Here is a 57671-nt window from a genome sequence, read left to right on the forward strand (position 1 = left end):
CTTGCGGCGATAGCCGGCGGCTCCGTCGACGAGCGCACCCGTAGCGCATTCCGGGACGGGCTCACCCCCTTGTGGCTCGTCAACAACGAGAGCCCGCGCAGCGCGTCCGGTCACCGGCATCATGCCGACCGCTCCGAGGATCGCAAGCCGACCTGAACGGCCGTGGGTAGCCGGGGGAGGCAGCGGCAGCAATGGAGATCCGTTCCACGACCGACCAGGACTTTCGACGATGAAGGCACCGCACCATGGGCTGGGCCTCCACTCAGTACTGGTGGATGCCCCGGATGATGCGGTCGACGAGCTTCCGGGCATACTCAGTGACCGCGGCCGCCACTCCGTCGCGGAAGCCGTCCACGTGGGTGCCGCCCTGGGGTGTGGCCCGGCTGTTGGCGAAGCTGCGCACCGTCTCCTTACGGGTCCCGCTCCACTGGAGGGCCACCTCCATCGTCCCTGCCATCCGCGGGTCTTCCCGCTCGAAGCCGATCACGTCCGGATGGAGGTTCGCCCCGGCCTCCGCGTCGAGGGCGGCCACGAAGTCTTGTACCCCGTCCGGAAACCGGAACCGCACCGCCCGGGGGCCTCCCGCCGGGCGTTCGTCCGTCAGCGAGATCTCCAGTCCCCGGTTCAGGAAGGCCACCTGCCGGAGACGCTCCGCCAGCACGGCGAACGAGCACCTCGTCGTCTCAAAGATCTCGGCGTCGGGCCAGAACGCGATGGTCGTCCCACTGCCGGTCGTGGCTCCCACGACTGCGGGTGGAGCGAGAGCGGCGCCGCGTACGTACTCCCGGACGAGGCGGGCCCCCTCTCGCCGCACCTAGGCCGTCAGCCCGCGAAAATGTCGCTGTTCCACGGGCTGACAGCAGCGACGCTGAGCGCCCTGGCGCTGGTGGTGGTGGACACCGCGATGCCGATGGCCGGCGCGGTGCGGCACTCAGTGCTGCCACACGTCCGGGCCACCGCCCCGCCACTCGACCAGCCCGGATTCCCGTACCCACACCTCGTCGGTGTCCTCCAGACCCGCGAGGCGCAGGAACTCCACGATGTCCAGCAGCCCGTACGCCATCCCGCGGAAATGGTCGCCCACACGAACCCTGCGGCCGCCGTCCTCGGCGGGCGGGTAGATCACGATGGGCTGTGCGTCGGCCATGGCACCAGGGTGCGCTGTGTGACGGCTGCGCGCATGCGGGACGGTGGTGGCGTTCGTGCCACCTGGTCCGACTCGTGGTGTCGCTGTTCCGCCCGGTAGGAGCGCGGTGAAGAGGTTGTTCTGGTACGAGGCTGTACGCGCGACCGGTGTGGAGCGCTGCTCGCCGAGGTCGCCCATCTGCCGACCGGGGACGCCCAGCACCGGCACATGGCCGACCGTCGGCCGCCGCGCGCCCGCCTGCCGAGGCGATCGACCTGATCTTCGCGGCGATCGCCGAGCACGCCCCGCGAGTACGGCCTTCGCGGATTCCCGTTCCTGAACACGGCCGCCGAGTGCCCGGACGCGGACCACCCGGTGCACCGCCCGGTGACGTCCCACCGGCACTGGATCCGTGGCCTCTTCCGGGAGCGGCGCCGATGATGCACGACGGCGCGAGAGGCCACCGGCTACCTGGACGACCCGGCCGCCGCCCACAAGACCCTGCTGGACGGCGACAGCCTGATCGGGCCGGAAGACGGGGGCGCCTGAGTCTCGCTCTCCATACTGTCCCACCACCCGGTTCCGCCCTCTGCTTGTCACGCACGGACTAACACCGGTACCGCGGGACTCATCTCCCGCAAATAGAACAGTGATTCCCTCATTCCGGCCCTGTGTGGCTGCCATATTCGAAAGCCACTTCGGAGGTGGCTGTGACGCGAGAGGCGACAACATCCCGTGCCGGGGAGACGGCGACGCGACTTCCCGACCGCACCGCCGGGCACATCGCCGAGCTGGAGGGCCGTCGGGCGCAGGCCGTGTCCTCGGGCGGGCCGAGGCGGCGCGGGGAGTTCGGTGCCCGGGAGCGGATCGAACTGCTGCTGGACGCGGGGTCCTTCACCGAGACCGGCCTGTTCGTGCGGGCGCGATCCACCGGGGACGGTGGCCGGCGTCCGTACGGCGACGGGGTGGTGACCGGGCACGGCACGGTCGACGGACGTGCGGTGTGCGTGTTCGCGCAGGACCCCACGGTCTTCGGAGGCAGCATGGGCGAGGCCTTCGGTGAGAAGACCGTGGCGCTGATGGACCTCGCCCTGCGGATCGGCTGCCCGGTCGTCGGGCTCAACGACGGCGGCGGCGCCCGCATCCAGGAGGGCGTCGCCTCGCTCGCCCTCTACGCCGAGCTGGTGCGCCGCAATGTGCGGGCGTCCGGGGTGATCCCGCAGATCTCGGTCGTCCTCGGGCCCTGCGCCGGCGGAGCCGCCTACTCCCCCGCCATCACGGACTTCACCGTGATGGTCGACGGCGCCTCGCACATGTTCGTCACCGGGCCCGACGTCATCGAGGCGGTCACCGGCGAGCGCACCAGCGCCGAGGACCTGGGCGGCGCCCGCACCAGCAACACGGTCAACGGCAACGCTCACTTCCTCGCCGCCGACGAGCAGGACGCCTTGGACACCGTACGGGATCTGCTGTCGTATCTGCCCGCCAACAACCTGGAGCGGCCCCCGGAGTACGCGCCGGGGCAGGTGCCGGGCGGAGCCTGGCTGGACGAGGTGGTGCCGGATCGGCTGGGGCAGGCCTACGACATGCGCGACATCCTGCGCACGGTCGTCGACGACGGTGAACTCCTCGAAGTCCAGGAGCTGTTCGCACCCAACATCATCTGTGCGCTGGCCCGGATCGAGGGCCGGTCCGTCGGTGTCGTCGCCAATCAGCCGCTGCACGCCGCCGGAGTCCTCGACATCGACGCCTCCGAGAAGGCGGCGCGTTTCGTGCGGTTCTGCGATGCGTTCGGCGTGCCGCTGCTGACCTTCGCCGACGTGCCGGGCTATCTCTCCGGCGTCCGCCAGGAACAGGCCGGGATCATCCGGCGCGGCGCCAAACTGCTCTACGCCTATGCCGAGGCCACCGTCCCGAAGGTCACCGTGGTCGTCCGCAAGGCGTACGGCGGCGGGTACGCGGTGATGGGGTCCAAGCATCTGGGCGCCGACATCAACCTCGCCTGGCCCACGGCCCGCATCGCCGTCATGGGCGCCGAGGGCGCGGTGGGCGTGCTGCACCGGCAAGAACTCGCGGCCGCCGTCGACCCCGAGGCGCTGCGGTCCCGTCTGGTCGCCGCGTACGAGAGCACCCACGGGACGCCCTATCTCGCCGCCGAGCGCGGATACGTCGACGACGTCATCGCTCCGCGCGACACGCGCGCCCATGTCTGCCGTGCCCTGCGCGCGCTGCGCGGCAAGCGTGCCCCGATGCCGGAGCGCCGGCACGGCAACATCCCGCTCTGACCGGCGAGTTCCCCAGCCCGCTGTGACCGACCGCTGTGCCCCGCAAGCCGTATCCCGCGACGTTTGGAGCCATGCCCCATGGACAGCCGCCGCCACCCGTTCGCGCCCGCCTTCCGGAGTCTGCCGGAGTATGTGCGGCACTGGGCCGAGACCACCCCCGACCGCCGGGCGTTCACCTTCGTCGACCATCCCGCGCCGGGCTCGCGCGGCGTTCACCGCACCCTGACCTGGCGGCGCCTCGATGTGCGGGTGCGGGTGCTGGCCGCCCGGCTCGCCGAGGAGGCCGAGCCCGGGGCGCGGGTCGCGCTGTTGTGCCCGCAGGGCACGGAGTACGTCACCGCCTTCCTGGCGGCGCTCGCCGCCGGCCTGGTCGCCGTACCGCTGTATCCGCCCGGCCTGCCCGGGCACGGTGACCGGCTCTCGGCCGTGTTCGCCGACGCACGCCCGGCGATCGCCGTGACGACGAGCCGCGTCCTGGACGAGGTGCGGGACTTCTGTGCCGGTACGTCGGTCCGGATCGTCGCCGCCGACCAGGTGCCCGACACCACCGAAGGTGACTGGCAGCCCGTCGTACCGGACGCGACGGAGATCGCCTATCTGCAGTACACCTCCGGCTCGACCCGCACCCCGGCGGGCGTGGAGATCACCCATGCCAACGTCGTCGCCAACGCCCGTCAGGCGCTGGCCGCCTACGGCGCGGACGCCCATCAGGTGACCTGTGTGGGCTGGCTGCCGCTCTACCACGACATGGGGCTGGTCCTGAGCGTCGCCGCCCCGGTGGTGCGCGGTCTGCTGTCGGTGCTGATGGAGCCCGTGGCGTTCCTGCACGAGCCCGCGCGCTGGCTGCGGCTGCTCGCCGCGCATCCGCGTGCGCTGAGCGCGGCGCCCAACTTCGCCTACGACTACTGCGCCTCCGCCGTCACCGACGTGCAGAAGGCGGAGTTGCGGCTGGACCAGGTCGCCGCGCTGATCAACGGCAGTGAGCCGGTCCGCCCGGGCACGGTCGACCGCTTCCACGCCGCCTTCGCCGCGCAGGGGCTGTCGCCGGACGTCCACTGCCCGTCGTACGGGCTGGCCGAGGCCACGGTCTTCGTCAGCGCGGCCCGCCCCGGAGAGCCGCTGTCCCGGTTCGCGCTCGACCGTGACGCCCTCGCCTCCGGGAAGGCTCTGCCCGCGCGGCCCGAGGACCCTCGCGCGGTAGTGCTGGCGGGCTGCGGCACTCCGGCGGGTCAGGAGGTCCGCATCGTCGATCCCGCGTCCGGGGCCGTGTTGTCCGAAGGAGAGGTCGGTGAGATCTGGGTGCAGGGCCCCAACGTCGGCCGTGGCTACTGGAACCAGGAGCGGCAGACCCGGCGCGTCTTCGGTGCCGAGTCGGACGCCGGGCCCGGCGACTGGCTCCGCACGGGCGACCTGGGAACGGTGCTGGACGGGCAGTTGATCGTCACCGGCCGGCTCAAGGACCTCATCGTCGTCGACGGCCGCAACCACTATCCGCAGGACGTGGAGGCCACGGCCCAGGACGCACACCCGGCGGTGCGGCGCGACCGGCTGGCCGCTTTCGGCGTGCCGGGCGGCGCGGGTGAGCGGGTGGTCCTGGTGGCCGAGCATGTGCGGGCCACGAACCTCGCCGAGATCGACGTCCCGGCCCTCACCCGCGCCGTACGCGCCGCCGTCTCGGACCGGCACGGACTGCGGCTGGCCGAGGTGGTTCTCGTCGCACCGGGCGCGGTGCCCCGCACATCCAGCGGCAAGGTGTCGCGGGCGCTGACTCGTCAGCGATATCTGGACGGCGTTTACGCGACGGAGCGTGCGCGATGAGAGCGGCCGACGAGCAAGCGATACGCCCGCTGCACACGCAGCAAACGGCCAACCGGACCCGGCCCACCCCGAACACCGACCCGATCGCCCCCCAACGACAAGCTCCCACGCACACTCACCCGCCAGCAGTACCTGGAAGCCACCTACGCAGCGGAGCGTGCGCGATGACAACAGCCGACAAACACGCGATACACCCGCTGACCGCGCAGCAAACGGCCAACCGGACCCGGCCCACCCCGAACACCGACCCGATCGCCCCCCAACGACAAGCTCCCACGCACACTCACCCGCCAGCAGTACCTGGAAGCCACCTACGCAGCGGAGCGTGCGCGATGACAACAGCCGACAAACACGCGATACACCCGCTGACCGCGCAGCAAACGGCCAACCGGACCCGGACCGCCCCGAACACCGACCCGATCACACCACACACCTCCAGCGGCAAAGTCCCACGCGCACTGACCCGCCAGCAGTATCTGCAGGGCGCCCACACGACGGAGCACGCGCGATGACAACAACCCACGAGCACGCGATGCGGCGACCGAACGCATACCAGACGGCCGACTGGACCTGGCCCACCCCGAACACCGACCCAATCACGCCCTACACCCCCAACGACCAAAACCCACCCGCACTCACCCACCAGCGGCACCTGCTGAGCGCTCACACCACGGAGCACGCGCGATGACAACGACCCCCGGGAACGCGATGCGTCCACCGAACGCGCAGCGGACGGCCGCCTTGAACGAGTCCGTCCCGAAGACCGACCCGATCCTCCCCCGCACCTGGAACGGCAAGGTCTCCCGCACGCCGACCCGCCGGCGACATCCGCAGGGCGCCTACACAGCGGAGCATGCGCGGTGACAGGGACCGACGAGGGCGCGATGCGCCGACTGATCGCGGAGCGGGTGGCCGCGTGGACTGGTTCCGCCGTCGAGGCCGTCCCCATGGACCGGCCCTTGGCGGACCTCGGCATGGCGTCGCGGGACGCGGTGGTCCTGACCGGGGAGTTGTCCCGGCTCGCGGGGCGTGAGCTGCCGGCGACGTTGCTGTGGGAGGCGTCGACCGGTGATGCGCTGGTGGCACGCCTGTGCGGTGCCGAGGCGGAGGTCGCGGCTCCTGCCCAAATCGCTCCCGCCCCGGCCGACTTCGGCGAGCCCGTGGCCGTCATCGGGGTCGGCTGCCGACTGCCCGGTGGTGTGCACGGGCCGGGCGACTACTGGCGGCTGCTGAGCGAGGGCGTCGATGCGATCCGGCGGGTTCCTGAGGACCGGTGGCGGGACTTCACCGCGTTTCCGCCCGCCGAAGCTCCCTCGTACGGTGGTTATCTCGACGACATCGCGGGCTTCGACGCCGACTTCTTCCGGATCACTCCGCGCGAGGCCGCGGTGATGGACCCCCAGCAGCGGATCCTCCTGGAGGTCGTCCACGAGACGCTCGACCATGCCTCCGTCCCGGCCGCCTCGCTCGCCGGCAGCGACACCGGAGTCTTCGTCGGTGTCTCGGCCCCCGAGTACGGCCGTCTCACCGGCGCCGACGCGGGCGCCGTCGACCCGTGGGCCCCGGCGGGTGCGGCGCTGAGTGTGACCGCGGGCCGGGTGGCGTATGTGCTGGACACCCGGGGGCCGAGCATGGCCGTCGACACCGCGTGTTCCTCGTCGCTGGTGGCCGTGCACCACGCGTGCGTCAGCCTGCGTACAGGCGAGAGCGGGATGGCGATCGCCGCGGGGGTCAACGTGCTGCTCTCCCCCACCATCGACGTCGCCTTCGCCCGGGCCGGGGCGCTGGCACCGGACGGGCGGTGCAAGCCGTTCTCGGCGGCGGCCGACGGTATCGGACGCGGCGAGGGCTGCGCGGCCGTGCTGTTGAAGAGGCTGTCCGACGCCGAACGCGACGGCGACCGCGTGCTGGCCGTCATCCGCGCCACGGCCGTCAACTCCGACGGCCGCTCCAACGGCCTCCTGGCACCCAACCCCCTGAGCCAGCAAGCCCTGTTGACGGCGTCCTACGCACGAGCCGGACTCGACCCGTCAGGCATCGACTACGTCGAGGCACACGGCACCGGCACCCCGCTGGGCGACCCGATCGAGGCGGGCGCACTGGGCAGCGTCCTCGGTGCGGGCCGTGACCCGGACCAGCCGCTGCTGCTGGGCTCGGTCAAGGGCAACCTGGGTCATCTGGAGTCGGCGGCGGGTATCACCGGGCTGGTCAAGACGGTGCTCGCGCTGCACCACGACGTCGTCCCGCCCTCCCTGCACTGCGCGCGGGGCAGCTCCCTGGGTGACGCACCGCTGCGGGTGGTGACCGAGCCCGAGCCGTGGCCGCGCTACGGCGGCACGGCCACCGCCGGGGTCTCCGGGTTCGGCTTCGGCGGCACCAACGCCCATGCGGTGCTGGAGGAATGGCGGCCCGCGGCCCTGTCACCGCCCTCCGCCGACGAGCCGGCCGCTCGCCTCCATCTCCTCTCCGACGTCGACTACGAGCGTCTCCGGGACACCGCGGCCCGGCTGGCTGACTGGCTCCGCACGCCCGAGACAGGTTCCGCGCGCCCCGCCGACATCGCCCGTACACTCGCCGGGCGGGCCGGCCGTGGGCCTGTGCGCGCCGCCGTCGCCGCCGCTGATCCGGGTGAACTCGTCGACGCACTGGGCGCGTTGGCGCAGGGCCGCCCCCACGCTCGGGTCATGACCGGCGAGGGTGATCTCATCGGGCGCGGTCCGGTGTGGGTGTTCTCCGGGTACGGCAGCCAGTGGGCGGGCATGGGGCGTCGGCTGCTGGCCGAGGAGCCCGCCTTCGTCTCCGCCGTGGAGAAGGTCGACGCCCAACTCGCCCCGGAGTGCGGGCTGTCCCTGTACGACCACCTGGCCTCCGGCGAGGGCCTGGAGTTGCTGGAGGTCGCCCAGCCGGTCCTCTTCGGTCTCCAGGTCGCGCTCGCCGAACTGTGGCGCTCCCACGGTGTGGAACCCGCCGCCGTGATCGGCCACTCCATGGGCGAGGTCGCCGCCGCGGTCTGCGCGGGCGCCCTGGATGTACCGGACGCGGCGCGGGTCGTCGCCGTACGGGCCCGGCTGCTCGGTCGGCTGCGGGGCGGCGCCATGGCGGTCGTCGATATCGAGGACGATGAACTCGACGCCCTGCAAAGGGACTTCCCCGGAGTCCATGTCGCCGTCCACTCCTCCCCCGGCCAGAAGGTGGTCACCGGCGAGGAGGCTGCCGTGGCGCGGCTCGCGCGGCGGCTGGAGGAGGACGGGCGGTCCGCCCGCGCCATGCGGGTGGTCGGGGCCGGGCACTCGCCCCAAGTCGACGCCCTGTTACCGGAGTTGATCGACTCGCTGTCGGGCATCGAGAGCAGACGGCCGCGCATCCCCGTCTACTCCACCGTCCTCGACGACCCCCGCGGCGACTCCGCCTTCGACGCCGACCACTGGGCCGCGAACCTTCGGCGGCCGGTGCGTCTGGACCGGGCCGTCGCGGCTGCCGCGGCCGACGGCCACACCGCCTTCATGGAGATCTCACCGCACCCGGTGCTGACCCGAGCCGTCACCGACACGGCACCCGGCGCTCTCGCCCTCGGCACACTGCACCGCGACCGTGACGACTGCGCCGCGTTCCTGGCCCAGTTGGGTGCCCTGTACGCGGCGGGACTGCCCCTGCCCCTGCCGTCCGGCCGCGTCATCGATCTGCCCGCGCCGCGCTGGCGGCACGTGCGGCACTGGTGGACGGACCGGCGCGCGGCGACGACCATCGCTGCCGTGCCGGTGGAGCGGGTTGCCGTGCCGCAGGACACCTCCGTCCCCGCCCGGTTGTGCCACCACATCGCCGCCGTCACGGGGCATGCGCCGGGCCGTGTCACCCCCTCCACCACGTTGGCCGACCTCGGCCTGGACTCCCTGATGGCCGTCCGTATCCGCACCGCCCTGGAGCGCGAGTTCGGCATCGAACTGCAGCTGCGCGATCTGCTCGGCACCCCCACGGTCGAGCAACTCGCCGAGCGCATCCGGCAAGCGCTCCCGGCCGGGGACGGCTCGCCGCTGCGCACACTGCGGGCCGGCGGCTCCCGCCCACCGCTGTTCCTCGTCCACGCCGCCGGCGGCACCACCGACGTCTACCGGGCGCTGGCGGAGCGGCTCGGCAACGACCGCCCCGTGTACGGGCTGGAGCGTGTGGAGCAGGCGCCTACGGTGAGCGAGAAGGCGAGCCGCTACGCCGAGGTCATCGCCACCGTCCACCCCACCGGGCCCTGTCTGCTGGGTGGTTGGTCCTTCGGCGGCTTCATCGCGCAGGAGACCGCACGGCAGCTCACCACAGCCGGGCGGGAAGTGGAGCTGGTCGTGCTCATCGACTCCGTACGGCCCCTGGCGCGCCCCGGGCAGACGCCGGACGACCGGATCCGCTCCCACTTCACGGGCTTCGCCCGCCATGTCGCCGACACCTACGGGGTCCGGCTGGAGCTGCCGTACGACGAGCTGGTGGCGATGGACGACGACGGCGCGCGCATCGACAGCGTGCTGCGCGTCCTGCGCGAGGCCGCCGAGGTGCCCGCCGCCGTCCTGGAGCACCAGCGTTCCTCCTATCTGGACCTGAGGATCGGCGAGGCCCACCGGCCGGGCCGCTACGACGGGCGTGTGGTCCTGTACCGGGCCGGCGAAGCCACTCCGCACACCGTGCGCGACCCAGCCTATGAGCGGGACGACGAGGCGCTCGGCTGGGACGAGGTGTGCCCGCGGCTGTCGGTCGTACGGGTCGGCGGTCACCATCTGTCGCTCCTCGACCCGCCGCACGTCGACGAGATCGCCGCCCAGCTGCGACGGGAGCTCGCCGAGCAGACCCACTGAACCCGGATCCGGAGGAGCCGCCATGCCCCACCCCCACCGCCGCACCGGAGTGTCCCGGCGCACCGTCACCAAGGCCGTGGCGAGCGCCGGTCTGGCCGCCCTGTTCGGTGTCGCCGCCGGCACCGCGCGCGCCGCGACCCAGCTCGGGCCGCGCACCTTCGACGTGTCCGTGGCCTCCGCCGCCCTGGGCCGCAGCGCCCCGGTGCGGCTGATCCTGCCGTCCGGCTTCGAGACACAGCCGGGCAGGACCTACCCCGTGCTGTATCTGCTGCACGGCGCCCACGACGACTACACGTCCTGGACCCGGGAGACCGACATCGAGGCCTTCACCGCGGGCCGGGATCTGATCGTGGCCATGCCGGACGGCGGCCCCACGGGCATTCCCACGGACTGGCTCAGCGGCCCCGACTACGAGACGTTCCAGCTCAGTGAGGTCCCGGCGATGCTGAAGCGGGACTACCGGGCCTCGGAGGTGCGGGCGGTCGCCGGGGTCTCCACCGGCGGCTACGGCGCCATGGCGCACGCGGCCCGCCATCCGGGCGCGTTCGCCGCGGCTGCCTCCTACAGCGGCATCCTCGACACCACAGCGCCCGGTGTGCCCGTCCTCGTCGACGCCATCGTGGCCCGCGAGAACCTGGCACCTTTGTCCCTGTGGGGCAACCCGGTCCTCAATCTCCTCACCTGGCGCGACTTCAACCCGCGGGCACGCGCCGCGGGGCTGCGCGGCACTCCCCTGTACGTCTCCAACGGCAGCGGCGTGGTCGGCGGGACCGGCGACTGGCTCCCCGAGGTCTTGGAGAGCGCCCTGTGGTCCTCCGCCCACAGCTTCACCGGCACCCTCGCCCACCTGGGCATCACGGTCACCACGCACTTCTACGCAGGAGGAGGGCACAGCTGGGCGTACTGGAAACCGGAGTTCGCCGCGTCGTGGCCGATGCTCGCCGGTGCACTCGGGCTGCCGGAGTGATGTCGGTGCCGTCGGGGCACGGAACGGAGCGCAGGGGACGTCCGTCCAACACAGGACTTGCCCCTCGCCCCACGGGAAACACTCCGCGGAGCCGGTTGCGGTGGAAAGGAGCGTCCGCGATGGCCGTCCCCACCCCGCACGGCGGGCCGGCCGGTCCGGCGTCCCCCTCGGTGCCGGCCGACCTCGCAAAACCGCTGCGCGCCCGGCTGGAGGCGGTCGCCGACGAGGTCGAGGACGAGGTCCGCAGACAGGTTCCCGAGTATGCGGGGCCCGTGGACGGCATGTACGCCAGGAACCTGCGGGCCGGAGTGGTGCAGGCGCTGACCCTGTTCGTCGACCACATCGCCGACCCGCGCGGCCGCAGCGACGCGATCGCCTCGACGTACTACGAACTCGGGCGCGGCGTGGCCCTGGAGGACCGCAGCCTCGACGCCCTGCAGTCCGCGCTGCGGATCGGAGGGATGCATGCCTGGCGGTTGATGGGCCGCACGGCGGAAGAGCTGGGGCTGGACTCGGCCGTGGTGGCGGCGCTGGGCGAGCTCGCGTTCCGGACCGTGCACGAGGTGGCCGAGGCGGCCGCGGCCGGTTATGCGGAGGGCCGGCTGCGCAGCACGGACGAGCTGGAGCGGCGGCGCAGGCGGCTGCTCGAACTGCTCGTGGGTGAGGGCCCAGTGTCGTGGGAGGTCGTGCAGGATCTCGCGCACGGCGCCCGCTGGTCGGTGCCGCAGCAGGTCGCGGTCGTCGCATTGGCGGGGTCGGCGGACCAGTGGGAGGAGGAACGGCCGCCGGCGGGCGCGGGGGCTCTGGTGGACATGGGGTCCCGGCCGCCGCGGATACTGCTGCCCGATCCGGACGGTTCGGGCCGCTTCGGCGGGCGCCCGTTCACGCTCGCGCTGCGCGGGCGTCCGGCGGCGATCGGGCCGACGGTGCCGCTCACCGAGGCCGCGCAGTCGCTGCGCTGGGCTGCCCGGGCGCTGCGGCTGATGGGACGCGGGATCCTGCCCCGGCAGGGCGTGGTGCGGTGCGCCGACCACCTCTCGACGCTGCTGCTGCACGGGGACGAGCCGCTGCTGACGCAGTTGGAGGCGCGCGTCCTCGCCCCGCTGGACACGGCCACCGAGGGGCAGCGGCCCCGGCTCGCCGAGACGCTGCTGGCCTGGCTGCTCAGCGGCAGCAATGTGCCCGACGTCGCCGCCCGTCTGCACATCCACCCGCAGACAGTCCGCTACCGCCTGCGCCAGCTGGAGAAGCTCTTCGGGGACGCCCTGCACGACCCCGCCACCCGCCTGGACCTCATCCTGGCACTACGCGCCGAGGAACTGCGGGACCAGGAAACACCCTCCGCGTAGACAGCGCAGGAAATTCCCGCCGACTCACCTCAGCTCAAGAAACCGTAGAACTTCTGAATTCCCATGCATAACACCTGCTCACAAAAAGCGAATACGTTCGGGACGTCCTTTTCCGCAGGCGCGCAACGCGCCCGACCCGCAAAGGATCCCCATGCGTATTCGCTTGTGTCTCGCCGCGCTCTCACTGGTGGGCGGGGCGGCCGGGGTGGCCGCCGTCTCGGCACCCGCGGCATCGGCCGCCACCTGCTCGGACATCGACGTCGTCGCGGCTCGCGGCACCTTTGAGCCGGGCACGCTGGGCGTGATAGTCGGTGACCCGGTGTATTCCGCCCTGCAGAAGAAAATGACGGGGAAGAACCTCAGCAGCTACAGGGTGAATTATCCCGCGGACCTTTCCCTCACCTCTGCGGCGCAGGGCAATGCCGACCTGGTGAATCACGTCAACAGCCAGGCGGCGGCCTGCCCGAATCAGCGTTTCGTTCTCGTCGGCTATTCGCAGGGCGCGAACGTCGTCGACAACTCCATCGGCATCAGCAGCGACGGTGCGGTGGTCGGCAGTCCCATCGTCGCCACCATCCCCGCCGCAATCGAACCGAGGGTCGCCGCGGTGCTGCTGTTCGGCAACCCGATCCGGGCCCTCGGGAAGAGCGTCACCGGCACCTACCAGAGCCGCACCATCGACTTCTGCGCCAAGGGCGACCCCATCTGCGAGAACGGCGGTACCGACGTTCTCGCGCACCTCGGCTACACCTCCGACGCCGACGCGGCGGCCGCCTTCGCCGCGACCAAGGTCTGAGCGGGCAGGGCTACTTGGGCTCCGCGGCGAACTGCGCGAGGTTGGTGGAGACGATCTCGAGCCGCCCGTTGTTCTGCACGGGGGCCGCGGTGAGCACGTCGAGGTGCTGGTAGCCGTCGGCGACCACCGGGTGCAGACCGGCCGGGATGCGGCCCGCCAGCAACGCGTCGCCCGCGGGCACGGTGAGCGTCGGGTTGGCGGAGTCGGTGACCTCCTTGTCGGCGTTGGTGAAGGACGTGCCGTCGGCGGAGCGGTGGCCCGGGTCGTCGGGGGCGACGACACGGTCGTAATTGCGCCATGTGTAGAGCGCGCCGTGCGGTTTCTCCGGGATGGCCTTGTGCTCGACGCCGAACAGGCCTGGCTGCTGCGAACTGCCGTTGGTGACGGGGAAGTTCCTGACGGTGATCGGCCCGCCGTCGAAGAAGCCGACGCTGCTCTGCAGGAACGCCAGCGGTACGGAGTTGTCGTCCAGCAGCGCTCCGAGCACCGCCGCGTCGGGGACTGAGCCGGCCCGTGCACAACGCGCGGAGGATGGCCCCTACCCTGCGGCCGGCTCGATGAACTGATTGGTTTCGAAGAGCTGGTTGATGTGTCCGCCGAGTTCGGACCAGTGCCGTCCGGAGAGTTCGGCGGCGGCACGAGCGTCACCGGTGGCGCAGACCTCCACGAGCTGGTCGTGGTGCTCGATGGTGTTGCGGCCACCCAGCAGTGTGGAGAACTTCCGGTACAGAATGCGGTGGATCTGCGGGTGCAGCTGCTCGACGATCCGGCTCAGTACGGGGTTGTCGGCCGCCTTGATCGGCACGGCGTGGAAACGGTCGTCGGCCGCGAGCGCGGCGGCGGTGTCGTTGGCGGTGACGGCCCGTTCGAAGTCCCGGTTGGCTTCGCGCATGGTGTGCAGGTCCTGCTCGGTCATGGCCGGCACGGCCGTCTCGACGGCGAGCTGGTCGAGGGAGCGCAGGACCGCGAGGGTCTTTTCGACATCCCGGCGGTTGAGGGTTGTGATGCGGGTGTAGACGCCGGGCTTGGCCTCGACCAGACCGATGTCGGCGAGCCGGGCGAGCGCCTCGCGCACCGGGGTGCGGCTGAGTCCGAGGCGCTCGGCGAGCTCACCGTCCTTGACCTTTTCTCCGGGGGCGAGTTCGCCGCGCACGATGGAGTCGCGCAGGCGATGGAAGACCTCGTCGCTGAGGAGGCGGCGGGAAACAGGGCTGTCGAGTGACATATTGCGTACAGTACATCGCCCTAGAGGACCTCCTCCGTCACGGCACCCGTCCTGGCCCGGTGGACGAGGGCCCGGGCCAGGATCAGCGCCGGGTCGATGAGGGGCACGCCCACGGCGTCCTCGGGGAGTCCCAGCGGGATCTCCGTGCAGCCCGCGATCACCGCCTGGGCGCCCTGCTCGGTCAGGCGCTGTGCGGCGCGCGCGAGCAGCGTGGTGGTCGTGTCGTCGCGGGCCCCCGCTTTCACGGCCCGGATGGCGGCCATGACCTCGCGGTCCTGGCTGGTGCCGTCGGGCAGGACCAGGCGGATGCCGAAGCGGTCCAGCCAGTCCTGGTAAAGGCCGGCGCGGACGGTGCCGGTGGTGGCGAGCAGTCCGGCGGTATGGACACGGGGGCTCAGCCCGGCGAGGTGCCGGGCCACCTCGCCGATCATATGGACGATGGGCAGGCCCACATGGTCGGCGATGCGCGGGACGAAGGCGTGCGCGGTGTTGCACGGGATGGCGATGACGGTGGCGCCGGCCTCGCGCAGCACGCGGCTGCCGTCGAGCAGCCAGGGGGTGGGGTCGGGTCCGTGACCGAGCAGAGCCTGGGTGCGGTCGGGGATGGTGGGGTCGGACCAGATGACGGTACGGAGGTGGTCCTGGTCGCTGCTGCCGGGGGTGGTCGCGACGAGCTTGGCGTAGAAGTCGGCGGTGGCGGCCGGGCCCATGCCGCCGAGGATGCCGATGATCTCGGTGGTGGGGGCGCTCACTGTGCGGGTTCCTTGTGCAGGGACGGGGTCCCGGATTCGGCCGCGGTGTGGGTGCCGGCGGTGGTGGCGTGTTTGGCTGCGTGGCGTTTCTCGGAGCTGTCGACGACGGCGGCGGCAAGGGAGTTGCCGATGACGTTCACGCCGGTGCGGGCCATGTCGACGATGAAGTCCACGCCGAGGAGCAGGGCGATGCCTTCGGCGGGCAGGCCGACGGAGTTGCCTGCGGCGATGAGGACGACGATGGAGGCGGAGGCGACGCCGGCCATGCCCTTGGAAAGGATCACCAGCACGCCGACCATGAGCAGCAGGGCGGGCAGAGAGGTGTCGGCGCCGTAGGCGTTGGCGAGGAAGACCAGGGCGGCGGCCTGGTAGAGGACGGAGCCGTCGGTGTTGAAGGAGTAGCCGAGGGGCACGACGAAGGAGGTCGTGGAGCGGCTGAGGCCGAAGGCTTCCAGCTTGCCCATCAGCGGGGCCAGCACCGACTCCGAGCTGCGGGTGACGAAGGCGATCCCGGCCAACCCGCCGATGGATTTGAGGAGTTCGACGTAGCGGATGCGGTAGAGAGCGGCGATCAGCGGGAACAGCACGCCGATGACGATGGCCAGGCCCGCGTAGACCACGGCGATGAAGCCCAGCAGACTGCGCAGGTTGCCGAAGCCGTAGTAGGCGACGTCGTAGGAGATGAAGCCGAGCACGCCCAGCGGCGCGATGCGGATGACGTAGCCGACGACCTTGAACATCACCGCGGCGACGGACTCCAGGACGGCGGCGAAGGGCTCGGACTTCTCCCCGATCGCGGCCATGGCGACGCCCACGAGGAGGGCGAAGACGATCGCGCCGAGCAGGTTGCCCTCGCCGAACGCGGCGAAGATGTTCTTCGGTACGGCGTGCAGGACCAGTTCGTGGAAGTCGATGCCCTGGCTCAGGCCGTCGAGGTCCTTGGCGTCGGCGCCGTGGACCGGAGCGCCCTTGCCGATGCCCGTGAGCTTCGCGAGCCCCACCGCGATCAGCAGGATCACGGTGGTGACGAGCTCGAAGTAGAGGATGGCCTTACCGGCGATCCGGCCGACCTTCTTGACCGACTCCATGCGGGCGATGCCCAGCACGATGAGCGGGAAGACCAGGGGCAGGACGACGACCTGCACCAGGTTCAGGAACACGTCCCCGAGGATCTTCATCTGCTCGCCCGCGGACGGGGCGAAGGTTCCGATGAGGGCGCCGAGGCCAACGGCGATGACCGACTGGATGCCGATCGGCATTCTCAGACATCGCCGCCAGAAGGTTGGTGAGGCGTCTGTGCTGGTGGGTCGGGGGCTCGTGGTGTCCATGGAGACTCCTGCCATATGCAATATATTGCGTTCTGCGTGTTGGCCGGTAACACTGAGGCCGGAGACGGTGGCCTGTCAAGGGGCACCGCAAGAACGAGGAGCAGCAGATGGCGCAGGCCGTACGTATCGAGCACGATCTGGTGGGAGACAAGGAGGTCCCCGTCGGCGCCTACTACGGCGTGCACACCGTGCGGGCGGTGGAGAACTTCGCGATCACCGGGTCGACGATCGCCCAGTTCCCCGACCTGATCGCCGCGCTGGCCGCCGTCAAGCAGGCCGCCGCTCGGGCCAACCGCGACCTCGGCCTGCTCCCGCCGGACATCGCGGGGGCGGTCATCGGCGCCTGCGAGGAGATCCGCGCGGGGCGGCTGCACGGGCAGTTCCTCGTCGACCCCGTCCAGGGCGGGGCCGGCACCTCGACGAACATGAACGCCAACGAGGTCATCGCCAACCGGGCGCTGGAGATCCTCGGCCACCCCCGCGGCTCCTACGACGTGATCCACCCGCTCGACCACGTCAACCTCGGCCAGAGCACCAACGACGTCTACCCCACCGCCGTACGCCTGGCCCTGGTCACCTCACTGCGCCGACTCGGCGGTTCCTTGCGGGTGTTGGCGGCGGCCTTCACCGCGAAGGCAACGGAGTTCAGCGACGTACTGAAGATGGGCCGCACCCAACTCCAGGACGCCGTACCCATGACACTGGGCCAGGAGTTCACGACATACGCCGTCATGATCGAGGAGGACCGCCAGCGGCTGACCGAGGCCGCCGCACTGCTGCTGGAGTCCAACCTCGGCGGCACCGCGATCGGCACCGGCATCAACGGCCACCCGCGCTACGCCGAGCTCGCCTGCGCGTATCTCGCCGAGATCAGCGGCGAACCCGTCCGGCCCGCGGGCGACTTCATCGAGGCCACCCAGGACTGCGGGGCCTTCGTCCAGCTCTCCGGCGTCCTCAAGCGCGTCGCCGTGAAACTCTCCAAGACCTGCAACGACCTGCGCCTGACCTCCTCCGGCCCCACCGCCGGACTCGGCGAGATCAACCTGCCGCCGGTGCAGGCGGGTTCGTCGATCATGCCCGGCAAGGTCAACCCCGTGATCCCCGAGGTCGTCAACCAGGTCGCCTTCGAGGTCATCGGCAACGACCTGACCGTCACCATGGCAGCCGAGGCCGGACAGCTCCAGCTCAACGCCTTCGAACCCGTCATCGCCTACAGCCTGCTGCGCTCCCTGACCCATCTGCGTGCGGCCTGCGACACCCTGGCCACCCGCTGCGTCCCCGGCATCACCGCCAACCGCGAACACCTCCACGACACCGTCCACCGCTCCATCGGACTGGTCACCGCCCTCGCCCCGCACATCGGCTACGCCGCCTCCACCACCCTCGCCCGCCAGGCCCTGGCCACCGGCCGCATGGTCAAGGACCTCGCCGCCGAGGCCGGCCTGCTCACCACCGAGCAACTGGACGTGATCCTGCGGCCCGAGAACCTCACGGGACACTCCGCCCGGCGATCAGCGGCAGCCACTCCGTGAGCGCCCAGCACACCGTCGGCCTCGGACCCGGACAACTGGGCTGTCGACACCGGCAGTTGACAACTGAGCGGTCCTGCGCCTCCGCCAACATCCCGTTGCTGCTCGAACACCTCACCGCGCGCATCCCTGTCGCGGGTCCGCGTGCCTGCGCGCTACACCTGCGCTGCCCCGACCTGGTCCTTCGCGGCCCGCCGTGCGCCTACCGCTCCCGGACGGCATAGGTCAGGTGCGTCACCCTCGGGGAGGGCTCCGCACGGACCGGCTCCAGGGCCACGCGGGCCGCGTCGACGCCTTCGAACAGGCGGATTCCGGAGCCGAACAACACGGGGGCCAGCGCGATGGTGAACTCGTCGACCAGGCCGGCGTTCACGTACTCCAGGATCGTCGCGCCGCCGCCCGCGATGCGGACGTCACGGTCGCCGGCGGCCTCGCGGGCCTGGTCGAAGGCGTGCTCGATGCCGTCGTTGACGAAGTGGAAGGTGGTCCCGCCCGGTCGCTCCCAGGGGTCACGCTTCTCGTGCGTGACGACGAGGACCGGCGTGTGGAACGGCGCCTCCTCCGGCCACATCTGCTCGCCGGCGTCGAACATGCGCTTGCCCATGATGCTCGCGCCGGTGCGCTCGAAGGTCTCCCGCGCGATGTCGTTGTCGCGCCCCTCCTCGCCGCCCTCGCCCAGCTTCAGGTTCTCCCGGAAGAACCGCAGCGGGAAGATCCACTGCTGCAGTTCCATCCACTGCTGCCCCATCAGCTCCCCGAGGGACCCGGGCGCGATGAACCCGTCCAGCGACATCGACACACTGAAGAACACTTTCCCGGCCATCAGTCCTCCTCTCCCCTCCGCACGATCTCGGTGACGTACGCAGCCAGGCTGCTCAGGGTCTGACGGCCGCCCTCGATCGCGCGGTACTTCTCGACCGCCTCGTCGCGCAGTTCCTTGGTGGGGAACAGCGTGCGCATCTCGATCCGGGTGGCCGCACCGTCGGGCTCGAACGTCAGGACCGCTGCGAAGGCGTTCGGGTCGTCGCGGGACGCACCGTGGAGCAGCGCGATCCGCTCCGGCGGGGAGATCTCGGTCCAGGAGATCCACTCGGTGTAGTCCGTCCCGTCCGGTCCGTGCATCACGAAGTCCCACTCCCCGCCGACACGGAACTCGAAGGACTGCGTGGTGGTGCTGAACCCGTCCGGGCCCCACCACCGCGACAGGTGCCGGACCTCGGTGAACGCCTCGAACACCAGCTCCCGTGGGGCGTCGATGACCCGGGAGATGATGATCTCGCGGTCGGCCGTCGCGGACTGTGCCGGCGCTCCTCGTCCCGTCGCGCTCATCAGCTACTCCTCCTGCCTTGCCTGCTTCAGGTCCTGCACGTATGCGTCCAGCCGGTCGAAGCTCTCGTTCCAGAACCGCTCGAACCCGCCGGTCCACTCGTGGACCGGCCGCAGCCCGCGGGCGTCAAGGCCATACAGGCGCTGCTTGCCCGCTTTGCGGTCCCGCACCAGCCCGACCTCCCGGAGCACCCGCAGGTGTTTGGACGCGCCCGGCTGGGTCATCCCCAGCTCCCGCGCCAACTCGGTCACCGGCCGCTCACCCGCCCGCAGCAGCACCAGGATCTCCCGGCGCTGCGGCTCGGCGATCGCGTTGAAGACGTCCGACGTCGTCGCTGCTCGTGCCATGGAGCTCATCGTATGCCCATATCGGCATGCGTCAAGGCGAGAATGAATCAGGCGGGTCTCGTCAGACGACGATCGTTGATCCGGGCCCGTGCGGCGCGTATTCGGGCGGGCGTGGGTCGGCGGCGGTCAAGGCCCTCGACGGCGCCCGGACCCTCGTCGTCGCCCGGGCCCGCGGCCGCCCCCTCGAAGGGGCGTGCGAACGATCTGCTCTAGGCTCTCTACGCGGCCGGCGGCGCTTCTCGGCTGTGGCCTGAAGGAATCGCTGTCAGGAGGATCGTTGGATCACGACGAGCGGGTCGACCGGCCCGGAAGCCACGGCGAACACCAGATGCAGCATGAGTTGGGCACCCTCGGCCGCGCGGACCGGTTCTACGACGAGCAGGTACTGGATCGGCTGAACCCGCAGATGCAGGAGTTCGTCGCCCGCCAGGAGATGTTCTTCCTCGCCACGGCGGACAGCCACGGCGAGTGCGACAGCACGTTCCGGGCCGGACCGCCCGGCTTTCTCCGGGTCCTTGATGACGCGACCCTGGCATACCCGGAGTACCGCGGGAACGGAGTCATGGCCTCGCTCGGCAACATCCGGGAGAATCCGCACGTCGGCATCCTGATGATCGACTTCGCTCAGGACCGTATCGGCCTGCATGTCAACGGCCGGGCGCAGTTGGCCACCGACGAGGCGATGCGCCGGAGGTACGCGCATCTGCCGGTCGACCCGGTGCCGGGCCGCCGACCCCAGATGTGGGTGGAGGTCGAGGTCGAGGAAGCCTACATCCACTGCTCGAAGCACATACCGCGGCTGGTCAGGGCACCGCTGCGGCAGAACGCGACCGGAGACGGCGATACGGCCGTGGGCGGTGAGCAGGCCTGGGGTACGGACGACGTCAAGCGCAAGGGCGGCGACTACTTCGGAGCCGCCGCCGAGACCGGGAGGCGGCTGCCTTCCCGCTGACGAGCAGCCGACGGATCCGGCACGGCAGCACCCCGAGCACGCGGCTTAGCGCCCGCGGTGTCGCCGACAGTCACGCCCTGCATCCCATAGGGCACCCGAGCGGACCTCGGCGCCGTGCGTTTCGTAACGCGCCCGATTCACCGGTCATCCGATCGATCCCACGCCCCGCCACGCGCGCCATGCTCACAGCATGACTGACACCCCCCGCCCCCATTCCGCAGAACGCGAGCGCGCCCCCGAGCCGGCCGACGGCTCGGGTGGTGCGAGCCGCAGAACCGTCATCGCCGCCCTCGGCGGCGCGACCCTCGGAGCGGCCGCTCTGGGGCTCACGTCCGGGCAGGCGGCCTCGGCCGAAAGCCGGAGCGACGCCGCCCAGGCCGCGGCCCCGTTGGCCGCCGACTGCGTCCTCACGCCCGAGCAGACCGAGGGGCCCTACTACCTGGACCTGGAGACGGTCCGCAAGGACATCACCGAGGGCAAAGCCGGCGTGCCCCTCACCCTCCGCGTCAAGGTGATCGACACCGCGACCTGCTCCGCACTGCCCGGCACGGCGGTCGACATCTGGCACTGCGACGCTCTCGGCATCTACTCCGGCTACGTGGCCGGCGGCTCCACCCCGGACACGACCTTCCTGCGCGGCGTGCAGCTGACCGACTCCACCGGCGTCGCGGAGTTCACCACCGTCTACCCCGGCTGGTACGTCGGCCGTGCCCTGCACATCCACGTCAAGACGCATGTCGGCGGCACGGTCGCCAACGGCAAGTACCGGGGCGGCCATGTCTCCCACACCGGCCAGCTCTACTTCCCGGAGACGTACAACAGCAGGGTCGCCGCTTTGGCCCCGTACCGGAACAACACGGCCACACGGACGCTCAACGCCAGGGACGGCATCTACCGCAACGGCGGGTCCTCCACCCTGCTGACGCTCACGCAGGTCGGCAGCGACCTCGGCAAGGGAGTGACCGGCACCGTTGTGCTCGGCATCGATCCCGACGCCGTACCCTGACACGCCGCCCGGGCGGTGGCCGGCCCGCAGTGACGAGCCCGGCTGCCGCCGTCGCGCCGTCGGCCGCCCATGCCCACCGCTCGAAGTCGCGTGTCCGAGCGTGTCGTTGACGGACGTAAACCTCGTATCCGGGAATGGGCGACCGGGATGCGGGGATGACCGGAGCATGACATGTGAGTCGTGCGGTGCGCCTCTGCCCGGTGGCCCTCGCAGTGGTCGACCGGCTCGCTACTGCTCCGGCGCATGCAGACAACGGGCGTTCCGGCAGCGCTCGGCGCGCCCGGATTCGAGCCGGGCGCGGACGGCTACGTCGCCGCCCGTACGGAGCGCTGCCTCCTCGCCCACGGCCCAAAGCCGCGGACTGCCACAGGCCCTCGACTCCTTCGTGGGCCGGCGGGCGGAGCTGGCGCGGCTGCGCGCGCTGCTGAGGACGTCGCGGCTCGTGACGCTGACCGGTGCCGGCGGCGTCGGCAAGACGCGGTTGGCGTTGGAGTTCGCCAGGGGCCTGCCCGGCCGTCATGGACGGGTCGACCTCGTCGAACTCGACGCGCTCCGTGACGGCGCCGCGCCGGCACAGTCGGTCGCCGCCGCGCTGGCCGTGGGTGAACGGGCAGGACGATCCGGTGTCGACGTCCTGGTCCACGCGATCGGCGACGCCCGTCGGCTGTTGATCCTCGACAACTGCGAGCATCTGGCCGAGCCATGTGCCCGGCTGATCGCGACCCTGCTGAGTCACTGTCCTCGGCTGCGCATCCTGGCCACCAGCCGGGAGGCCCTGCGGGTCCCCGGGGAGACCGTGCTGCGCGTCGGTGAGCTGTCGCTGCCGCCTGCCGACGCCGGAGACGATCCGGGCGTCCTTCTGCGGGCGGACGCCGTCCGGCTGTTCGTCGAACGTGCTTCGAGCTGCTCACCAGGGTTCATGCTGCATCGCGGAAACGGGCGGACGGTTGCCGAGATCTGCCGCAGACTGGACGGCCTGACGCTCGCCGTGGAGCTGGCGGCCCGCCGGGCCGGAACGCTTCCGCCGCGTGACATCCTGTCAGGGCTGGGCGACCAGATGTCCCAGCTGTCCCTCCTGTCAGGAGGGCACAGGACCGGCCCAGGGCGCCACAGCGAGCTGGCCGCCGCGATCGACTGGAGCCACCGCCTGCTCGATCCGGCCGAGCAGGCCGTCTTCCGGCGTCTCGCGGTCCTCGTCGGCGGGTTCGACACGGCTGCGGCGCGCGCGGTCTGCGCCGGCGACGGCATCCCACCGTCGCGGATACTCGGCATCCTGTGCGCCCTTGAGGCCAAGTCGCTGATCGCACGTCTCTCGGGAGACGCGGCGGGAGACGTGGAGACCGCACGCTTCAGACAGCTGAGCACCATCCGTGCCTACGCCCTGGAGCGCCTGCTCACCTCCGGCGAGTTGCACGGCACCAGGCACCGGGTCCTCGCATGGCTGAACGGACTCGCGGACGAAGCCGGTGACGAGGTGTTCCCCGACCAGGCGGGCAGCCCGCTGGCCCTGGAACGGGACAACCTCGCGGCGGCTCTGGCCGCCACCACGGGTTGCGAGGGTGTCTCCCGACCACGGCTGGAACTGGAACTTGCGCGCGTGCACTACGAGCAGGAACAGCCGTCCGCCGCCCGCGCGCTACTGACGGGGCTGCTGCGGGAAACCGGAGTCCGGAGGCTCGGCGGGGCGGTACCGGCGCTCGCCGCGCGCGTGGCCTGCCAGCGGGCCGATCCGGCACGGGCCCTGCTCCTGGGCGAGCAGGCGGTGGCCGTGGAGCGCAGCCGCGAGCACCCCGCCGGACTTGCCAACGCCCTGGACGCGCGGGCCGCGGCGCGGCTGTGCCGTGGAGAGTTCGACGCGGCCGTCGACGATCTGCGTGAGTGCCTGGACGTCGTCAGCACGCTGGGCAGAGCCAAGGACACCGCGTGGTGCACCCATCACCTGGCCTGGGCGCTGCTCCAAGCAGGCGGGGAGCTGGAAGCCGACAGCCTCATGTCGCACTGCCTGCCCGTGCTCAAGAGCCACGCGCCGTGGAACCAGGTCGCGGCCGCTCTGCACACAGCGGGCGCCGTGCGGCTGGCTCTGGGCCGACTGGAAAGCGCCGAGGCGCTGTTCGGCGAGGTGCTGCGGATCGTCCCCGAAGCAAGTTTCCACGCGCTCTACCCGGTGGAGGGCCTGGCGCTGGTGGCCGCCGAGAGCGGAGACATGCGGAGGGCTCTCCTGTTGTACGAGGCGAGCGCGCAGGCACGCCGCCGACTCGACACCGTCGCCGAGGCTCCATGGCGACGCCAGGTGGAACGAACGGTGACCCGTATCAGCACCCGGCTGCCCGCAGCCGCTCGGGACGCGGCCGTCAGCGGTGGCCGTCGGCTGCCCGCGGATCGGCTTGTCCCGTACGCCCTGCGGACATGGAGCGACGACCAACGAACGGCGGGGCACAGGGTGGAGGTCGTCGACGACCGATCGCGGCTCACCGGAAGGGAGTTCATGGTGGCCGAGCTCGTCGCCCACGGACTGACCAACCGTCAGATCGCGGAGCGGCTCGGCCTTTCGGTCCATACGGTCGCCACACACCTGGACAAGGTGCGCGACAAGCTGGGCTTGCGGTCACGCACGCGGATCGCCCTGTGGGTGGCCGCACGGGCCAAGGCCGGAGACACGTCCGTGTGACACGTCACCGGCCTCTCGCCGTCGGCGCGCGGCGGCGGGGTCCGGTCCGAGGCATCCGGTTCTTGCACCGGTTCCGCCGCGACGGGCGGCTGTTCACCTCCGGCCGGTGCGGGAGGTGTCGCCGGAGGGAGACCCAACTATCCTCGTTTCCCGGCCTGTTGCTCCCCGGGGGAGGCCCGCGGTGACTCGACGGAAGTGGCGCGAACGGCCCCAGCTCGACTACGACGCCTTCATCTCGTACAGCAGCGCTCTGCACGGAGTCCTGGCCTCGTCGTTGCAGCATTGGCTGGAACGTTTTGCAACGCCCTGGTACCGGCCGCGCAGTCTGCGGATCTTCCGCGACTACACCAGCCTTTCGGCCTCGTACGATCTGTGGGGCGCCCTTGAGGAGGCGCTGTCCCGGTCCTCGTGGCTGATCTTGCTCGCGTCGCCTGCTGCCGCCCAATCCAAATGGGTGACGCGGGAGTTGGCGTGGTGGCGCGCCCATCGTCCGGCCGAACGGGTGTGCATTGTCCTGACTTCAGGGGAGTTGCACTGGAGCGATGCCGACGGTGACTGGGACTGGGAGCGCACCGATGCGCTGCCGCCCAGCGCTCGCGGGATGTTCGTCTCGGAGCCGCTGTGGGTGGACCTGTCGTCCGTGCGGGCCACCCGGTTCCTCGATCGTTCGAATCCCGTGCTCCTCAACAGCGTCGCGCAGATCGCCGCGCCCTTGCGGGGCACCGACAAGGACCACCTCGTGGGCCGGCACATCGATCTGCACCGCAGGGCCAGGCGGCAGCGACGCCTCGGGCTCGTCGGCCTGGTGCTGCTCTCGCTGCTGGCCGGCACCGCGGCCGTCATCGCCGTCCAGCAGCGCAACACGGCACTGGACCAGCGTAACCGCGCACTCTCCAACTACCTGTTGACCCAGGCCGACCGGCTCCGTGCCGAGGATGTCTCGCTCGCCTCGCAACTGGACCTTCTCGCCTATCGCACGGAGCCGACCGCGGCGGTCCGCACCAGGCTCATCAATGACGAACAGGCCGCCCTCTCCAGGCCGTTGGCCGGTCACACGGGCAGCGTCGATTCGTTGTCCTTCAACGCGGCGGGGTCGGTGCTCGCCACCGGCAGCGCGGACAAGACGGTGCGACTTTGGGGCATCGGGACAGCAGGCAAGCCCCGGGTCCTGGGCCATCCGCTGCCCAAGGCCGAGTACGCCGCCTTCAGGCCCGACGGAGGCATCCTCGCGACCGTCGGCGGATCCGGGCCCGTGCGCCTGTGGGACGTGAGCGACCCGGCGCGGCCCGTGGCAACGGGAGGTTCACTGCCCGGCATCACGTTCGCGAGCTTCCGACCCGACGGGCGCGTCGTCGCCGTCCAGGAGCCCGACGGCCACGACGTACGGCTGTGGGATGTGGCCGACCCGAAGCGGCCCGTTCCGCTCGGCCGCATCGCCGGTCGCGGCCATGACCTGACCTCGGCCGCGTTCAGCCCAGGCGGGCGGCTCCTCGTCGCCGGCAGCCTCGACAAGAGCGTGCAGTTGTGGGACGTGGGAAACCCGCGCTTGCCGCGTCCGCTCGGGGCCGCGTTGGCCAACTCCTCCGGCTGGGTACTGTCCTTGGCCTTCTCCCCCGACGGGCGCACCCTCGCGATCGGCGGAACCGACAACGTGCGCCTGTGGAACGTCAAGGACCCGGCGAAGCCGACTCCGGTGGGCGATCCCTGGTCCGGCTTCCACTCGGTGGCGTTCAGCCCGGACGGGCGCGAACTGGCCATGGGCAGCGACGGATACGCCGAGGTGTGGACCGTGACCGATCCTGCCTCGCCCGCACTGCTGCACGCCTCGCTCAACGGTCACGACGGCGCCGTACGCACCCTCGCCTTCAGCCCGGACGGCCGCCGGCTCGCCACGGGCAGCCTTGATCGCACCGCCCGGTTGTGGGACATCCCGCGTACGTCGCTGACGGGCCATTCCGGCTCGGTCGAAGCCATGGCGTTCCGCGGCGACGGTCGCGTGCTGGCCACCGGCGGCGACCACACCATCCGCCTGTGGGACCTGGCCGACCCCGCACGGCCGAAGCGGCTGGGCGCCCCGCTCGACGCGCACGGCGACTTCACCCTCGCCCTCGCCTTCAGCCGCTCCGGCAAGCTGCTGGCCGCGGGGGGTGGCGACAACGCCATCCGCTTGTGGAACGTCGCCGATCCCGCCCGTCCCCGGCTCGTCAGCGACCTGCCGCGGGCCCACAAGAAGCTCGTTTCGGCTGTGGCCTTCAGCGCGGACGGCCGGTTTCTCGTCTCCGGCAGTCAGGATGCAACGCTACGGATCTGGGATGTGTCGGACCCGCGCCACCCGGCCAACACGCTGACCGCCGACTCCACACAGATGGGTGCGCTGGCATTCAGCCCCGACGGACGGATCCAGGCCGGTGGGGGTCTCGACCAGCAGGCCCGGCTGTGGGACATGAGCGACCCGGCGCACCCGAACCTTCTCCGTGAGTGGAAGGCCGGCCACAGCGCAACGTCCTTCATCAACAACGACTTCAAGCTGGCCTTCAGCCCGGACGGCGACACGTTGGCGACCGGAGGGGCCGACCACACGCTCCATCTGTGGGACATCGGCGACCCCGCCCGGCCGAAGGCGCTGGGCAGCGCACTGACCGGTCACACGGGCGAGATCCACGGAGTCGCGTTCAGCGCCGACGGCCGGATGCTGGTCAGCGCGGACGACGACGTGCGTCTGTGGAATGTCACCGACTGCGCCCGCCCCAGCCGCATGGGCGATCCGCTGATGGGCAATCACCGCGGCACCTTCGCCCTCGCGCTCAGCCCGGACGGCACGACCCTCGCCACGGGCGGGCACGACGACACTGTCCGGATCTGGAACCTGGACGCCGAAACAGCCATCTCCCGCATCTGCCAGGCCACCACGGGCAAGCTCGACGACGAACAGTGGCGCCGCTACGCACCCGGAGTCCCGCACAGGGAGCTGTGCCCGAGCTGAGCCACCGTGCGCACGCCGAGCCGTCATACGCTCATGTGCGCATATTTCAGGGATGGACTGTGGACGGCAGTTTTTGCCCGGCATCCTGAAGTATGCGTTTCCGCAAGCGAGTTGGCCCCGCAGCCGACCCCGGCAAGCATGTGTTCCTCTGCTACTCGCGCCAGGACCGCGAGGACGTCCACAGACTCAAGGAGCAGCTCGCCGGCGAGCAGTTCAATGCCTGGATCGACCTCGCGGACATCCTGCCGTCGTCCGAGTGGCGTAAGGCCGTCGCGGACGGGATCCGCCGCTCGGACGCGTTGCTGTTCGTCGTTTCGCCCGAGTCGGTGCGGTCCTCGGTGTGCGCCGAGGAACTGGCTCTTGCTGTGGGATACGGGAAGCGCATCATCCCGTTGCTTCACCGGCCGGTACCCAGAGCGGACATGCCCGAGGCGCTGTCGGCACGCCACTGGACGCAGGGCGGAGACCTCCAGACGCTCGTGCGCGTGCTCGGGCTGGACCTGAAACGGGCCCATCAGCACACGGTGCTCCTGGTTCAGGCCCATGAGTGGAGCGTGAACGGACGGCGCCGGAGCGCGCTGCTGCGCGGCAGGGAGCTCCGCAACGCCCGACGCTGGCTGGCCGAGAGCCCGGTGCACAAAGAGCCGAGCCCGACCGATCTGCACCGGGAGTACCTTTTACGGGGGAGTTCCGCGACGCGCCAGCGGCGTGCGCTGGCGACGGCGTTCACGGCCGTACTGGTGGCGGTCGCTCTGATCGTGGGGTTCGCGCAGGCTGAGACCGCGCACGAGAACCACTCGCGCCGGCTCGCGACCCGCTCCGACGACGCGCTCAAGGACCAGTTGGACCTGGGGCTGCTCCTGGGGCGCGAGGCGGTCGACGAACGGCCGACGGTCGAGGCCAGGCGGGCGCTGTTGACCGCGCTGCGGACCAGGCCGCGGATGATTCGGTTTCTGGACGTGCTGGATGGTGTCCCGGCCGGGCAGAGGGCTCGGCCGGGCAATCACCTGCCGCTGGCCGTGCGGTCCGACGGGCGGCTGCTCGCGATCCCGGTCAGGAGCGGGGTCCGGCTGGTGGCGCTGCCGACGGGCCGGCCGGCGTGGACGGTACGAGGGCTGGGCGGGACCCCCGCCTTCAGCCCCGACGGACGGTGGCTGGCGGTCGCGGCCGGAACCGATCCGGGAAAGGTCGAACTGGTGGATGTGGCCCGACGGCGGGTGACCGAGCGGCTGATCGTGCCGCAGAGTCACGGGAGGCCCGATCCCGGCAACGATCTGATCCCGGGTATCTCGCCCACCGCTGTGGCCTTCTCCGCCGACAGCGCATCCGTGGCACTGGCCGCCGATGACAACACGCTGCGGATCTGGAACCTGAGGACCCGCACCTGGGGCAGCCCCCTCAAGGGCCATGCCCAGACCTTCGTCAGCGGGATCGGCACGGACGCGAACTACATCAACACCATCGCGTTCAGCCCCGACGGCAGGCTGCTGGCCTCCGGGGACTGGAAGGGCGACATCCTGGTACGGGACGCCCGGACGGGACGGCTCCTCACCCGGCTGCGCCTCGCAACCGGAGAGAAACCCCTGGTCACAGACGTGCGCACGCTGGCCTTCGATCCGCACGGCACCTATCTCGCGGTCGGCACCGGGTACGGGTCCCTGGCGGTGTGGCGAACCACGGACTGGAAACGGGTGGTCGAACCCGTGCCTGGCAAGTCGAATCCGGTGGACACGGTGGCCTTCAGCCCCGACGGCAGGGTGCTGGTCACCGGCAGCTGGGACAACGGGGCGCTGCTGCGCCAGGTCGGCTCCTGGCAGGTCATCGGCGAGCGGCTGCCCAGGGACCAGCTCACCGGCACCAGCGCGGTCTTCCTGGACCGCGGGTCGTCGCTGATCTGGGGAGTGCACGGCACGGGCGCCCTGGCCGAGTGGAACGTGCGCGGGCCGGGGCCGCTGGGACAGGTCGTCCGAGGCAGCCCGGGCGACGCCGTGGCCGTGGCTGTCGGCCCCCGGTCCGGGAGCCCGGTGGCATCCGGCGGTGCCGACGGCACCATCGCCGTAGGACGTCTGACCTTGCACCACACGTTGCAGGGCGACCCGGCGGACGACGTGTCGCTGCGGTCGCTCGCCGTGAGCCGTGACGGGCGAACCCTGTATTCGGCGGCCACCGACGGATCGGTAAGGCTGTGGAACACCTCCACCGGCCGACAGCGCACCGAGTGGTCCCTCGGCACCCGAGCCACCGCGGTGGCGTTCGGCGACCACGGCCGGCTGCTGGCGGCGGCCCCCTACGGCAAGGACTATCGCGTGGTCGTCCGCACGGTCGCCGACCGCAGGACCTTGGTGGACCTGCCGGTGGGCGACGAGAACGTACGCAACCTCGCCTTCAGCGCCGACGGTTCACTGCTCGCCGTCGGCACGGAAGCCACGGTCGTCCTCGTCGACATCGCAGAACGCCGCGTCCTGGCAACATTGCCCGGCCATGGCGACTACGTCCAAGGCCTGGCCTTCAGCCCCGACGGAAAGCTCCTGGCCACCGGAAGCGACGACGCCACCTTCGCCGTGTGGACCGTGTCCGACCGCAAGCGGATCACCGACTGGCTGCCCGGACACATCGGGAAGGTGCTGAGTGCCGCCTTCTCCCCGGACGGCACGCTGCTCGCCCTGGGCGGGGAGCAGGGGCGCGTGCTCCTCGTGGACGTGGCCGGCCGACGGGCGTTGGGCCCGGCACTGGCCGCGGACACGGCACCGGTGCCCTGCGCCGGCAGCCCGTGCCGGCCGGTGCGGAACCTGGCCTTCACCCGGGACGGGAAACAGCTGGCCTCGGCGACCGACGCCGCCCACGAGATCTGGGGCGTCACGCCCGACGGCGGCATCGGGAAGGTCATCGACCCCTCCTCGGTGAGGCTCCCTGGCACGACCCTCTGGTCGACCGGCCTCGCCGCCTGGTCCCGGGCGGCCTGCATCCGCGCGGGCCGGGTCCTCACCGGCGCCGAGGCGCGCCGCTTCGACACCGGCGACCCCGCCCCGTGCTCGCCATGACCTGCCGACCGCATGCCCCCGCACCCGTTGGGCAGAACTGCCGGCATGGAGACCCGAGGGCCATGGCGAAGGCATCGCCGGGAACAGCTGTGCACGACGCCGCGCCTGACGGCGTACCGGGACGAGATCACCCTGCCGGACGGGCAGTCGGGCCACTACGACTGGGTGCGGGTGGCGGACCAGGTCCGGGTGGCCGCGCTCGTCGACGGGCACCTGCTCGTGATCGAGCAATACCACTACCTCACCGGAACGATGTGGCAACTGCCGGGTGGGAACGTCGATGCGGAGGACCGGGACAGCGGGACGGCCGCACGACGCGAACTCACCGAGGAGACCGGTTACCGCGGCGGCCTCTGGACGTCGCGCGGTGCGCTCCACCCGCTGCCCGGTCTGACCCCGGCACGCGTTCACCTCTGGAGCGCGGTCGGTCTCGGTGCGGGGAAGGCAGCACCGGAGCCCGGGGAAGCGGACCTGAAGGTGCGTCATATCCCGCTGGGCGAGGCCGTTCGGGCTGCCTGCGCAGGGCGAATCGCATGTGCGTCCAGCGCCGCGCTGGTCCTGGCCGTGGCCGCCGACACGGCGGAGGAGCCCGGCTGACGCACCGCTCCCCCGCCGCCGCACCGCATGCCACCGAACCGGCCGTGCAACACCAGGAGCTGCCCAGGCGCGGAGGGGGCCCAAGACGATGACCCGGTGGAACACCCTTGTGCGGGCGATGCGCCGGCACGGTGCCCGGTTGACCACCGCCGTGGCGGTCGGCGCCGCCACCGGGCTGCTCGTCTTCGGTATCACACAGGTGACCGGCCGCAATCTCTTCATCATCACGGGCAGCCTGGCGGGCGCCCTCACCGCTACCATCCTCCAGATCTACGGGCGTACCGCTCGCCTGAGCGAGGTCACCGTCAGGGTTCCGCAGGTGAGCGAGCTGAGGTTCGTGGTGAACAACGACGCCCGCCACATGGCCTGGCACCTGTTCGTCGAGACGGCGACGCGGATCTCCACCCAGCCGCTGGGACACGACGAAGGGCTTCTGCGCGAGGCCCTGACCTCGCTGTACGGGCTGTTCGCCACGACACGCGACACTCTCAAGATCGGCCGCCCCTCCAAGACGGCCGTCGGCGGGCACACGGTCGAATATCTCGCCATCACCATGCTCAACCGTGAGCTACGCCCCTTCCTGGCCACCTGGCACCCTCGCCTGCACGCCTACGAACAGGCCCACCCGCAGGGGCCCGAATCGGCCTGGCCGGACAACGCCGCATGCCGTGCGGCACTCGGCATCGTCCAGCGTGACCTGCTCGCCTACGCGCTCGGCTTCGCACGCCTCGCCGGGGTCCACGCCCCCGAGACACTTCTCCACGACGCGGAACAGCACATGTGACCCAGCCGGCCGCCACCGCCGATCGGCCACTTGAGCGCCGACACCCTCGCCGTCTGCGACCTGACCGGGCCGAACCGGAATCCGAAGGCGGGTCCTGCTGGCCGGGCCCGCCATGCTGACGATAGAAAAACCCTGTACCCGACAGCGTTCTGCACGCCGCTGCCCGCACCCGCGCCCGCTCGTCCCGATGCCACCAAGGAGTGCCCATGGGAACGTATGAGGATGTCTTCCGCTCCAGTACCGAAGACCCGGAGGGCTTCTGGCTGAGGGCAGCGGAGGGCATCGACTGGGATGTCACTCCGCAACGCGCCCTGGACTCCTCGGGCGCACCCTTCTACCGCTGGTTTCCCGACGGACGACTCAACGTCTGCTTCAACGCGCTCGACCGGCACATCGAAGCCGGCCTGGGCGGGCAGCCCGCGCTCGTCTACGACTCCCCCGTGACCGGCACACGACGCACCTACACCTACGCGCAGCTGAGGGATGAGGTGGCGGCCTTCGCCGGAGGCCTTGCGCAGCTAGGCGTGGGCCACGGCGACCGGGTGGTCATCTACATGCCGATGATCCCCGAGGCGGCCGTCGCGATGCTGGCCTGTGCCCGCATCGGCGCCATCCACTCGGTCGTCTTCGGCGGGTTCGCCCCGCCCGAACTCGCCGTCCGCATCGACGACGCCACCCCGAAGGTGATCGTCTCCGCCTCCTGCGGCATCGAGGGCAAGCGGGTCATCCCGTACAAGCCGCTGCTGGACCGCGCGATCGAACTCGCCGGGCACCGGCCGGAGAGGCAGGTGATCGTGCAACGGCCGCAGGAGCGCGCCGAGTTGGGGCCGAACGACCTCGACTGGGCCGAGCTGGTCGCCACCGCGACGCCGGTCGACTGCGTGCCGGTGGCCGCGACGGACCCGCTCTACATCCTCTACACCTCCGGAACGACCGGAAAACCCAAGGGAGTCGTCCGCGACTGCGGCGGCTACGCGGTGGCCCTGCACTGGTCGATGGGCGCCGTCTACGACATCGGCCCGGGCGAGACCATGTTCACCGGCTCAGACGTGGGCTGGGTGGTCGGGCACTCGTACATCGTCTACGGCCCCCTCCTGGCCGGCGCCACGACCGTGCTGTACGAGGGCAAGCCGGTCGGCACGCCGGACGCGGGCCAGTTCTGGCGCGTGGCCGCCGACCACGGCGTCAAGACCATGTTCACCGCGCCCACCGCCTTCCGCGCCATCAGGAAGGAGGACCCCAAGGGGGCCCTCGCCGCGGAGTACGACCTCTCCCGACTGCGCTACCTCTTCCTCGCCGGCGAGCGCCTCGACCCCGAGACCTATCACTGGGCCGGCGCCCTGCTGAACATCCCGGTCATCGACCACTGGTGGCAGACCGAGACCGGCTGGCCCATCGTCGCCAACCCGGTCGGCATCGAGGCCGCCCCGGTGAAACCCGGCTCGCCCACCCGTCCGCTGCCGGGCTGGGACGTCCGCGTCCTCGACCCCTCCGGGCAGCCCGCGCCGCCCGGCGTCGACGGCGCGATCGTCGTCAGACTCCCCCTGCCACCCGGAGCGTTGCCCACCCTCTGGAACGACGACGAGCGCTTCATCGGCTCCTACCTCTCCGCCTTCGACGGCTACTACCTGACCGCCGACAGCGGCCACATCGACGCCGACGGCTACGTCTTCGTCATGGGCCGCACGGACGACGTCATCAACGTCGCCGGACACCGGCTGTCCACCGGCAGCATGGAAGAGGTCCTGGCCACCCATCCCGACGTCGCCGAGTGCGCCGTCATCGGTGTCGCCGACGCCCTCAAGGGACAGGTCCCCCGCGGCCTCGTCGTCCTCAAGGCAGGCACCACCCGTGAACCGGCCGAGGTCGAGGCCGAACTCGTCCGACTCGTCCGCGAACACATCGGCGCCGTCGCCTCCCTCAAGGACGTTGCCGTCGTAGCCGCCCTGCCCAAGACCCGCTCCGGAAAGATCCTTCGCAAGACCATGCGCGGCATCGCCGACGGCCTCGACGAACCCATCCCGTCCACCGTGGACGACCCCAACGTCATCGAGGCCCTGCGCCCTGTTCTTCGCCGCCGTCCCGGTCATACCGCCTGAACGATGGGTATCTGGCCGCCGCTCCTGGGCTCCTGACGGCTGGACGTCACGGATGCCGCGCTCGATCCAGATCGAGAAGGGCTGGATGCCCGAGGTCAGCGGTGCGGATCGGTGATCTCCCGCAGCGCTTCCAGGGCTTGTCTCAGCTGTCGGGTGCGCACGGGGCCCAGGTGGGCCGTCCATCGACCCTGGATGTCGCGGACGACGGGCAGGCTCAGTTCGATGAGTTCGTGGCCCTGGGCGGTGATGGTGACCAGCCGGGCCCGTGCGTCGCGCGGGTCGGGCACGCGTCGGACGTAGCCGGCTCGTTCGAGCTGGTCGACGATCGACCCGATGGTCTGCTTGCTGACCTGTGACGCCTCGGCCAGTTCGGCAAGCCGCGAGCCCTCCGGGCCGATCCGCTGGAAGACCCGCGCCTGGGTGAGCGAGATGTCGTGCCCGGCGGACTTCAGGGCGGCCATCACGGCCGACTCCATGAAGCGGTACGGGATGAACATCAGGAGTCCCAGGTTGAGCTCGTCAGCTTGGTCGTCGGTCATGCCGCCATCATTGCAGAAGGTCCGAACCTCGTACTAATATAGTCCGAGGTTCGGACCTTCTTTGGAGGCTTCCATGAGCGACTCGGACCCTTACTGGCCCGCCGTCCGCGCGACCCGTCTGCGGATCGCCGACCTGCTGGAAGAACTCACCCCGGACGAATGGGAGCAGGAGTCGCTGTGCCGGGGCTGGCGTGTGCGGGACGTCGCGGGACACCTCGCTCTGGTCCCCACCATCACCACCTGGGACATGGTCGCCGTCGCACCGCGCGCCCGCTTCAGCCCCGACCGGATCAACACCGTGCTGGCCCGACGGCACGGATCCCGCGAGCCCGCGCACCTGGTCGCTGCGATCCGCCGGCACGCCGGCACCCGGCGGACGGCGAAGGTCCTGGACACCCGCAACGCGCTGTTCGACGCGATCGTCCACGGCCAGGACATCGCCCTCCCGCTCGCTCGACAGCTTTCCGTGCCGGCCGAACACAGCCGCGAAGCGCTGCGGCGGGTCTGGGCGATGGGCTGGCCGTTCCACGCCGAGCGGCGCCTGGCCGGCTTCACCCTCCGGGCGATCGACACCGACTGGGCGACGGGCGACGGACCGGAGATCGCCGGGCCCGCCCTGGCCCTGCTGCTGCTCTCGACCGGACGCACCGCCTGCCTGGACATGCTGCAGGGCGACGGCGTCGACCGGCTCAAGTCCGCCCACGCAAACCGCTGAGACAGCCGCTCCACGAGAGAAAGAAAACACGAGAACACGAGAACACTGGAAACGGAGCACCTGATGCGTCGCACCATCGGCATGACCCTCTGCGCAGTTCTCGCCGTGCTCGACCTGGCCGGCATCGCCGGCCTGTGGCGGCACCCCGGGCCGCCGCCCGGCGTTGTCATCACCGGCGCGGTACTGGGCGCCGTCACCCTGGCCGCGTACCGGCCCGCCGGCCGGGGCAGCACCCGCGCCCTGCGTGTCGTCGTCGGATCACGCATCGTCTCGGCCCTGCTCGGCCTCCCGGTGTTCTTCACCGCAGACGCGCCAGACTGGGCCCGCATCGTCGTGGCGGTCCTGATCGCCGGCACCGCCATCGCCGTCGCGATGCTGGCGCCCACCACCCGCCCGACCGCGGCCGAACAGGCATGACGCAACCACGACCACGCGGCACCCTCTGACCGACACCGCCCAGCCGCCGGCATCCCTCGGAGAGATCCGGCGGTCGCGGCGCCAAGCCCGAGCAGCTCGCAACTGTCGCTCCGCCCCGCCTACGCCCCGGGATCGCTTCGGCTTCACTCGACGGCCGTCGCTGTTCCTCTTGCGGCAAGATCAAGGCCAGCCGATTCCCTGGGGGCCGATGTGGCTTGGTCTGAACACGTGGTGGTGCGCGACGGCGTCCGGCTTGTCTGCCGGGACTGGGGCGGGGCTGGACAGCCCATCGTGTTGCTGCACGGCCTGGCCGGTCACGCGGGTGAATGGGACATGCTGGCACAGAGGTTGAGCTCCGGATGCCGGGTCGTCGCGGTCGACCAGCGCGGGCACGGCGCCAGCGAGCGCCACCCGCGGGACGTCTCCCGCGCCGCCTACGTCGCTGACGTCATCGCCGTTGTCGATCAGCTGGCGCTGCAGCGGCCCGTGCTGGTCGGCCAGTCACTGGGCGGGCACACAGCCATGCTCACCGCTGCCGCGCATCCCGGAATCGTCCGCGCTCTCGTGCTCGTCGAGGCCGGCTCCGGCGGTCCGAACCCGAACGGCCCCGCGGACGTCGGCAGTTGGCTCGACTCGTGGCCGATCCCGTTCCCCTCACGCGAAGCGGCAGCCGCATTCCTCGGCGGCGGACCGGTCGGCGCAGGCTGGGCGGCCGGACTGGAACAACGCGATGGCTCTTGGTGGCCTCGCTTCGACCGGGACGTAATGGTCCGCTCGCTGACCGAGAACTCCCGGCGTTCCTTCTGGCACGAGTGGAGGCAGGTCGCATGCCCCACCTTGGTCGTCCTGGCCCAATCCAGCTTCGTCCCCGCACAGGAAGCCGACGAAATGCTCCGGCAGCGCCCCGCCACCATGGCCATGTGCGTCCCCGGCACCGGCCACGACCTGCACCTGGAGCGACCTGAGATCCTGCACACCGCGCTCGCGGGCTTCCTTGAGTGCCTCGCCTGAGAACTCCCGCCTTGGGCCAGTGGCCCTCGTGGTGCTCGATGGCAAGTTCTTCCAGCTCTTTGGCCGGCGGCGTACGTGCAGCAGGTCCTGAGCATCGGTTGGGTCGGCCACCAGGCGCCGGGCCGCACGCAGCAGAGCGTCGTGCCTTGAGCGGACGTACCAGGGGGTGAGCGCGCGCTCCATCTGCCCAATGGCCCCGCCGGCCCGCCCCACTCACAGCCCCTGTGGTCAGCCCTGTCCCCCTGCCGCCACGACGGTTGTGGCGCGGTCAGCGTCGCAGTTCTGTCGACGCCTCGGCGAGTCGCCCGTCGAGGACAGCCGACAGCAGGGGAAGCAACCGGGCGAGTTCACCGTGGTCGTCGATGAGACCGAGGATCCTGGACTGCTCGGCGTGCACACACTTGGCCGCCCGCTCGTGAAGGATGCGGCCGCGGGCCGTGACGTACAGCAGGACACGACGGCGGTCGGTGGGGTCGGGGCGGCGGTGGACCAGGTTGGCCGCGACCATGCGGTCGACCAGCTTGGTCAGACTGGGTGCCGGCATGAGGGCGTGGTCGGCGATTTCGGTCATCGGATGACCGTGACCGTCGGCGGTGATCGACAGCACCCGCCACTCCTCGACCGAACAGCCCTCCTCGGCCAGCACGGCGGCCAGCCGCCGCCCGAGCCGCCGTTCGGCGTGACTCAACAAATGGGCGAGGTCCGGCGACGGTTCGGACGGCATTGCCGGGGTCCTTCCGTAGGTCTAGTGTTCCGACAGATTACGAGCCTCCGCGAGGGCGCCGAGGCCGGGACCAGGATCCACGTGCCCTCATGCCCTCACGGAGGTGGTGTGGTGCATCCGGCACCATCGACGAGGAACGGCGGCTCGAACACGACGCTGGCCGTCGCCCTGGTCGTGCCCTTGCAGGGTCCGGCGGGAGTCTTCGGCCCGTCCTGCGAACTCGCCGCGCAACTGGCCGCGGAGGAGCTCAACGCCACGGGCGGGGTGCTGGACCGCGAGGTCCGGCTGACGGTGGTGGACGGCGGAGCCGCGCCGCAGCGCGTGGCCGCCGAGGTCGAGGCGCTGGTGGCGCTGGGCGCCGTGGACGCGGTGGTCGGCTGGCACACCTCGGCGGTGCGCAAGGCGTTGCTGCCGCGCATCGCCGGGCGGGTTCCGTACGTCTACACCGCCCAGTACGAAGGCGGCGAGCGCACGCCCGGTGTCTTCCTGACCGGGGAGACCGACGCGGCGCAACTGCTGCCGGCGATGCGGCTGCTGGCCGCGCAGACCGGCGCCCGGCAGTGGTGCACCGTGGGCAACGACTATGTCTGGCCCCGCGTGACCGCCCGCGCCGCACGACGGCACGCCAGGGACAGTGGCGGCCGAGTGCGGGACGAGGTCTTCGTACCGCTGGGGACGTACGAGTTCGGGCCGGTGCTGCGCCGGATCGAGCGGTGCGGGGCGGACGCGGTCCTGATGCTGCTCGTCGGAGACGACGCGGCGCGCTTCAACCGGGCGTTCGCCGCGTACGGACTGCACCGGCGGTGTCTGCGGCTGAGTACCCACATGGACGAGAACATCCTGCTGGCCACCGGCGCGGAGGCCACCGAGGAACTGTGGGCCACGGCCGGGTACTTCGAGACACTGGCGACCGCCGAGAGCCTCGACTTCAGCGGTCGTTACGCGGCCCGGTTCGGCATCGAGGCGCCGGTCGTCGGCAGTCTCGGCGAGTCCTGCTTCGAAGGGGTCCGGCTGCTGGCGGCCCTGGCCGAGCGCGCACAGTCGCTGGGCGTGGGGGCGATGTGCGCCGTGGGCGACACCGTCTCGTACGAGGGCCCGCGGGGCGTTCTGCGGCTGCGCGGCAACCATCTCGACCAGCGGCTGTATCTGGCACGAGCGGACGCCTTCGACTTCGACATCGTCGCCCAACTGTGAACCCCCTTCCCGCGCCCCGGCCTTCGCCGCCTCCCGCCTTCACGATCGACAATACCCCCACCCAGAAATAGTTCCTGTGGAAAGAATTTGCCAAGAAACTCCCTGCAAAGCTCAGGAAACGCGGGGGCAACAACCGGACAGGACTCTTCCCCGAACTGCCCCTGCGGAAGAGGGAAGAACCGTGACGGACACCGTCGACAAAGAGGCAACGCCGGCGACGGCAGCCGGCCGGACCTACAACGGCTGGGCACAGAACGACACCCTGGAGGACTACTCGCTGCGCTACGCGCCGAAATCCTTCCGGCGCTGGACGCCCTACGTAGTCGCCACCACCGCCCTGGGCGGCATCGCCTACCTCGCCGACTTCGCCATCGGCGGCTCGATCGCCATCTCCAACGGCTTCTCCAGTGCCATGGTGGCGATCCTCGCCGCGGCCGTGGTCATCTTCCTCACCGGCATCCCGATCTCGTACTACTCGGCGAAGTACTCCATCGACATGGACCTGTTGACCCGGGGCGCGGGCTTCGGCTATCTCGGCTCGACGCTCACCTCGGTCATCTACGCCAGCTTCACCTTCATCTTCTTCGCCCTCGAAGGCTCGATCATGGCGCAGGCCCTGGAACTGGGCCTGCACATCCCGCTCGCGGTCGGCTATCTCCTCTGCTCGCTGATCATCCTGCCGCTGGTGATCTACGGCATGACCGCCCTGTCGAAGATGCAGGTGTGGACGCAGCCGGTCTGGCTGGTGCTGATGGTCGCGCCGTTCGTGTCCATCGCGATCCAGGAGCCCGGCAAGTTCTCGGAGTTCACCCACTTCGCCGGCAACTCCCCCACCGGCTCGACCTTCAGCATGCTGGGTGTCGGCGCGGGCGCCGGTGTGGCGCTGTCACTGATCGCGCAGATCGGTGAGCAGGTCGACTATCTGCGCTTCATGCCGGACAAGACGCCGGAGAACTCGAAGAAGTGGTGGGGTGCGGTACTCAGCGCGGGACCCGGCTGGGTGGTGCTCGGCGCGGCGAAGCAGGCCGGCGGCGCGTTCCTGGCCTTCTACATCGCCGGCAGCGTGGGCCTGGCCAAGGCCAACGAGCCGATCCAGCAGTACGTGCACGGCTTCAAGACCTTCGCCGCGCCCCTCGCGCTGGGCCTTGCGACCTTCTTCGTGATCCTCTCCCAGATAAAGATCAACTCGACGAATGCGTACTCCGGTTCGCTGTCGTGGTCGAACTTCTTCTCCCGCCTCACCCACCGTCACCCCGGCCGCGTGGTCTACATCTTCCTCAACGTCGGCATCGCGCTGGCCCTGATGGAGGGCGGCGTGTTCGGCTTCCTCAACACGGTGCTCGGTTTCTACTCCAACGTGGCCATCGCCTGGATCGGGGCGGTCGTCGCCGACCTGGTGATCAACAAGCCGCTGAAGCTGAGCCCGTCGTACATCGAGTTCAAGCGGGCGCACCTGTACAACTTCAACCCGGTCGGCTTCGGTTCGATGCTGATCGCCTCGGCGGTCTCCATCGCGGCCTACTTCAACGCGTTCGGTGACTACGGCAAGGCGTACTCCCCCTTCATCGCGCTCTTCCTCGCGATGGTGCTCTCGCCGCTGTTCGCGGTCCTGACCAAGGGCAAGTACTACATCGCCCGCACCGACGACCTCGACGAGCCGATGCTCGGCGAGGACGGCCTGCCCTCGGCCGCGATCCTGACCTGCTCCGTCTGCGCGACCGACTTCGAGCGCCCCGACATGGCGAACTGCACCTTCCACGAGGGCGCGATCTGCTCACTGTGCTGCAGCCTGGAGAAGGACTGCCACGACTCCTGCAAGAGCGCCGCGACCACGGGTCCGGTCGACCTCGCCCTGCCCACCGTGCGGTCCGCCGACTGACACAGGGACACGACGGCAGTACAGCTGCCTTTTGATTGGATGGCGTAGCTCAAGCAGACGTAGGGGTAGAGGGTTCGTCCGCCAGGTATTTTGAGCGCTCACTCCGAGTCAGGGCTCTGTGGACGGCTTGATGGATCTTCCTCATGGCGGAGCGAGGATCCGAAAGAGGGACGTCCCAGAGCAGGATCTTCCCGTCGCCGTGGCCACTGGCGAGGATGCGGCCGTCCGGGCTGAACGCCACCGACGCCACAACGCCGGAGTGCCCGGCAAGGGTGGTGCGCAGCCCGCCGGTTGCCGTGTCCCACAACCGGACCTTGCCGTCGTCGCTGCCACTGGCCAGGGTGCGGCCGTCCGGACTGAACGCCACCGACTCCACGGCGACCGAATCTCCGGCCAGAGCGGTGCGCAGCCTGCCGGTTGCCGCGTCCCACAGCTGGATTGTGTCGTCGTCGCTGCTGGCGAGGGTGCGGCCGTCCGGACTGAACGCCACCGACCCCACAGCGCCGGAGTGCCCGGCAAGGCTGGTACGCAGCCCGCCGGTTGCCGTGTCCCACAACCGGACCTTGCCGTCGTCGCCGCCACTGGCCAGGGTGCGGCCGTCCGGACTGAACGCCACCGGCGCCACGATGTCCGTGTGCCCGGCAAGGGTGGCGCGCAGCCCACCGGTTGCCGCGTCCCACAACCGGACCTTGTCGCCGCCGCTGGCGAGGGTGCTGCCATGCGGGCTGAACGCCACCGACTCCACGACGATGTCAGCGTCAATGGTGCTGCGCAGTCTGCCGGTTGCCGTTTGCCACAGCTGCGCCCCGTTGTCGGTGCTGTTGGCGAGTGTGCGGCCGTCCGGACTGAACGCCACCGACTCCACGATGGCCGTGTTCGCGGCCAGGGTGGTGCGGAGTCTGTCGGTCACGGCATCCCACAGCCGGACCTTCCCGTCAGCCCCGCCGCTGGCGAGTGTGCGGCCGTCGGGGCTGAACGCCACCGACTCCACGCCGTCGGTGTGGCCCTCCAGGGTGGTGGGCACTCCGCCGGCCGCAACGTTCCACAGCCGGACTGTGTCGTCGAAACTGCCGCTGGCGAGGGTGCGGCCGTCCGGGCTGAACGCCACCGACGCCACGGTGTCCGTGTGCCCGGTCAGGGTGGTGCGCAGTTTGCCGGCTGCAACATCCCACAGCCGGACTTTCGCGTCATCGCTGCCGCTGGCCAGGGTGCGGCCGTCCGGACTGAACGCCACGGAATCCACGGTGGCCGTACTGCCGGCAAGGACCGTGCGCAGTTTGCCGGTTGCGGCATCCGACAGCCGGACTTTCCCATGATCGCTGCTGCTGGCGAGGGTGCGGCCGTCCGGACTGAACGCCACCGACAAATCGGTTTGGTCGGCAATGGTCGTGCGCAACTTACCGGCTGCTGCATCCCACAGCCCGACCGCGTCGTCGCAGCCGCCGGCGAGCGTGCGGCCGTCCGGACTGAACGCCACGGAATTCACCCCACCGCTGTGCCCGGTCAAAGTGCTGCGCACTTTGCCGGTTGCCGTATCCCACAGCCGGACTTTCCCGTCGTCGCTGCCACTGGCGAGGGTGCGGCCATCGGGACTGAACGCCACCGACCCCACGGTGGCCGCATCACTGGTCAGGGTGGAGCGCGGTTTGCCGGTTGCTGCGTCCCACAGCCGGACTTTCCCGTCAGCCCCGCCGCCCGCGAGCGTGTGGCCATCGGGGCTGAAGGCCAGCGACTCAACGATGACAGTGAGACCGGTCACGATGGTGCGCGGTTTACCGGTTGCCGTATCCCACAGCCGGATTGTCGTGTCGTCGCTGCTGCTGGCGAGGGTGCGGCCGTCGGGGCTGAACGCCACCGACTCCACCCCGCCGGTGTGCCCGGTCAGACGGTGCCGGAGTGGGAGAGCCGCGGCGGCGAAGAGACTGGCGGTGGCTTCCCTTGTCGGACTGGTCCGGTACGCCTGGACCGCCAGGAGGGATGCCAGGTCGGGGTCGGCCCCGATGGCAGCGTCCGACTCGGTGGCGAGCTGGCGTGAGAGTGCGATCCGTTGTGCCGTGACCGCCTGGTGCCGCTGCTGCTCGCTGGTCCGGTACTGCTGCCAGGCGACCAGTCCTGCCGTGAGGGACAGCACCAGCAGGACCGACAGGGTCACGGTGAACTGGCGCAGGCGCCGGGTGGTGCGGCCGGCTGCCTCTTCTTCGCGACGCCGGGCCGTGACGCTGCAGGTGAGGAAGTCACGCTCCACAGAGGTGAGTTCGCTGTCGACGTCTGTTGGGCGGAAGGCCTCTTCGGCTGCGGCCAGCCGGGTGCCGCGGTACAGCGCGCCCGGGTCACGGTTGAGGTCGTCCCAGGTCCGTGCGGCTTCGGTGAGCTGACGGTGAAGGCGCAGGCGGTCGCGTGCTTCATTGATCCATGCCCGCAGTCGGGGCCATGCGGTGATCAGGGCTTCGTGGGCCAGGTCGACGGTGTCGTACTCAAGGGTGAGCAGGCGGGCACGGGCGAGGTGTTCGAGGACCTGGGTCGTGTCGTCGGCGTCGCCGAAGTCGAGTTCCGTGCGTGGGGTGGGCCGTCGGGTGTCGGGGGTTCCCTCGCCCGGGGTGATGAGGCGCAGCAGGATCCGGCGGGCGAGGGCGGCCTGAGACGGGGTCAGGTGAGTGTGGACGTCCTCGGCGGTGCGGGCGATGGCACCGTTGAGGCCGCCGGCCGCCTCGTAGGCCTGACTGGTCAGTGCGCGGCCCTTGCGGCGACGCCAGGTCTCCAGCAGGGCGTGGGACATCAGGGGCAGGGCCCCGGGTTCGCCTTCGACCTCGTCGAGGATGCGTGCGGTCAGGGCCCGTTCCACGATCATCCCCGCGGCCTGGGCGGGTTTGGTGACGGCTTCCCGCAACTCGTCGCGGCTCATGGGGCCGACCAGCACGGTCGCGTCCTGTAACGCGGCGGTCAGGGCGGGGTGTTCGGCGCAGTGGCCGAGGAAGTCGGCCCGCACGGCGATGACGACGCGCAGACGACTTGTGATCTCGGTGGCGGCCAGGAGGCGGTCGATGAACTGGTCGCGTTCCGCCGGGTCGGGGCAGAGGGTGTAGAGCTCCTCGAACTGGTCGACGATCAGCCATGTGTCGCCGTCGGTGTCCTTCGGTATCAGACGCTGCTCGTGTGTGCGCATCGGATGTTCGCCCGGCGTGAGGACGCGCAGTGCGGCCGGCTGCGGACCGACCCGGTCGGGAGCGCGCAGGCGGGCGATGAGCCCGGCGCGCAGCAGGGAGGACTTGCCACTGCCCGACGGGCCGAATACGGCGGTGAACCGGCGGGAGCGGGACAGTTCGAGCAGGCGGTCGGTGAGCAGGTCCCGGCCGAAGAACAGGTCGGCGTCGCCCGGCTCGAAGCGCGCCAGTCCCCGGTACGGCGGTTCAGCGTTCTCGTCCTCGGTGCGCGGTTCGGCCGCTGCCTCCGCTGCCGTCTGACGCCACCGTTCCTCCCACTCTTCCCGGTCGCCACCGCAGGCACGCACGTATGCGAGAACAACCGGCAGGGTCGGCAGCCGATCTCCCACAGCCGCCTGCGACAGGGTGCTCGCTCCTTGCCCCGTGCTCCGCGCCATCACCCGGTAGGTCGGACTCCCTGCCTCCGCCCGGAGTTTGCGTAACTCGGCAGCGAACCGCGCCACCGGTCCCGCACTCGGGTCGAGTGGGCTCTCAGGACGTCCTGCCATCCGCGGCTCACCCCTCTGTCCGCCCGCCTCCCCCGTGGACGCGGCGCGATCACCGGGACGCTACGCACGCCCGGGGCGAAGAGCAAACGCCAGGCGTCTTGTTCGGTCAGCGTCGTGCGCCGGCTCCTGTGACCTGCGCGGTCGCCATTGATCAGGGTGGCGGAGCCGACTGTCCATTCAATGCCCCGGCAGGGAAAGTCGAGGTCGTCCGGCACGGACCTGCACATCGGGTCCGGCGGTTCACAGGTCGTCTTCAGCGGATACACGGCTGTCCCGGCAGGCACAGTCCCGGCCTGGCGGCCATCAGAACCAGACCACCGCTCACATCCATCCCATCACGTCCATCCCGAAGGGGAACTTCATGCGTCTTGTCAGGTACGCCGCCACCGCCGTGGCAGCACTCACCCTCAGCGGCAGCGGGCTCGCCGCCACCCCCGCCTCTGCCGGTGACGTATCCCCAAGTGCGGTGGCCAGGTTCGCCGTGGCCGGGACGCCGGACTTTGTGCACAACATCATCTACTGCGTCTCCACCACCGGAGCGCGTGCCTGCTTTCAGCCCTACGGTGACAAGCTGTGGGTGAAGGGACGGGCAGCCTCCGCCGACTGGGAGAACCACCTGCGGGACCGCACCGGAGGGTGGAAGTGGTACCGCACAGGCTCCTGCCTGAACAAGCTGCGCGGTGGTCGTTGGGGTTACTGCAACATGGACTTCTACGAGGACACCTCCACGAACCCCTACGGCGGCAAGGGCAGCGGCGTCAAACTGCAGGCGGTCGGCACCGATCCCCGTCATCCGTCCTCCCAGATCTGGGTGCGAAACAACAGGTGACCCATCAAGCGGGACGTCTCCCGCCGCCTCTGGTGGCCGACGGCACACCGTGATTCCCGCGAGCTGTGAATCGAACACGGCCTTCACCGACCGTGACGGCTTCAGGCAATCGCTGACAGATCCCGCTGAACAACGTCACGCCCACCCGGCAAGGCAAGACGGCACACCTGATTCTCACCTGAATGTGAACCGGTCCCATGCATCCCGAGCGGCACCCTCGCCCTCTTGCACGTCGTACGACTGACGCGCTTTTGGAAAGGGTCGTCCATGAGGGCCACCACCGCAGAGCTCATCAGGCCGGTCCAGCGCACGGGTGGACCGCCGCCAGCTCGCAGGAAGGCGATCAACGCCGGGCTGGCCTGGTGGGCGTTCATGCTGGCGGCCACGGTGCTGTTCACCTGGGACATCCAGCACAGCACCTACCACCCGTTCTACGCCGAGACCGCGCGCAGCATGACGGAGAGCTGGAAGGGCTTCCTTTTCGGCTCGTTCGACCCGAACAACACGATCACCATCGACAAGCTCCCGGGCTTCCTCTGGCCGCAGGCCCTGTCCGCGCGGATCTTCGGGTTCCATCCGTGGGCACTGACACTGCCGCAGGTCATCGAGGGCGTCCTCGGCGTCGCCGTGCTGCACCGCACCGTGCGCCGGTGGGCGGGGGAAAGCGCGGGACTCCTCGCCGCGGGCGCCTTCACACTGACTCCGGTGGTCGCGGGAATGTTCCGTACCGAGGTCGAGGACCCCGCGTTCACCCTGTGCGCCCTGCTGGCCGCGAACGCCACGCTGCGCGCCGCCCGTGAGGCCCGGTTGCGTCCGCTGCTCATGGCCGGGCTGTGGGTCGGCCTCGGCTTCCAGGCCAAGATGCTGGAGGCCTGGGCGCTGCTTCCCGCACTCGGCCTGCTCTACCTGGTCTCGGCGCCGGTGACGCTGCGCCGCCGACTTGCTCACCTGGCGACGGCCGGGGCGGTGTGCGTCGCGGCGTCGGCGTCCTGGATGGTCCTGGTGGCCCTGACTCCGGCCCAGGACCGGCCGTTCATCGACGGTACGACCGACAACTCGGCGTTCAGCCAGGTCATCGGATACAACTTCCTCAATCGTTTCGCGAGCCTCGGCATCAGCGCCGACTCCACCGGAAGCGTCTCCGCCACGACCATGGCCGGCACCGCACCGGCGCCCTCCGGCGCAGCGGGCCGGCACGCCGCTCTGTGGGCCAAGATGTTCGGCCCGTCGCTGGCCTCCCAGGTCGGCTGGCTGTACCCGGTGGCCGCGCTCTCCGTGGTGTGCGGGCTGGTATGGCTGCGCGGCAGGCACCGCACGGATCCGCTGCGGGCGGGCTTCCTGCTGTGGGGCGTGTGGCTGGCCACGTACTTCCTGGTCTTCAGCGCCGGCGCGGTCGGCGCCCACACGTACTACATGGGAGTGGTGGCAGTGCCGCTCGCCGCGCTCTTCGGCGCGGGCATCGTGCAGTTCTGGCGGGCCTGGCGGCGCGGCGACCGGGCCCGCTCGTGGGCGCTGCCGACGGCGGTGGTGAGCACCGTGGCGTGGTCGGCGTTCATCGCGACGCGATACTCGTTCCTGCCGTGGCTGGCGCCCGTCGCGGCCGTTGTGGGGGCCGGGGGCCTGTTGCTGCTCGTGCTGTCGCGCGCCACCGACGAGCGGGCGCGGCCCCGGATCGCGGTGCTGGGCGTGGGGGCGGCCATCGTGGGCATGCTGCTGCCATCCGCCGCCTGGGCGTCGACGGTCCTGGACTCCAAGTACGGCCACTCGGGCATGGGCGCGGCGGGACCGGTCTCCACCTGGCACCACCACAGGCGTGACCGGGACCCGGCCCGCGCAGCGACGCAGGGCCCGGCCTGGGGGGACGGCTCGCCCAGCGCGGCGAAACAGCACAATCACGCGATCAAGTTCTCCGAGCGGACGGCACTCACCAGCGAGCAGCAGCGTTTCCTGGCCTCCATGCGGGCCCGCCAGGGCCATGCCACCTTCGTCTTCGCGACAACCAGCTGGCGCTCGGCCTCGCCCTACATCCTCTTCGCGGGCGCCAAGGTGCTCCCCATGGGCGGCTTCACGGGCGTTGCGCCCACGCCCACCAGCGCCGAGTTCCGCAACCTGATCGCCACCGGCCGACTGCGTTACGTCGTCCTCGGCGGCGCGCCCACCACCCCGGGCCGCGCCGCCGCGGACTGGGTACGCGGCCACTGCTCACGCATGCCCCGGGAGAGGTTCCGTGTGTACGACTGCGGGTGAGTTCTCGGCCCGCGGCCCGCGCGGCCGGTGCACTCGATGACCCTGTGCGGCCAGCAGCAATTTTCCGAGGGGCCCTGCCCCTCACCTCGCCGAATGCCGGCAAGGAACCGTTGATCGTGGAGATCCCTCTTGCTCGACAGGTTGTGGGCAAGGTCGTATCAGGAGGTGGTTTTGTGTCCCTGACCAGCACATCGTTCTTCGCCGTACTCATCGTCGCGACGGCCGTGATGATGGTCGGCGCGATCGCTCTGTGGCCGAAGGTGCGCGGCCCCAGAGCGGTGCGCTGGCTGGTGCACGCCGTCATGATCGGCCTGTGTCAGCTCACGGCCATCGGCGTCGTGGCCACCTGGATCAACAACAGCTACGGCCTGTATGCCTCCTGGGACGACCTGCTCGGCAACGCGAACACCAACGCGGTCGCGATGCCCGGGCCTCCGGTCCACCGGGCGAAGTTCAGCAAGAGCACCAAGGGCGGCGTACTGGACACGTATTTCCACGGCCGGCGATCCGCGCTGTCCGGTGAGGTGCTCGTGTGGACGCCGCCGCAGTACGACGAGGCCGCCTACGCGAGGAAACGGTTCCCGGTCATCATGCTGCTGCACGGTGTCCCGGGTTCACCCGAGTCCTGGCTGGAGCATGGCGGTATGCCGGGCGCCTTCGAGGATCTGCTGAAGCAGAACAAGGTGCACCCCTTCATCCTTGTGATGCCGGTGGTCAACCCAGGCAGCGTGGACACCGACTGCAGCGACCTGCCCAACCGCAAGGTGGCGACCTGGATGGCGGCCGACGTCCCGGACCTCGTCAGCCACAAGTTCCGCACGCTGCCGGGCCCGCGGGGCTGGGGCCTGATGGGCTTTTCGACCGGCGGGTTCTGCGCCGCGAAACTGCCCCTGCAGTTCCCGAAGGTGTTCGGAGCGGGCGCCGCCCTCGACCCCGATCCGCTGACCGGCGACGAGTCCGTCCTGCCCGACCCGACCGTACGCAGGCTCAACAGCCCGGCGTACCTCGTGCGGCACACCAAGGCTCACGTCAGGCTCTTCCTGACGACCTCGCGAGAGGACCGGCTCAGTCCGCTGTCGTACATCGAGGCATTCCAGGCGACCGCCAGGACCACCCCGGTGGAGGTCCGCACGCTGGTGCTGCCCAGTGGCGGGCACAACTACAACACCTGGTCGGCGGAGTATCCCGCCGCCTTCGGATGGCTCAGCCAGTGGCTGTCCGCACCGCGCTGAACGCCGGGGCGGCCGCCGTCCGTGCGGGCCGCTGCTCCACCAGCGCAAACCCGCTGTGCGCAGCACCCCGGCTTCAGGCAAGTCGGCTTCGTAGGACATCGGAGGCGTTTCGACGGAAGCGCCTCCGGGACTTCCGTTCGAGACGAGCCAGCACGCGTACGCACTGGTTCGTCCGAACCACGTCCCGGATGGTCGACCTGAGTGGGGTGGAGACCTTTCGGCCTGTTCGCCCCCCCGAGCCGATCATCATGCCCGGATTGGGCTACCGTTTCGCTCCATGAAGGGTGGCATCGCACTGACGCTGGTCATCGTGGGGGCAACTGCACTGCTGGGTTTCGCCGCTGAGGAGACCGATCCGAGCGGAAGCAGCGGTCGCAGCAGCTACGGCAAGTCCGGCGAGCCGGGCCAGGCCTCCCAGGACCAGGACGCGTTGGCGACCGCCCCCGCCCGGGACGGCACCGCGTACACCCCGCGCCGGACCGAGGAGAACGCCCGGATCGGCACGGTCTTCGAGAAGGACGACCACGGCGCCCACTTCTGCACCGCGAGCGTGGTGCAGAGCCGCGGACGGAACATGCTGATCACCGCGGCCCACTGCGCCTTCGACGCCGACGCCGGGAAGCCGGTGGACGGCCTGGTCTTCGCCCCCGACTACCGGGGCGGCGACGAACCCACCGGTCTGTGGAAGGTCAACAAGGTCGTGGTCGACGACCGTTGGGCCGCATCCCAGGACCAGGACCTCGACGTCGCCTTCCTCACGGTCGAGCCGAAGGACGGCAAGAACATCCAGAACGTCCTGGGCGGCAACAGCCTCGGCATAGACCGCGGCTTCGACAACGAAGTCAAGATCACCGGCTACCCCACCAGCCGTGACACGCCGATCTCCTGCCAGAACCGCACCACCAAGTTCAGTGACTACCAACTGCGCATCCAGTGCACCGACTTCGAGGACGGCACGAGCGGCAGCCCCTGGCTCGCCGACTACGACCCCAAGAGCCATACCGGCACCGTCATCGGCGTCCTGGGTGGCTATGAAGGCGGCGGCGACGAGGACGACGTCTCCTACGCCGCGTACTTCGACCATGACATCGCCGATCTCTACCAACGCGCCCAGGACGAGGACGGCAACTGACTCCGGCCTCCCGCGCCCTCGCACGGCCGCCGAGCGTCTGACCACGGCTGGACGTCGACGCCCCAGCCCCAACTGCTTTAGCCCGAAGGGAAGTTGGGGGGGCTGTCTGTCCGTCACACACATGCCGCCGTCTCTCCCCCCCCAGCGCCACCGAATCCCAGCCGCGTCCGGGCGCAAGAGTGGACATCAGCGCCGCGCCTGAAGCGTGCAGCCCTACACCGCGAGATCCTGCGTCCCCACCACCGACAGCAGTTCCAGCTGCTCCGCGCCCGCGGATCCGGGCGGCGCGGAGAACCACAGCAGTCGCTGCCGCCCGTCCTCGCTGAACAGGTTGTGGCAGTCCAGCTCGATCACGCCGAGGGAGGGATGCACGATCCGCTTGCGGTCGACCCGACGCAGCGCCACCTCCCGTTCCTCCCAGAGTTGGCCGAACTCCCGGCTGCGCCGCAGCAGCTGCGCCACCAGCCCCATCACGTCGGACTCCCGGGACCTGCGTGCGGAGACCGCGCGCAGGTCCGCGACGAAGGCCCGTGAGTGCTTCTCGGCGTCCTCTGTCGGATAGATGCGGCGGGCCTCGGGGTCGGTGAACCACCGGTAGACGAAACTCGCGCTCATACCGCGCCCTGGCGGCGGCCCGAGCAGGGCCAGCGCGAGTCGGTTCTGCACCAGGGTCTCGTGCAGATCCGTGATGACCTGCGCGGGTGTGGTGGTGAGCCGGTCGAGCAGCCCGAGCAGGCCCGGCTCGACGTGGCCGAGCGGCCCGTGCGAGGGCGGGGCGGGGTGCCCGGCGAGGTGGAAGAGGTGGTTGCGCTCGTCACTGGTCAGCCGTAGCGCGCGGGCCAGTGCGGTGAGTATCTGCGGCGAGGGCTGGGCGCCCCGGCCGCGCTCGAGCTCGGTGTAGTAGTCGACCGACGCGCCCGCCAGGTGGGCCACCTCGTCGCGTCGCAGGCCAGGTACCCGCCGTCGGGGGCCGGTCGGCAGGCCGACCTCTGCGGGGCGGATGCGGTCCCGCCGTGACTTGAGGAACGCCGCGAGTTCTTGAAGGTCCACCCGGCCATCCTCCCCGGCCCGCTCCAGCGCAGCCAGGGGCTGCCGTCCCCTGGGTGAGCACAGCCCTGGCTACGCCCCGCGCCCGGTCGGAGGGTGGCATCGACAAGCAGCAACAGACAGCAGACGCAGGAGGCAGGTCATGGAGACCGCACTCGCCTCGCCGGAAGCGGACGCCGCCGAGACGGCCGAGGCCCCGGTGCGCCTGGTGACCATGCCCGCCGGACCTCGGCCGCCCGCATGGGCGCCGAGCCCGGCCTCACTGCGGGCAACTCGCTCTGACACCCCGACACATCACGACGAGGAAAACCACCGTGCCGTTCGCCAATTTCAAGGTCCCCGCCGGAACCCTCACCAGTGAGCAGAAGGAGAAGATCATCACCCGCACCACCGACCTCTATGCCGAGATCTACGGCGACTTCGCCCGCCCGAACACCCTGGTGCTCGTGGAGGAGGTCACCGACGGCGGCTGGGGCATCGGCGGCCAGGTACTGACCCTGGCGGCAATCGAGGCAATGGCGCAGTCCGCCGAAAGCTGAGACACGTCCCACGTAGCCGCCCGCGAGCCGATGGTCCGGCTCCACGATGCACCGGGCGCAGGCACAAAGTCGCATGGTTCCGCAGCACGCGCCCCGTGCCCGGCCGCGTGGAAGCCGGGCACGGGGCGGTCCGTCGCGGGTGCGCGACGCCGGGGGGGCAGGGCATCACGCCCGTCATCGCACGGGCACCGCGAGGTACTGGTACTCCAGGAATTCCTCGATCCCGACCCGGCCGCCTTCACGGCCGACCCCCGACTGCTTGACGCCGCCGAAGGGTGCGGCCGGGTTGGAGACGAGGCCGGTGTTGAGGCCGACCATGCCCACCTCCAGGCATTCACTGACCCGAAGCGCGCGGTCCAGGCCCTCCGTGAAGAGGTAGCCGACCAGGCCCCAGGGGGTGTCGTTGGCGCGGCTCACGACCTCGTCCTCGTCGTCGAAGGTGAGGATCGCCGCCACCGGACCGAAGATCTCCGTGTCCATCAGGCGGCTGTCGGGGGCGACGTCGGTGAGGACGGTCGGCGGGTAGAAGCAGCCCGGCCCTTCGGGGGTACGGCCGCCGACGAGCACCCGGGCGCCGCGCTCCACCGCGTCGGCGACCAGTTCCTCCACCTTGGCCCGGCCCGCCGCGTCGATCAGGGGGCCGACGTCGACGCCGTCCCGGGTGCCGGGGCCGACGACGAGGGTGCCCATACGTGCGGCGAGACGCCGTCCGAACTCCTCCGCCACCGTCCGGTGGACGAAGAAGCGGTTCGCGGCCGTGCATGCCTCGCCCATGTTGCGCATCTTGGCGACCATCGCGCCGTCCACGGCCACCTCCAGGTCGGCGTCCTCGAACACGATGAACGGCGCGTTGCCGCCCAGCTCCATCGAGGTCCGTACGACCTTGTCGGCACACTGCGCGAGCAGCAGGCGTCCGACAGCGGTGGAACCCGTGAAGGACAGCTTGCGGATCCGCCCGCCGCGCAGCAGCGGTTCGCACACCTCGCCCGCGCGGGAGGTGGTCACGACGTTCAGGACGCCGTCCGGCAGCCCGGCCTCCTTCAGGACGGCGGCCAACGCCAGGCTGGAGAGAGGGGTTTGCGGGGCCGGCTTGAGCACCATGGTGCAGCCCGCCGCGATCGCCGGGCCGATCTTGCGGGTGCCCATGGCCAGTGGGAAGTTCCACGGGGTGATCAGCAGGCAGGGGCCGACCGGGCGGCGGGAGAGCAGCATGCGGTTGCGGCCGTCGGGCAGGGTGCCGTAGCCGCCGTCGATGCGGACCGCCTCCTCCGAGAACCAGCGGAAGAACTCGGCGGCGTAGGCCACTTCGCCCCGCGCCTCCGCCAGCGGTTTGCCCATCTCGGCCGTCATCAGGTGGGCGAGTTCGTCGGTGCGGTCGAGGATGATCTCGTGCGCGCGGCGCAGGATCTCGCTGCGGGCCCTGGGCGCCGTACGCGCCCATTCCTGCTGGGCGTTGACGGCCGAGTCCTCCGCGAGGCGTGCGTCCTTCGGGCCGGCGTCGGCGACATGGCAGAGGGTCTCGCCGGTCGCCGGGTCGTCCACCGGCATGGTGGCGCCGTCCGCGGCATCCAGCCAGGCACCGCCGATGAACAACTGCGTGGGGGTGTCGGTCATGAGGGCTCTCCTGGTCGGTCGGCGGTGGGGTCGAGTAGTTCCGCGAGGTGCAGGGCACGGACGCCTCGGTCACCGACGAGGTGGTCGATCTGGGTGGCGCAGCAGAATCCGTCGGCCACGACGACGGTCGGGGTGGACTCGTCGAGTCCCTCCAGGCGGAGTTTGAGGGCCCGCCCTGCGACGGCCATGGAGGTGTCGTAGTGCTGCTCCTCGAAGCCGAGTTCCCGGCGAGTCCGCAGCAGCCCTCGGGCTCGTCGGCCTTGCGCACGCCGAGCCTGCGCAGCAGGTCGCGTGTTGCCCGACATGCTGGTGCCGCCACCGCGCGCGGTGACCGGGACGGCCGCCTCCCGGCAGGCCCTGAGCCCCGCGACGACGTCGTCGGCGGAGCGCGGGTAGGCCACGGCGCGCGGCAGCATACGGCAGTTCGAGGCGTCGTGGGCATAGGGGCCCGTGGCCCCCGGGCCGGTCTCCACTCGAAGGCCGGGGGCTGTCTCGGCGAGCCGCGCGCCCAGTGGGCCGAGGGTCGGGGTGGTGCCGGTCATCGCCCCGACGCTCCCGATGTCCCGGCCTCCACCGCTGCCGCCCACGCCTGAAGCCCCTCGTCCACAGCCGACTCGTCGATGACGAGGGCAGGGATCATCCGTACCACCTGGTTCCAGGCGCCGCACAGCAGCAGGAGCAACCCCTCGTCGACGGCGGCCCGTTGTACGCGGGCGGCCGTGTCGGGGTCGGGGCTGCCGTCCTCGGTGACGAACTCGGTGGCCAGCATCAGCCCGAGACCCCGCACGTCCCCGATTCCGGGGGTCCGGTCCGCCACCGCCTCCAGGCCCTGCCGAAGCCGTGCCCCCATCGCCTCGGCGTTCTCGACGAGCTTCTCGTCGCGTACGACGTCGAGGGTGGCGCAAGCCGCCGCGCAGGCAACGGCGTTGGCGCCGTAGGTACCGCCCTGCGAGCCGGGCCACGCCTTGTTCATCAGTTCCTCGGAGGCGGCGATACCGGACAGCGGGAAGCCGCTGGCCAGGCCCTTCGCGGTGACGAGGATGTCCGGGGTGACCCCGAAGTGGTCGTGGCCCCAGAAGCGGCCGGTGCGGCCGACGCCGGTCTGCACCTCGTCGAGGATCAGAAGGAGACCGTGCCGGTCCGCGCGCTCCCGCAGGCCTTCCAGGAAGGCGCGGGTCGCGGGCACGTAGCCGCCTTCGCCGAGGACCGGCTCGACGATGACCGCGGCGGTGTCGGCGGGCGAGGAGATGGTCTGGAGGGTGTAGTCGAGTTCCTGGAGGGCGAAACGGGTGGCGGTGTCCTCGTCCCAGCCGTAGCGGTAGGCGGTGGGGAAGGGGGTGACGACCACTCCGCTCATCAGCGGCGAGAAGCCGGAGCGGAAGCGGATGCCGGAGGTGGTCATGGAGGCGGCGGCCACCGTACGGCCGTGGAAGCCGCCGTGGCAGACCAGGACGTTGGGGCGGCCGGTGGCCTGTCGGGCCAGCCGCAGTGCGGCCTCCACGGCCTCGCTGCCGGAGTTGGTGAAGAACAGGCTGTCCAGACCGGCCGGCAACACCTCTCCGAGCTTGTCCACGAGGCGGCGCAGCGGCTGGTGCAGGACCGTCGTGTACTGGCCGTGGATGAGGGTGCCCACCTGTTCCTGCGCCGCAGCCACGACCTTGGGGTGGCAGTGGCCGGTGCTGGTGACGCCGATGCCGGCGGTGAAGTCGAGGTAGCGGCGGCCGTCCTCACCGTAGAGGTGGACGCCCTCGCCCCGGGCCGCCACGACGGGGGTGGCCTGGCGAAGGTGCGGCGACAGTGCGGTCATGTTCATCTCCCGGCCGTGTTTCATGGGTTGCGTGACCTGCGTGGTCCGCTCTGCCTTTCGAGCATCCCGGCCGCCTTCCGGCCCGACAACGCATGATGTGTCCACTGAGGGGACAGTGACCGGACGTTGTGTCAACCTCGTCAGCCGGCAGACCCGCTCCTCGCCGCGACAGCGGCCGTGGAGCGCCTCTTGCGCAGGTCAGCAGGGCTTGTCAGAGTGACCGGGCACTCGGGGATCCCCATGGAGACACCGTGAACGACAACCGCCCTACGGCTCGTCCGCCGGAAACGGACGACCTCGCGGCCACGGCCACCGGCCACGCGCCCACGGTCGCCGATGTCCTCGCGCTGCCCGTCCTGGCCGCCGGGCAACCCCAGGTCGTCACCGGTGTCGCTCACCTCGACCGACCGGTGCGCTGGGTCCACATCACCGAACTGACGGATCCCGCCTCTTTCCTCAAGGGGGGCGAACTCGTCCTGACCACCGGCATGCCCCTGCCCGACGATTCCGCGGGCGTGCGCCGGTACGTGGACGAACTCGCCGACGTCCGAGCGGCCGCCCTGGTGATCGAGCTCGTACGGCGCTACCACCGCCCACCTGACACTCTGGTCCGCGCCTGCCGTGCCCGCGGTCTCCCGCTGATCACCCTCGCCGAGGACGTCAACTTCCTGGAGGTCACCCGGGTCGTCCACTCCCTCATCCTCGGCAGCCAGGCCGAGGCGATGCGCCGGACTCAGCGCATCCACGAGGCGTTCACCGCACTGACCTTGCGCGGGGCGGGAGCGGAGGAGGTGGTGCGCGCGGCGGCCGAGATGAGCGGCCGCACGGTCGTCCTGGAGAACCTGATGCACCAGGCACTGCTCTGCGAGCCCTCCGGCAGCACGGTGGAGGAGGCCCTCGACACCTGGGAGCAGCGTTCCCGAGCGGTCCCTCACGACGGGCCGAAGACCGACAGCGGCGGTACGGCGGACTGGCTCGTCGCCTCCGTGGAGTACCAGGGCGAGCGCTGGGGCCGGGTGGCCATGCTCCCGTCGGGAGCCGACGGGCCGGCGTTCGGACCGGAGCACGTCACCGTGCTGGAGCGGACGGCGATGGCCCTGACCATCGCCCGTCTCATCCACCCCACGCCCTGGGAACGCACAGCCCACCGGAACGCTCTGCGCGACCTGGCCGGACAGCGCCACCACTCCCCCGCGGACGCCCGCGCCCGCTTCGCCGCACTGGGGCTGCCCACCGAGGACAGCCGGTACCGCGCGATCCTCGTCGACTTCGGCGCAGCGGACGAGGGCGCGGCGCTGGAGGCTCATCTGTCCCAAGAGCTCAGGGCAACGGGGACTCAGGCACTCGTCGGCGAACTCACTCCCGGCCGGGTCGGTGTGCTGCTGGCCCTGCGCCCCAGCCGGCCGTGGCGACCTGTCGTGGAGCAGTTGAGCAATGCCGCACGGGAGCCGGCACCGGAGGCGATCGTGACCGTCGGCTCGGAGGTCACGGATCTCCACGACAGCGCCCGCTCCTTCCGCGAAGCGGCCCGCGTGGCCGAGGCCACCCCGCCCAGCCAGCCCCTCCCGCCGGACCGCTCCTTTCACGAGCTGTCCGACATCGGCCTGCGCCGCCTCCTGTACGCACTCCGTGAGGACACCCGTATCCAGGATTACGCCGAACGACGGCTCGGCCACCTCATCGACCACGACACCCGCCACGGCACCGGGCTGCTGACGACACTGCGTCACTATCTGGACGCGGCAGGGAACAAGACGACGGCCGCACGCCGAGGCGGGCTGTCGCGGGAGACCGTCTACCAACGTCTGCGCACCATCGAACGCCTCGTGGGCTGCGACCTGGAATCCGGTGAGCAGCGCACCGAGCTGCACGTGGCGCTCACCGCACTCGACGTCGTCAGGTTCCGTGCGGCGGGCGGTCAGGGGACATAGGTGAGCGGGTGGCTCGACCATGCCACCTCGTGCCGGGGCGCACGCTCGTCGGCTCAATCACGCGCACGTTTGTCGTTGCCGGCTGCCGCCGGACAGTGGCGCAAGGTGGTCAACAGGTCGGTGCCGTGCTTCTCGTCGCAGGCGAGCAGCACGGCCAACTGGCGCTCGGCATAGGCCTGCACCTTCGGGTCGTCGCGCAGCGCGTAGAACAGCTCGGGCAGGGCGATGCCAGTGGTGGTGCAGACCCCCGGCCGCTCGGTGGGCGGCACGGCGTCGGCGCCCTGTTCGGCCTCCGCGGCAGCGCGGGCCACCTCCGACAACTCACCCACCTCGGCACCCAGGTGGGATTCCGAAGTGCTCCTCGAAGGAGGCTGGTGCATGTTCCCAGTCCGCTTCCGGAGGTCCCGGGACGCCGCCTTTCGGGAACCATGACGCCCCGCTCGGAACTCTCCGTCTGACCGCGGCCCCGCCGATTCCGTGCACGCGGGAGCCGACCATACAATCCTCGCGACCAGATCGGGGGCGACATCATCGGGGGAGTCCGCGTGGAAACGATCATCGTGCAGTTGCCCGGTACCACCCAGTGGGGGGTGGACGAGACGGGCAGTCCCGAACTGATCCACCTGGGGCCGGGGGACATCGCGGACTTCGGACGCGGCGGGACGGGGGTCCGCATCGTCCTCACCGACCCGGGGATCTCCCGCCGGGCCGGGCAACTGGAAGCCGCGGGGGACTACTGGCGGCTGTCCAACTTCAGCCGCAGCGTGTCGTACGTGGTGGAGAACCTGGAGGGGGCCGGCGAGTACCTCACCGTCGCGCCAGGACGGCTCGGGGCGCCCGTGCCCTTCGAGTTCTCCCGCGTGGTGCTGCCCGCCCTGTCCGGCACCGCCACGTTCAAGGTGTTCGCACCCCAGCACGGCTATCTCGGCGAGCAGTCCGTACCGGGCGGCGGGGAACAGACGGTTCACCCCTTCGCCCTGGACCCCACGTCGAAGTACTTCCTCGTCCTGGTGGCCCTGTGCGAGCCCAGGCTGCGCGCCCCCTCCGACTCGGCGCTGCCCGGCGTCGGGCAGATCGTGGAGCGGCTGCGGCCGCTGGAGTCATGCCGGGACCTGACGCGCTCCGCGGTCAATTACCACATCGACTACCTCGCCTTCGCCAAACTGCGCCTGGACCTCGGCGGGGAGGCCACGACCGCGACCGCCGGCGGCCTCACCGGCGCCAAGCGCAGCCGGCTCGCCTCTGTCGCCCTGCGCTTCGGTCTGGTGCGCGAGGAGCACCTCAGCCTGCT

Annotated in this window: 44 protein-coding genes and 1 pseudogene (1 of these 45 running past the window's edge); 28 read left to right on the forward strand and 17 right to left on the reverse strand. The window is 70.7% G+C overall.

The window, feature by feature from the left end:
• Positions 1–262: 262 nt before the first annotated feature.
• Both ACWDAG_RS42755 and ACWDAG_RS42760 read right to left on the reverse strand, forming a co-directional pair.
• Positions 263–745, reverse strand: coding sequence for a hypothetical protein (locus ACWDAG_RS42755; protein WP_450700975.1), 483 nt, complete (start codon positions 743–745; stop codon positions 263–265).
• 186 nt (positions 746–931) lie between these two features.
• Entirely contained in the window at positions 932–1147 is a 216-nt protein-coding gene (locus tag ACWDAG_RS42760; protein ID WP_450700976.1) for a hypothetical protein, read from the reverse strand.
• A gap of 689 nt (positions 1148–1836) precedes the next feature.
• Here ACWDAG_RS42760 and ACWDAG_RS42765 point away from each other — a divergent pair.
• The 7 genes from ACWDAG_RS42765 to ACWDAG_RS42795 all read left to right on the forward strand — a co-directional run bounded on the left by ACWDAG_RS42765 (position 1837) and on the right by ACWDAG_RS42795 (position 13176).
• Complete coding sequence (locus ACWDAG_RS42765) at positions 1837–3411, forward strand: acyl-CoA carboxylase subunit beta (protein ID WP_450701018.1); 1575 nt, start codon at positions 1837–1839, stop codon at positions 3409–3411.
• Between the two features lie 78 nt (positions 3412–3489).
• Positions 3490–5229: a fatty acyl-AMP ligase gene (locus tag ACWDAG_RS42770; RefSeq protein WP_450700977.1), complete on the forward strand. Its 1740-nt coding sequence runs from the start codon at positions 3490–3492 to the stop codon at positions 5227–5229.
• A gap of 684 nt (positions 5230–5913) precedes the next feature.
• Positions 5914–6093 (forward strand): hypothetical protein, encoded by a 180-nt coding sequence (locus ACWDAG_RS42775; protein ID WP_450700978.1) that lies wholly within the window; start codon positions 5914–5916, stop codon positions 6091–6093.
• Positions 6090–10064: a beta-ketoacyl synthase N-terminal-like domain-containing protein gene (locus tag ACWDAG_RS42780; protein WP_450700979.1), complete on the forward strand. Its 3975-nt coding sequence runs from the start codon at positions 6090–6092 to the stop codon at positions 10062–10064. Before ACWDAG_RS42775 ends, ACWDAG_RS42780 begins: the two co-directional genes overlap by 4 nt.
• Positions 10065–10086: 22 nt before the next feature.
• Positions 10087–11031 carry an alpha/beta hydrolase gene (locus ACWDAG_RS42785; RefSeq protein ID WP_450700980.1) on the forward strand — a complete coding sequence of 315 codons (945 nt, stop codon included), beginning with the start codon at positions 10087–10089 and terminating at the stop codon, positions 11029–11031.
• Between the two features lie 119 nt (positions 11032–11150).
• Positions 11151–12380, forward strand: coding sequence for a PucR family transcriptional regulator (locus ACWDAG_RS42790; protein ID WP_450700981.1), 1230 nt, complete (start codon positions 11151–11153; stop codon positions 12378–12380).
• Positions 12381–12531: 151 nt separating this feature from the next.
• The gene (locus ACWDAG_RS42795; protein ID WP_450700982.1) at positions 12532–13176 is read left to right on the forward strand and encodes a cutinase family protein; all 645 of its coding nucleotides are present in this window, start codon (positions 12532–12534) and stop codon (positions 13174–13176) included.
• Positions 13177–13186: 10 nt separating this feature from the next.
• Here the strand turns inward: ACWDAG_RS42795 and ACWDAG_RS42800 are convergent.
• The 4 genes and pseudogenes from ACWDAG_RS42800 to ACWDAG_RS42815 all read right to left on the reverse strand — a co-directional run.
• Positions 13187–13666 (reverse strand): annotated as a pseudogene (locus tag ACWDAG_RS42800) (hypothetical protein); the annotation flags it as partial.
• A 48-nt stretch (positions 13667–13714) separates the two neighbouring features.
• Positions 13715–14401, reverse strand: coding sequence for a GntR family transcriptional regulator (locus ACWDAG_RS42805; protein ID WP_450700983.1), 687 nt, complete (start codon positions 14399–14401; stop codon positions 13715–13717).
• A gap of 20 nt (positions 14402–14421) precedes the next feature.
• A complete protein-coding gene (locus ACWDAG_RS42810; protein WP_450700984.1) occupies positions 14422–15153 on the reverse strand; it encodes an aspartate/glutamate racemase family protein in 732 nt (243 codons plus the stop codon).
• The gene (locus tag ACWDAG_RS42815; RefSeq protein ID WP_450700985.1) at positions 15150–16412 is read right to left on the reverse strand and encodes a dicarboxylate/amino acid:cation symporter; all 1263 of its coding nucleotides are present in this window, start codon (positions 16410–16412) and stop codon (positions 15150–15152) included. Before ACWDAG_RS42815 ends, ACWDAG_RS42810 begins: the two co-directional genes overlap by 4 nt.
• A gap of 176 nt (positions 16413–16588) precedes the next feature.
• Between ACWDAG_RS42815 and ACWDAG_RS42820 the strand changes: the two genes are divergently transcribed.
• Positions 16589–18013: an aspartate ammonia-lyase gene (locus ACWDAG_RS42820; protein WP_450700986.1), complete on the forward strand. Its 1425-nt coding sequence runs from the start codon at positions 16589–16591 to the stop codon at positions 18011–18013.
• Between the two features lie 199 nt (positions 18014–18212).
• Here the strand turns inward: ACWDAG_RS42820 and ACWDAG_RS42825 are convergent, their stop codons facing one another.
• From ACWDAG_RS42825 to ACWDAG_RS42835, 3 genes are read right to left on the reverse strand one after another with little or no spacing between them, the layout of a single operon-like run.
• On the reverse strand, positions 18213–18833 hold the full coding sequence (locus ACWDAG_RS42825; RefSeq protein ID WP_450700987.1) for a dihydrofolate reductase family protein: 621 nt from the start codon (positions 18831–18833) through the stop codon (positions 18213–18215).
• Positions 18833–19339, reverse strand: a complete 507-nt coding sequence (locus ACWDAG_RS42830) for an SRPBCC family protein (RefSeq protein WP_450700988.1) — start codon at positions 19337–19339, stop codon at positions 18833–18835. The genes ACWDAG_RS42825 and ACWDAG_RS42830 overlap by 1 nt, the downstream gene beginning before the upstream one ends.
• 3 nt (positions 19340–19342) lie before the next feature.
• On the reverse strand, positions 19343–19684 hold the full coding sequence (locus tag ACWDAG_RS42835) for an ArsR/SmtB family transcription factor (RefSeq protein WP_138643695.1): 342 nt from the start codon (positions 19682–19684) through the stop codon (positions 19343–19345).
• 277 nt (positions 19685–19961) lie between these two features.
• Between ACWDAG_RS42835 and ACWDAG_RS42840 the strand changes: the two genes are divergently transcribed.
• The 8 genes from ACWDAG_RS42840 (at position 19962) to ACWDAG_RS42875 (ending at position 33814) form a co-directional block, all read left to right on the forward strand.
• Positions 19962–20636, forward strand: a complete 675-nt coding sequence (locus ACWDAG_RS42840) for a pyridoxamine 5'-phosphate oxidase family protein (RefSeq protein ID WP_450700989.1) — start codon at positions 19962–19964, stop codon at positions 20634–20636.
• A 190-nt stretch (positions 20637–20826) separates the two neighbouring features.
• Positions 20827–21642, forward strand: a complete 816-nt coding sequence (locus ACWDAG_RS42845) for an intradiol ring-cleavage dioxygenase (RefSeq protein WP_450700990.1) — start codon at positions 20827–20829, stop codon at positions 21640–21642.
• 442 nt (positions 21643–22084) lie between these two features.
• A complete protein-coding gene (locus ACWDAG_RS42850) occupies positions 22085–24310 on the forward strand; it encodes an ATP-binding protein (protein WP_450700991.1) in 2226 nt (741 codons plus the stop codon).
• A 181-nt stretch (positions 24311–24491) separates the two neighbouring features.
• The gene (locus tag ACWDAG_RS42855; protein WP_450700992.1) at positions 24492–27293 is read left to right on the forward strand and encodes a hypothetical protein; all 2802 of its coding nucleotides are present in this window, start codon (positions 24492–24494) and stop codon (positions 27291–27293) included.
• 92 nt (positions 27294–27385) lie between these two features.
• Entirely contained in the window at positions 27386–30334 is a 2949-nt protein-coding gene (locus tag ACWDAG_RS42860) for a WD40 domain-containing protein (protein WP_450700993.1), read from the forward strand.
• Between the two features lie 45 nt (positions 30335–30379).
• The gene (locus tag ACWDAG_RS42865; RefSeq protein WP_450700994.1) at positions 30380–30931 is read left to right on the forward strand and encodes an NUDIX domain-containing protein; all 552 of its coding nucleotides are present in this window, start codon (positions 30380–30382) and stop codon (positions 30929–30931) included.
• An 88-nt stretch (positions 30932–31019) separates the two neighbouring features.
• Complete coding sequence (locus ACWDAG_RS42870; RefSeq protein ID WP_450700995.1) at positions 31020–31715, forward strand: hypothetical protein; 696 nt, start codon at positions 31020–31022, stop codon at positions 31713–31715.
• 206 nt (positions 31716–31921) lie between these two features.
• Positions 31922–33814, forward strand: coding sequence for a propionyl-CoA synthetase (locus tag ACWDAG_RS42875; protein WP_450700996.1), 1893 nt, complete (start codon positions 31922–31924; stop codon positions 33812–33814).
• A 95-nt stretch (positions 33815–33909) separates the two neighbouring features.
• Here the strand turns inward: ACWDAG_RS42875 and ACWDAG_RS42880 are convergent, their stop codons facing one another.
• A complete protein-coding gene (locus ACWDAG_RS42880) occupies positions 33910–34353 on the reverse strand; it encodes a MarR family winged helix-turn-helix transcriptional regulator (protein WP_450700997.1) in 444 nt (147 codons plus the stop codon).
• Positions 34354–34426: 73 nt separating this feature from the next.
• Between ACWDAG_RS42880 and ACWDAG_RS42885 the strand changes: the two genes are divergently transcribed.
• From ACWDAG_RS42885 to ACWDAG_RS42895, 3 genes are all read left to right on the forward strand, one after another.
• Positions 34427–35068 (forward strand): maleylpyruvate isomerase family mycothiol-dependent enzyme, encoded by a 642-nt coding sequence (locus tag ACWDAG_RS42885; protein WP_450700998.1) that lies wholly within the window; start codon positions 34427–34429, stop codon positions 35066–35068.
• A 63-nt stretch (positions 35069–35131) separates the two neighbouring features.
• Positions 35132–35485, forward strand: a complete 354-nt coding sequence (locus ACWDAG_RS42890) for a hypothetical protein (RefSeq protein WP_450700999.1) — start codon at positions 35132–35134, stop codon at positions 35483–35485.
• A gap of 210 nt (positions 35486–35695) precedes the next feature.
• Positions 35696–36496 (forward strand): alpha/beta fold hydrolase, encoded by an 801-nt coding sequence (locus ACWDAG_RS42895; protein WP_450701000.1) that lies wholly within the window; start codon positions 35696–35698, stop codon positions 36494–36496.
• A 268-nt stretch (positions 36497–36764) separates the two neighbouring features.
• Here the strand turns inward: ACWDAG_RS42895 and ACWDAG_RS42900 are convergent, their stop codons facing one another.
• The gene (locus ACWDAG_RS42900; RefSeq protein WP_450701001.1) at positions 36765–37220 is read right to left on the reverse strand and encodes a MarR family winged helix-turn-helix transcriptional regulator; all 456 of its coding nucleotides are present in this window, start codon (positions 37218–37220) and stop codon (positions 36765–36767) included.
• A 111-nt stretch (positions 37221–37331) separates the two neighbouring features.
• Between ACWDAG_RS42900 and ACWDAG_RS42905 the strand changes: the two genes are divergently transcribed.
• Positions 37332–38414 carry a substrate-binding domain-containing protein gene (locus ACWDAG_RS42905; protein WP_450701002.1) on the forward strand — a complete coding sequence of 361 codons (1083 nt, stop codon included), beginning with the start codon at positions 37332–37334 and terminating at the stop codon, positions 38412–38414.
• Positions 38415–38595: 181 nt separating this feature from the next.
• Positions 38596–40293 (forward strand): purine-cytosine permease family protein, encoded by a 1698-nt coding sequence (locus ACWDAG_RS42910; RefSeq protein ID WP_450701003.1) that lies wholly within the window; start codon positions 38596–38598, stop codon positions 40291–40293.
• A gap of 49 nt (positions 40294–40342) precedes the next feature.
• On the opposite strand, the gene ACWDAG_RS42915 is transcribed toward ACWDAG_RS42910, so the two are convergent.
• The gene (locus tag ACWDAG_RS42915; protein WP_450701004.1) at positions 40343–44002 is read right to left on the reverse strand and encodes an nSTAND1 domain-containing NTPase; all 3660 of its coding nucleotides are present in this window, start codon (positions 44000–44002) and stop codon (positions 40343–40345) included.
• A gap of 361 nt (positions 44003–44363) precedes the next feature.
• On the opposite strand from ACWDAG_RS42915, the gene ACWDAG_RS42920 reads away from it, so the two are divergent.
• The 4 genes from ACWDAG_RS42920 to ACWDAG_RS42935 all read left to right on the forward strand — a co-directional run bounded on the left by ACWDAG_RS42920 (position 44364) and on the right by ACWDAG_RS42935 (position 49442).
• Positions 44364–44831: a hypothetical protein gene (locus ACWDAG_RS42920; RefSeq protein ID WP_450701005.1), complete on the forward strand. Its 468-nt coding sequence runs from the start codon at positions 44364–44366 to the stop codon at positions 44829–44831.
• A 267-nt stretch (positions 44832–45098) separates the two neighbouring features.
• Positions 45099–47078: an ArnT family glycosyltransferase gene (locus ACWDAG_RS42925; RefSeq protein WP_450701006.1), complete on the forward strand. Its 1980-nt coding sequence runs from the start codon at positions 45099–45101 to the stop codon at positions 47076–47078.
• A gap of 173 nt (positions 47079–47251) precedes the next feature.
• Positions 47252–48310 carry an alpha/beta hydrolase gene (locus ACWDAG_RS42930; RefSeq protein ID WP_450701007.1) on the forward strand — a complete coding sequence of 353 codons (1059 nt, stop codon included), beginning with the start codon at positions 47252–47254 and terminating at the stop codon, positions 48308–48310.
• 277 nt (positions 48311–48587) lie between these two features.
• The gene (locus tag ACWDAG_RS42935; RefSeq protein ID WP_450701008.1) at positions 48588–49442 is read left to right on the forward strand and encodes a trypsin-like serine peptidase; all 855 of its coding nucleotides are present in this window, start codon (positions 48588–48590) and stop codon (positions 49440–49442) included.
• A gap of 213 nt (positions 49443–49655) precedes the next feature.
• Here ACWDAG_RS42935 and ACWDAG_RS42940 read toward each other — a convergent pair whose 3' ends face one another.
• Positions 49656–50492 (reverse strand): helix-turn-helix transcriptional regulator, encoded by an 837-nt coding sequence (locus ACWDAG_RS42940; protein WP_450701009.1) that lies wholly within the window; start codon positions 50490–50492, stop codon positions 49656–49658.
• 311 nt (positions 50493–50803) lie between these two features.
• Between ACWDAG_RS42940 and ACWDAG_RS42945 the strand changes: the two genes are divergently transcribed.
• Positions 50804–51028 (forward strand): tautomerase family protein, encoded by a 225-nt coding sequence (locus ACWDAG_RS42945; protein WP_450701010.1) that lies wholly within the window; start codon positions 50804–50806, stop codon positions 51026–51028.
• Positions 51029–51202: 174 nt separating this feature from the next.
• Here ACWDAG_RS42945 and ACWDAG_RS42950 read toward each other — a convergent pair whose 3' ends face one another.
• Genes ACWDAG_RS42950 through ACWDAG_RS42960 form a run of 3 tightly spaced genes read right to left on the reverse strand, consistent with a single transcriptional unit; the run spans position 51203 to position 54449 of the window.
• The gene (locus ACWDAG_RS42950; RefSeq protein WP_450701011.1) at positions 51203–52642 is read right to left on the reverse strand and encodes an NAD-dependent succinate-semialdehyde dehydrogenase; all 1440 of its coding nucleotides are present in this window, start codon (positions 52640–52642) and stop codon (positions 51203–51205) included.
• The gene (locus tag ACWDAG_RS42955; RefSeq protein ID WP_450701012.1) at positions 52639–53184 is read right to left on the reverse strand and encodes an FAD-binding protein; all 546 of its coding nucleotides are present in this window, start codon (positions 53182–53184) and stop codon (positions 52639–52641) included. The genes ACWDAG_RS42950 and ACWDAG_RS42955 overlap by 4 nt, the downstream gene beginning before the upstream one ends.
• A complete protein-coding gene (locus tag ACWDAG_RS42960; RefSeq protein WP_450701013.1) occupies positions 53181–54449 on the reverse strand; it encodes an aspartate aminotransferase family protein in 1269 nt (422 codons plus the stop codon). Before ACWDAG_RS42960 ends, ACWDAG_RS42955 begins: the two co-directional genes overlap by 4 nt.
• 251 nt (positions 54450–54700) lie before the next feature.
• Here ACWDAG_RS42960 and ACWDAG_RS42965 point away from each other — a divergent pair, with 251 nt between their 5' ends.
• A complete protein-coding gene (locus tag ACWDAG_RS42965) occupies positions 54701–56380 on the forward strand; it encodes a PucR family transcriptional regulator (protein WP_450701014.1) in 1680 nt (559 codons plus the stop codon).
• Positions 56381–56433: 53 nt separating this feature from the next.
• Here ACWDAG_RS42965 and ACWDAG_RS42970 read toward each other — a convergent pair whose 3' ends face one another.
• On the reverse strand, positions 56434–56709 hold the full coding sequence (locus ACWDAG_RS42970; RefSeq protein WP_450701015.1) for a hypothetical protein: 276 nt from the start codon (positions 56707–56709) through the stop codon (positions 56434–56436).
• Between the two features lie 216 nt (positions 56710–56925).
• Here ACWDAG_RS42970 and ACWDAG_RS42975 point away from each other — a divergent pair, with 216 nt between their 5' ends.
• A protein-coding gene (locus ACWDAG_RS42975; RefSeq protein WP_450701016.1) for a serine/threonine protein kinase crosses the window boundary here: on the forward strand, positions 56926–57671 show its 5' portion. Its footprint extends 52 nt past the window's final position; the window shows 746 of its 798 coding nt (coding positions 1–746); it begins with the start codon at positions 56926–56928; its stop codon lies beyond the right edge, outside the window.

It is taken from the genome of Streptomyces sp. NPDC001157, assembly GCF_053598255.1.

What these genes read in the sequence shown, in the direction of transcription:
- ACWDAG_RS42865 (WP_450700994.1), top strand. Translation starts at nt 30,380, where the DNA reads ATGGAGACCCGAGGGCCATGGCGAAGGCATCGCCGGGAACAGCTGTGC.
- ACWDAG_RS42870 (WP_450700995.1), top strand. Translation starts at nt 31,020, where the DNA reads ATGACCCGGTGGAACACCCTTGTGCGGGCGATGCGCCGGCACGGTGCC.
- ACWDAG_RS42795 (WP_450700982.1), top strand. Translation starts at nt 12,532, where the DNA reads ATGCGTATTCGCTTGTGTCTCGCCGCGCTCTCACTGGTGGGCGGGGCG.
- ACWDAG_RS42845 (WP_450700990.1), top strand. Translation starts at nt 20,827, where the DNA reads ATGACTGACACCCCCCGCCCCCATTCCGCAGAACGCGAGCGCGCCCCC.
- ACWDAG_RS42875 (WP_450700996.1), top strand. Translation starts at nt 31,922, where the DNA reads ATGGGAACGTATGAGGATGTCTTCCGCTCCAGTACCGAAGACCCGGAG.
- ACWDAG_RS42760 (WP_450700976.1), bottom strand. Translation starts at nt 1,147, where the DNA reads ATGGCCGACGCACAGCCCATCGTGATCTACCCGCCCGCCGAGGACGGC.
- ACWDAG_RS42935 (WP_450701008.1), top strand. Translation starts at nt 48,588, where the DNA reads ATGAAGGGTGGCATCGCACTGACGCTGGTCATCGTGGGGGCAACTGCA.
- ACWDAG_RS42860 (WP_450700993.1), top strand. Translation starts at nt 27,386, where the DNA reads ATGCGTTTCCGCAAGCGAGTTGGCCCCGCAGCCGACCCCGGCAAGCAT.
- ACWDAG_RS42775 (WP_450700978.1), top strand. Translation starts at nt 5,914, where the DNA reads ATGACAACGACCCCCGGGAACGCGATGCGTCCACCGAACGCGCAGCGG.
- ACWDAG_RS42815 (WP_450700985.1), bottom strand. Translation starts at nt 16,412, where the DNA reads ATGCCGATCGGCATCCAGTCGGTCATCGCCGTTGGCCTCGGCGCCCTC.
- ACWDAG_RS42785 (WP_450700980.1), top strand. Translation starts at nt 10,087, where the DNA reads ATGCCCCACCCCCACCGCCGCACCGGAGTGTCCCGGCGCACCGTCACC.
- ACWDAG_RS42835 (WP_138643695.1), bottom strand. Translation starts at nt 19,684, where the DNA reads ATGGCACGAGCAGCGACGACGTCGGACGTCTTCAACGCGATCGCCGAG.
- ACWDAG_RS42925 (WP_450701006.1), top strand. Translation starts at nt 45,099, where the DNA reads ATGAGGGCCACCACCGCAGAGCTCATCAGGCCGGTCCAGCGCACGGGT.
- ACWDAG_RS42805 (WP_450700983.1), bottom strand. Translation starts at nt 14,401, where the DNA reads ATGTCACTCGACAGCCCTGTTTCCCGCCGCCTCCTCAGCGACGAGGTC.
- ACWDAG_RS42915 (WP_450701004.1), bottom strand. Translation starts at nt 44,002, where the DNA reads ATGGCAGGACGTCCTGAGAGCCCACTCGACCCGAGTGCGGGACCGGTG.
- ACWDAG_RS42790 (WP_450700981.1), top strand. Translation starts at nt 11,151, where the DNA reads ATGGCCGTCCCCACCCCGCACGGCGGGCCGGCCGGTCCGGCGTCCCCC.
- ACWDAG_RS42825 (WP_450700987.1), bottom strand. Translation starts at nt 18,833, where the DNA reads ATGGCCGGGAAAGTGTTCTTCAGTGTGTCGATGTCGCTGGACGGGTTC.
- ACWDAG_RS42960 (WP_450701013.1), bottom strand. Translation starts at nt 54,449, where the DNA reads ATGACCGCACTGTCGCCGCACCTTCGCCAGGCCACCCCCGTCGTGGCG.
- ACWDAG_RS42950 (WP_450701011.1), bottom strand. Translation starts at nt 52,642, where the DNA reads ATGACCGACACCCCCACGCAGTTGTTCATCGGCGGTGCCTGGCTGGAT.
- ACWDAG_RS42890 (WP_450700999.1), top strand. Translation starts at nt 35,132, where the DNA reads ATGCGTCGCACCATCGGCATGACCCTCTGCGCAGTTCTCGCCGTGCTC.
- ACWDAG_RS42770 (WP_450700977.1), top strand. Translation starts at nt 3,490, where the DNA reads ATGGACAGCCGCCGCCACCCGTTCGCGCCCGCCTTCCGGAGTCTGCCG.
- ACWDAG_RS42885 (WP_450700998.1), top strand. Translation starts at nt 34,427, where the DNA reads ATGAGCGACTCGGACCCTTACTGGCCCGCCGTCCGCGCGACCCGTCTG.
- ACWDAG_RS42820 (WP_450700986.1), top strand. Translation starts at nt 16,589, where the DNA reads ATGGCGCAGGCCGTACGTATCGAGCACGATCTGGTGGGAGACAAGGAG.
- ACWDAG_RS42880 (WP_450700997.1), bottom strand. Translation starts at nt 34,353, where the DNA reads ATGACCGACGACCAAGCTGACGAGCTCAACCTGGGACTCCTGATGTTC.
- ACWDAG_RS42955 (WP_450701012.1), bottom strand. Translation starts at nt 53,184, where the DNA reads ATGACCGGCACCACCCCGACCCTCGGCCCACTGGGCGCGCGGCTCGCC.
- ACWDAG_RS42830 (WP_450700988.1), bottom strand. Translation starts at nt 19,339, where the DNA reads ATGAGCGCGACGGGACGAGGAGCGCCGGCACAGTCCGCGACGGCCGAC.
- ACWDAG_RS42920 (WP_450701005.1), top strand. Translation starts at nt 44,364, where the DNA reads ATGCGTCTTGTCAGGTACGCCGCCACCGCCGTGGCAGCACTCACCCTC.
- ACWDAG_RS42900 (WP_450701001.1), bottom strand. Translation starts at nt 37,220, where the DNA reads ATGCCGTCCGAACCGTCGCCGGACCTCGCCCATTTGTTGAGTCACGCC.